Below are 57,671 nucleotides of genomic sequence, written 5' to 3' on the forward strand. Positions count from 1 at the left end.
GGGCGGAGGCCGAGGACGCCCGGCTGCCGCGCTTCCCGTCGCCGGAGATCAAGGTGGCCGACCTGACGGCGTTCGCGTTGCAGGTGGCCTGCTGGGGCGATCCGGACGCGTCCGGGCTGGCTCTTCTGGACCCACCACCGGGCGGGGCGATGGCGGCCGCGCGGGGCGTGCTGACGGCCGTGGGGGCGGTGGACGCCGAGGGACGGGCGACCGCGCGGGGTGTGCGCCTGGCTCGTCTGGGCCTGCATCCCCGGCTGGGACGCGCGCTGCTGGACACCTCGGGTGCCGGCGCCGAGACGGTCGCGCTGCTGTCGGAGGAGCCGCCGCGGGAGTACGGCGACGACCTCTCGGCCGCCGTCCGGACCGCGCGGCGGGGCGGTGACGCCTATGCGGGACGGTGGCGGACGGAGGTACGGAGGCTGCGGTCCGCCTCGGCGGAGTTCACCGAGTCCGCTGCCGCCGGAAACGACGGTCTCGTCGCCGCCCTCGCCTTCCCCGAACGGGTCGCCAGAGCCGACTCGGGCTCCTATCTGATGGCCTCCGGCACCCGCGCCGAACTCTCCGACGGCTCCCCGCTGCGCGGCTCGCCCTGGCTCGCCGTCGCCGTGGCGGACCGGCCCGTCGGAAAGGGGCACGCGCGTGTGCAGCTCGCCGCGGTGATCGACGAGGACACGGCCCGGTCGGCGGCCGCGTCCCTGCACTCCGAGCGCCAGGAGGTGCACTGGGCCGACGGGGACGTCGTGGCACGGCGGGTGGAGCGGCTCGGGGCGATCGAGCTCACGGCACGGCCGTTGAAAAACGCCGACGCCGTCCTCGTACGCGAGGCCCTTCTCGAAGGGCTCCGCCAGGAAGGGCTACGGCTGCTGCGGTGGACGCCCGACGCCGGAGTACTGCGGCAGCGGCTCGCGTTCCTGCACCACCACCTCGGCGATCCGTGGCCGGAGGTCTCCGAGGACGCGCTCCACGCGCGCGTGGACGAGTGGCTGGAGCCGGAGCTGAGCCGTGCCCGGCGACGGGCCGACCTGGCGCGCATCGACGCCGGACAGGCCCTGCAAAGGCTCCTGCCCTGGGCCACCGGTGAGGCCACGCGACTGGAGGAGCTGGCGCCCGAGCGGATCGCCGTACCGAGTGGGTCCAGGATCCGGATCGACTACGGCAGCCCCGAACAGCCCGTCCTCGCGGTGAAGTTGCAGGAGATGTTCGGACTGCAGGAGTCGCCGCGGATCGCCGGCGTGCCCCTTCTCGTCCATCTCCTCTCCCCCGCGGGGCGCCCCGCGGCCGTCACCGCCGATCTCGCGTCCTTCTGGAAGGACGGCTACAAGGGCGTCAGGGCGGAGCTGCGCGGCCGGTATCCGAAGCATCCGTGGCCCGAGGACCCGGCGGGCGCGGAGCCGACGCGGCACACCAAGGCGCGGCTCAGGCCGTGACCGGTTCGGGTTCCTCGACCTTCGTCGCGGCCGGTCGGCGGCTGCGGGCCTCCAGCCACAGCGACAGCGACAGCAGCAGGAGGCCCAGGATCAGGAAGCCCCACGGCAGGTACGAGGTCATGAGGAGGACGAGGGTGCGGTTCGACTTGACCAGGTCGACCGTGTGCCTGATGTAGTCCTCGCGCATCTTCACGTCGCCGGCGAAGACGGTCACCTTGTCGCGGCCGCCGAGGAGAGTGCCGCCGCGCAGTTCCTCCTTGTGGAGTTCCTCGCCGTAGACGGGAGCGCCGGTGAGGGGTTCGACCCAGAACTTGCGGACCGTGGTGTACCAGCGGGTGGTGCCGGTCTTGGCGAGGGACGCAGGGGTGATGCCCTGGACCGGCATGGTCTTCGGGAAGGGCACCTTGGTCCAGGGGATGGTCTGCTCGAAGTAGTAGACGTCGACGCCGCGGAAGGTCTGCGTGCCCTTGTAATGGATGGGGGCCGAGGTGCGGGCCTGGGCGTCGAAGTACTGGTAGTCCCGTTTCTCGGTGAGGAAGGGCCACTTGAACTCGATGCCGACACGCTTGACGGGGTCACCGTCGACCGACTCGCCGGTGGCGTGGACGGGGTCCTGGGTGTGGGCGTCGAAGATGTAGCGCTCGGGGATCCTGGAGACCATCTTGCCGTCGGGCCCCACGACGTAGGACAGGCCGTCCCAGACGACGACGTCCTTCCCGGCTGTCTTCTCGATCTTCTCCGAGGCCTCCACGTTGCCCTTGAGGGTCTGCACGATGGTGACCTTGGAGACCTTCTTCGCCTTCATTCCGTCGGTGTAGTCGATGAGGGTCGCGTCCTTCGCCTCGAGGACCATGTCCTGGTACTGGTTGGCGGGGATCTTGGCCAGGCGCGGGAAGGCGTACCAGCGCAGCAGCGGGGACAGCGCCGCGAAGAACACGGCGAGGGCGAGCAGGACCAGGCTGGTCTTGCGGCGCATCTCGGCCTCCCGGGGTCACGGGTGTGCGGGCACCATGGTCAGCAGCGGTTTCGGGGACGTCTTGCCGGTCGGCGTGCCGAGTGCGGTGATGGTGAGGACCAGCGCGAACGCGAGGGCCAGACCGGTCGCGGCGGCGATCAGGGCGCGCACATCCACCTCCCGGGCACGGGAACTGATACATCGTCAGGTCCGGCACCGTAGCAACGGCCGGGCGAGATGAGAACAGCCGCGCACGGACGAAGGGCGCCCGCTCCGCCGTAGCGGAAAGGACGCCCTTCGAAGTGGCTCGGACGGCTACGAACTCGCGCTGGGGCTGGGCGACGGGCTCGCGGAGGTCTCAGCGGCCGCCACGGTCAGCGTCACGTCGAGCGTCGCGCCGCCCGCGGTGGTGATGCGGAGGACGAAGGTGCCGGTGGTGTCGTCGGAGTAGAGCTGCGGCAGCTTCAGCAGGCCGTCGGCGTCCGTGGTGAGGCCCGTCAGGGTGCGGACGGTCTTGCCGTCGGCGTCCTTGAAGTAGGGGCCCTTGTCGTTCTCGGTCGCGTCGTCGGCCGACTTGATCAGGGTGGCGGTGGCGGCGACCTTGTCGGCGACGGCGTCCTTGTAGGTGGCCTTGACCTGGACCGCGTCGGCGAACTCGGCACCCGGCGTGCAGGTCAGCGCGGTGTCGCTGGTGCGCACGAGGGTGTCGGCGACGCGCTGGGTGACGGTGGCCGTGTAGTCCGGGGCGGTGACCGTCCGGCCGATGAGGGCGGCGCGGACCGTGAAGGCGCCGGTGGTCTCGCCCGCCTTGAGCGCGGGTGCGGTGGCCACACCGGCGCTGTCGGTCAGAGCGGTGGCGACCTTCTCGCCGCCGGTGAAGGCGGCGTCGGTGTCGCCGACGATCGTGAAGCGGATCCGGACCTTGGCCACGCCCTTGCCGGCGGCGTTCTCGGCCTTGGTGCTGATCTGCTCGGTGAACGCGTCGCCCGCCATGGCGGTGAGCTTCGCAGTGCCCGAGTCCTCCAGGTGGTCCACGGACTGGGTGGGGGTGGGCGGGGTCGACGGGGCCGGCGGGGTGGGGGTCCCCGACGCGGGCGGGGTGGTCGACGGCGGGGTCGGGCTCGGCGAGCCGGGCGTGCTCGGCTTCGACGAATGCGGCGTCGAGGGCGACGACGGCGAGGAGTACGAGCCACCGGTGCCACCGTTGCCGCTGCTGCCGTCGCTGCGGTTGCCTGGCATCGTGCCGGTGCCGTCGGGGACCTCGTAGGTGCCCTTGCGGTAGTACTCCAGCCACGACAGGACGGTGTTCAGGTAGGCCTGCGAGTTGTTGTAGCTGAGGATCGCCTTGTTGAGGTCACCGTCGGTCGAGAGGTCCCAGCCGTTGCGGCACAGGTAGTGACCGGCGGCAAGGGAGGCGTCGTAGACGTTGTTCGGGTCCTTCACCCCGTCGCCGTTGCCGTCGCGGCCGGCCCACGCCCAGGTGGACGGGATGAACTGCATGGGCCCGACGGCCGAGTCGTAGGCGCTGTTGCCGTCATAGGCACCGTTGTCGGTGTCCTTGATGAGCGCGAAGCCGTTGCCGTCGAGCTCCGGGCCGAGGATCTTGGACGTCGTGGTGCCGTCGGCGTCGACGCGGCCGCCGCGGGCCTGGCCCGACTCGACCTGCCCGATGGCGGCGAGGAGTTGCCAGGGCAGGTTGCAGCCGGGCTTGGACTCCTGGAGTTCGGCCGCGGCCTTCTTGTAGGCGTCGAGGACGGTCGCAGGCAGGCCCGCCTCGGACTCGACCGGAGTGGAGGTGGCGGTGCCGTCGGTCGGCGCGGGGCTCGGGGTGTTCAGCGGCGGCAGGTCCGTGTAGTACGGCGAGTTGCCGGTGGCGCTGCTGTCCCCGGTGGTCGCGTCGGGAGAGGGCTGGGCGTCGGCGGCGGTGGATCTGCCGTTGTCGTCGGCCGTCACCCCGGGAGCCTGGGAGGCGGACAGTGCCGCGACCGCAGCCGCGGCCACGGCGGTGGTCACCGCTCCCTTGCGCAGCCTCCTGCCGAATTGCGCCGCCATAAAGTGAACCCCTCCTGTGGACGCCCGAGCGCCCTTGTCCGTCTGTCGCTCTCGTCCAGTTGTGACAGTCGAGCCACCCTGGAGGTTGCCCCTGTGACGCGCGGCAATTCCTGATTCGCACGTTCGACCGAGCTCCCCAGCGCGGTGACCCGTGTGACCCTACGACAACTTCCTTTTCGCGGACACCGGTTCGTGCCCGATATTCACCGGTTGGCCATGTTCGATCGGCGCGGGCTCGCGTCGCTCATACTGGACGCACCGATCATCCGGGCCGCCGCCCGGCCAACGCCCGCCGCGAGGAGCACTGTTGCCGTTCACCCTCAGCCATGCGGCGGCGGTACTGCCCGCGGTACGCACCGACGGAACCGGGCGGAGCCGACTGGTTCCGGCCGTGCTCGTGGCCGGATCCTTCGCTCCCGACATGACCTATTACGCGGCAAGTGTCGTGCCCGGGGCGATGGAGTTCGGCACCGTCACGCACTCCTTCCCGGGCGTCTTCACGATCGACGTGCTCGTCGCCTGGGCGCTGGTGGGTCTGTGGCTGCTGCTGCGAGAACCACTGGTGGCTCTGCTGCCACGAGGGCGACAGGGCAGGGTGGCGACGCTGCTGCGCTGCGGGTCACCACGCGCGCGCGTGACCGCGGCACTGGCCGTGCGCTGGTACGCCTCCGCCGTCCTCGGAGCACTGACCCATGTCGTGTGGGACGCGTTCACGCATCACGACCGGTGGGGGATGCGGCTGTTCCCCGTCCTGGGCCGCGAGGTGGCCGGGTCGCCTCTGTACTGGTACCTGCAGTACGGCGGTTCGGCGCTGGCCGCGGTGGTGATCGCCGTGTTCTGCGGGTACGCGCTGCGCCGGGCACCCAGGGTGGCCGCGCCGCCCGGTGTCCCTGTGCTGTCGGCGCGGGACAGGTGGTGGGCTCTGGTCGTGCTCGGCGGGTGTATCACGGTGGGCGCGTTCGAGCGGGCGTCGCGGTGGTGGGCGTACTGGGGCTCCACCGCGAAGCCCTGGGAACTGATCCCGGCCCTGTGCTTCGGCGCGGGCGCCGGCCTGGTGCTCGGGATACTGCTGTACGCCGCGGGGGTCAGGCTGTGGCGCCCGGCCCCGGTGTCCGATGCCCAGGAAGAGACCGGCCTCCCGCTCGCTCGCTGACGGTGTCCGACGCCGCCATGAACACCGTCATGGTGGGCATCGGACGGGACCACGGCAGCAGGGTGAGGGCAAGGGCCAGATAACTCAGCGCCAGCTCGGCCCAGAGCCGATGGCCTTGTTCTACGGCATCGCGGCCGCGGCGGGGGACACGGTGCCGTAGCTCTGTGGCGGCATGGCGCAAGGTGGCCGTGAAGCGGGCCGGGACTCGGCGCAGGAGTGTCGCCAGGTCGAAGGGAATGCGGACGGTACTTGCGGCAGCCGCGTGGGCCGGAACGGGACGCTGCGCGAAGAACGGGGCCGGGGCGGCGTACGCCTGTGCGGGGGCCGTCCGGCGGTGGAGCATGCGTATACCCATGAGCGCATCCTGGCCGGGGGTGCGGTCGGGGGCGATGTTGTGACACCCACGCGAGTGACAGCCGCGTGCGCGGGGCTGAGCTGGGCGCCTACGGGGGGTGCCGGATCAGGTTGTCGGGCGGCTGCGACCCGGTGGGGGCTGGTCGCGCAGCTCCCCGCGGGCAACTGCGCTGGGCTGGGACGCGGCGCCTACCGGGGAGCCTCGCCGGGTCCTTGTGCGTCTGCAGGCCGGTGGGGGCTGGTCGCGCAGTTCCCCGCGCCCCTAGGTGGGTGCAGTCACCCCCGCCACGACGGACCGTCCGCCGCACCGCGCGCCACCACGGACCGTTCGCCGTACCGGGCGCCACGACGGGCCGGTGGCCGCGTACGGCGCGCAGGGGCCGGGGTGGGGGGTGTCCGCCCGCAGCGGCCGGCGTCCGTTGCCGAGCCCCGCTCAAGGGACCGAGCCGCCGGACCGAGGACGGACACCCCCCACCCCCGCCCCCACCCACCMCACACCCCCCCCCACAGAAACAGGCCGCCGCAGGCATCCAGGGGCGCGGGGAACTGCGCAAAACGCCCGCCCCCACCGAACCCGCACCGAATCCCCACCCCACCGCCGGAGGCTAATGCGCCGCGGACTCCCAGTCCGACCCATCCCCCACCGACACACCCAACGGCACGTTCAGACGCACCGCGTCGGACATCTCCCGGCGGACGATCGACTCCGCCGCCTCCCGCTCCCCCGGCGCGACCTCCAGCACGATTTCGTCGTGGACCTGGAGCAGCATCCGAGAGGCAAGGCCGGCCTCCCGCAGCGCACCGTCCACCTTGAGCATCGCGATCTTGACGATGTCCGCCGCGGTCCCCTGGATCGGCGCGTTGAGAGCCATCCGCTCGGCCGCCTCACGCCGCTGACGGTTGTCGCTGTTGAGGTCGGGCAGATACCGCCGGCGCCCGAAGAGCGTCGCCGTGTACCCCGTCGCCCGGGCCTCGTCGACCGCCCGCCGCAGATAGTCCCGCACCCCGCCGAACCGCTCGAAGTACGCGTCCATGAGGGCGCGGGCCTCCCCCGCGTCGATGTTCAGCTGCTGCGAGAGCCCGAACGCGGACAACCCGTACGCCAGCCCGTACGACATCGCCTTGATCTTCCGGCGCATCTCCGCGTCGACCCCACCGGGCTCCACGCCGAACACCTGCGAGGCGGCGGTCGTGTGCAGGTCCTCCCCCGAGGTGAACGCCTCGATGAGCCCCTCGTCCTCGGACAGGTGGGCCATCACCCGCAGCTCGATCTGGCTGTAGTCCGCGGTCATGAGGGACTCGAAGCCCTCCCCCACCACGAACCCGCGCCGGATCGCCCGCCCCTCGTCCGTACGGACCGGGATGTTCTGGAGGTTCGGATCCGTGGACGACAGTCGGCCCGTCGCCGCGACCGTCTGGTTGAACGTCGTATGGATACGCCCGTCCGCGGCGATCGTCTTGATCAGCCCCTCGACGGTCACCCGCAGCTTGGCCTGCTCACGGTGCCGGAGCATGATCACCGGCAGTTCGTTGTCCGTCTGGGTCGCGAGCCAGGCCAGCGCATCAGCGTCCGTCGTGTAGCCGGTCTTCGTCTTCTTCGTCTTCGGCAGGCCCAGCTCCCCGAAGAGGACCTCCTGGAGCTGCTTGGGCGAGCCGAGGTTGAACTCGTGCCCGGCCGCCGCGTGCGCCTCCTTCACGGCCTGCTGGACCGCGCCCGCGAACATCTGCTCCATGGCCTCGAGGTGGGCCCGGTCGGCCGCGATGCCGTGCCGCTCCATGCGAGCCAGCAACGCGGAGGTGGGCAGCTCCATGTCCCGCAGCAGATCCGCGGCCCCGACCTCCTGCAGGCGGCCCTCGAAGGCCGAGCCCAGATCGAGCACGGCCCGCGCCTGGACCATCAGCGCCTCGGCCTCGGCCCCGTCGTCCGTGCCGAAGGCGAGCTGCCCGTCGGCCGCGGCCGGGGGCGCCAGCTCCCGGCCCAGGTACTCCAGCGACAGCGCGTCCAGGTCGAAGGACCGGCGCCCCGGCTTGACCAGGTACGCGGCGAGCGCGGTGTCCATGCCGACACCGGCGACGCTCCAGTCGTGCTCGGCGAAGACCCGCATGGCGCCCTTGGCGTTGTGCAGGACCTTGGGCCGGCCGGCGTCGGCGAGCCAGGCGACCCAGGCCCGCTCGTCGGCCTCGTCCAGCTGGGACGGGTCGAACCAGGCGGCCGCACCACCGGACGCGGCGAGCGCGACCTCGGCGACCGAGCCGGTCCCGAGACCCCAGGTGTCGACGGTGGCCAGACCCAGGGGCTGCTGTGCGCCGTGCTCGGCGAGCCAGCCGGCCAGCTCGCCGGTGCCGAGCACCGTGCCGTCCAGCTCCACGCCGGGCGCGACGACCGGGGTGCCCTCCGCCTCCTCGGCGCCCGGGTCGACGGCCAGGAGCCGCTCCCGCAGGGAGGGGTTCCTGATCTCCAGGGTGTCGAGGATCATCGCGAGGGTCTTGCGGTCGTACGGAGCTCGCTCCAGGTCGGTGACCGCCTTCGGGAGCTCCACCGTGCGCACCATCTCGGTGAGGCGGCGGTTGAGCTTGACTGCCTCCAGGTGGTCGCGGAGGTTCTGCCCGGCCTTGCCCTTGACCTCCTCGACGCGCTCGCACAGCTCCGCGAACGAACCGAACTGGTTGATCCACTTCGCGGCGGTCTTCTCGCCGACGCCGGGGATGCCGGGGAGGTTGTCGGACGGGTCGCCGCGCAGGGCCGCGAAGTCGGGGTACTGGGCGGGCGTCAAGCCGTACTTCTCGAAGACCTTCTCCGGGGTGAACCGGGTCAGCTCCGAGACGCCCTTCGTCGGGTAGAGCACGGTGGTGTGGTCGGTGACCAGCTGGAAGGAGTCGCGGTCACCGGTGACGATCAGCACGTCGAAGCCCTCGGCCTCGGCCTGCGTGGCGAGCGTGGCGATGACGTCGTCGGCCTCGAAGCCGTCGATCGCGAAGCGCGAGACGTGCATCGCGTCGAGGAGCTCACCGATCAGCTCGACCTGGCCCTTGAACTCGTCGGGGGTCTTGGAGCGGTTGGCCTTGTACTCCGTGAACTCCTCGGAACGCCACGTCTTGCGGGACACGTCGAAGGCCACCGCGAAGTGGGTGGGGGCCTCGTCGCGCAGGGTGTTCGCCAGCATCGACGCGAAGCCGTAGATCGCGTTCGTCGGCTGGCCGGTCGCGGTGGTGAAGTTCTCCGCGGGCAGCGCGAAGAACGCGCGATAGGCCAGCGAGTGCCCGTCCATGAGCATCAGACGCGGGCGGCTGCCGCCGGGGCTGGTGTCGGTCTTCTTCGCTGCTGTCTCTGCCACGCCCCCGATCCTGCCACGCCCCACTGACACTCAGACCCGCTCGCCGCCGAGGGCACGGAAGGCGCAAGCTCTGCCGCGGCTCCCTGCAGGCCCGGCAAACACCGTTGTCACCGGCGCGTGCGAGGATCGGAGACGTACCTCACATGTGTGTGCGAAGGAGAGAGTCCGATGGCCACGAAGCCGCCCAAGGGTGATCCGGTTCAGGACGCTCCACAGGTCACCGAACCCAAGCACGCGGCGGCCGGCCTCCCGGCCATCGGCCACACCCTGCGGATCGCCCAGCAGCAGATGGGCGTGAAGCGCACCGCGCTGACCCTGCTGCGCGTCAACCAGAAGGACGGCTTCGACTGCCCGGGCTGCGCCTGGCCCGAGCCCGACCACCGGCACGCCGCGGAGTTCTGCGAGAACGGCGCGAAGGCGGTCGCCGAGGAAGCCACCCTGCGCCGGATCACCCCGGAGTTCTTCGCCGCGCACCCCGTCGCCGACCTCGCGACCAGGAGCGGCTACTGGCTGGGTCAGCAGGGGCGGCTCACCCACCCCATGTACGTCCCCGAGGGCGGCACCCACTACGAGCCGGTGACCTGGGAGCGCGCCTTCGACATCATCGCCGAGGAGATCGCCGCCCTCGACTCCCCCGACGAGTCCGTCTTCTACACCTCGGGCCGCACCAGCAACGAGGCCGCGTTCCTCTACCAGCTCTTCGCCCGCGAGCTCGGCACGAACAACCTGCCGGACTGCTCCAACATGTGCCACGAGTCGTCCGGTTCGGCGCTCAGCGAGACCATCGGCATCGGCAAGGGCAGCGTCCTGCTCGACGACCTCTACCAGGCCGACCTGATCATCGTCGCCGGACAGAACCCGGGGACCAACCACCCCCGCATGCTCTCCGCCCTGGAGAAGGCCAAGGCGAACGGCGCGAAAATCATCAGCGTCAACCCGCTGCCCGAGGCCGGCCTGGAGCGCTTCAAGAACCCGCAGACCCCCCAGGGCATGCTCAAGGGCGCCGCGCTCACCGACCTGTTCCTGCAGATCCGCATCGGCGGCGACCAGGCCCTCTTCCGCCTCCTCAACAAACTGATACTGGAGACGCAGGGCGCCGTCGACGAGGCCTTCGTCCGCGAACACACCCACGGCTACGAGGAGTTCGCCGAGGCCGCCCGCGCCGCCGACTGGGACGACACGCTCACCGCGACCGGTCTGTCCCGCGAGGAGATCGAGGAAACCCTCTCCATGGTCCTCGCCTCCGAGCGGACCATCGTCTGCTGGGCCATGGGCCTCACCCAGCACAAGCACTCCGTGCCGACCATCCGCGAGGTCGTCAACTTCCTCCTCCTGCGCGGCAACATCGGCCGCCCCGGCGCCGGCGTCTGCCCGGTCCGCGGCCACTCCAACGTCCAGGGCGACCGCACCATGGGCATCTTCGAGCGCCCCGCGCCCGCCTTCCTGGACGCCCTGGAGAAGGAGTTCGGCTTCGCCCCGCCACGCGAGCACGGCTTCGACGTCGTGCGCGCCATCCGCGCCCTGCGCGACGGCGAGGCCAAGGTCTTCTTCGCCATGGGCGGCAACTTCGTCTCCGCCTCCCCCGACACCGACGTCACCGAGGCCGCCATGCGGCGCGCCCGGCTGACCGTGCACGTGTCGACCAAGCTCAACCGCTCGCACGCGGTCACGGGCGCGCGTGCCCTGATCCTGCCCACACTCGGCCGCACCGAGCGCGACCTCCAGGGCAGCGGCGAGCAGTTCGTGACCGTCGAGGACTCCATGGGCATGGTGCACGCCTCCCACGGCCGCCTCGAACCCGCGAGCCGACAACTGCTGTCCGAGCCCGCCATCGTGTGCCGGCTGGCACGGCGCGTGCTCGGCGAGAAGAGCCGGGTGCCGTGGGAGGAGTTCGAGAAGGACTACGCCACCATCCGCGACCGCATCGCCCGAGTGATCCCCGGCTTCGAGGACTTCAACGCGCGCGTGGCCCGCCCCGGCGGCTTCACCCTGCCGCACGCCCCGCGCGACGAGCGCCGCTTCCCCACCGCCACCGGCAAGGCCAACTTCACCGCCGCGCCCGTCGAGTACCCCGAACTGCCCGAGGGCCGGCTGCTGCTGCAGACGCTGCGCTCGCACGACCAGTACAACACCACGATCTACGGCCTCGACGACCGCTACCGGGGCATCAAGAACGGCCGCCGGGTCGTCCTGGTCAACCCCGAGGACGCCGACAGACTCCGGCTCACCGACGGCTCCTACGTCGACCTCGTCAGCGAGTGGAAGGACGGCGTGGAGCGGCGGGCACCCGGATTCCGGGTCGTGCACTACCCGACCGCCCGGGGATGCGCGGCCGCCTACTACCCCGAGACCAATGTCCTGGTGCCGCTGGACGCCACCGCCGACACCAGCAACACCCCGGCCAGCAAGTCCGTCGTCGTACGTCTGGAACAATCGGCGACCGACTGAGCGTTTGCTCAGCGCAGGCAGTCGTAGCGACCAGGACGAACGGAGCCCGCCCCATGGGTGAGCAGCAGCACGCCACGTTTCCCCAAGAGGTCATCGACGAGTACGCGGCGCTCGGCGTCGACCTCGTCGCCATGTTCTCGGCCGGCCACCTGGGCACCCGCATGGGCGTGCAGATCGTCGAGGCCTCAGCGGAACGGGTCGTCGGCACCATGCCGGTCGAGGGCAACACCCAGCCGTACGGACTGCTGCACGGAGGCGCCTCGGCCGTGCTCGCCGAGACCCTGGGCTCCGTCGGCTCCATGCTGCACGCCGGGAGCTCGAAGATCGCGGTCGGAGTGGACCTCAACTGCACACACCACCGGGGAGCCCGCTCCGGGCTGGTCACCGGAGTCGCCACACCGGTGCACCGCGGACGCTCCACCGCGACGTACGAGATCGTCATCAGCGACGAGGAGGGCCGACGCGTCTGCACCGCCCGGCTCACCTGCCTGCTGCGGGACGCCCCCGGCCGCTAGAGCCTCCGGCGGATCAGGCCGACTTCGAGCAACGGTGCCCGATCGGTGAGGCCCCTCCCGCTCGAGCGAAGTCGTCGTCGGCGCGATCCGCCGGACAGGCCCCAGGGCGCACACCGACTGGGCACGAGACCCCGGCACCCCTACCGTTCTCGCATGACCGGTACCGGCCCCGTCGAGCCCGTCAACTCACCGCAGGCAGGGGAGAATCACGACGTCATCGGCACCGACGAGGCACGTCTGACGGACCGTTGGACATCGTGGTGGGAGAAGCTGTCGCCCAGGGCCCGCCAAGCGGCTCTGGGAACGGCCGCGTTCACCCTGCTCGCGGCCGGCGTCCTCCTCGCCCGCCTCCTGGCCGACGAGAACCGCACCGCCGTCCCGGACACCCCCGTGCCCTGGCCCGCCAACGTCACCGCCTGGCGGTACCTCGGACCCGCCGGACTCCCCGAACCCACCGGAACCCACCCCACCAGCGGCCTCTTCCGCTTCGCCGTCGACGTCCGCAGCGGACCCCCCGTCACCCTCCGGGTCACCGGCGCCGCCTTCACCGGCCTCACCGCCCACGCCCTGCCCGAGACCTTCACCGCGCACGCCGGCACGACCCGCCGCGTCACCGTGGAGATATCGGTTTCCGACTGTTCGGGTCTCCCGCTGAATGCAGCCCTACCATTTCTTGACGTGACGCTCCGTAACACGCGCGCAATACAGCACCACAGTTTCATCTTCGGCCGGGCCTACTCCCACGACCTTTTCAAGCTCCTTCGAGGCGCCTGCGCCACGACAACGGCGTCACAGGCCGGACGGCCAAGCGGAAGTGCAGGTTCTCAAAATGCGGACTGAGGGGAAATTCCGCCAAACCGGCTGAGAGCCCCCTCCGCGGAAGCGCGCCATCCACCCCGTCATAACAAGAAAGTCACAAGCCAGCGCACAGCGATGCCCTGCCTGCAAACCGGGCTTAGAGTCACGGCCAGTCACCGCTCCATCGGGAGTTCGGTACCAGCGCGGCACAAGGCCGCACCCACAAGGGCGCGTGTGCCTGCGGAAAGGACTGATTGTGCGACGTTCCATGGTGATACTGACCTCCGTCTTCGCGACTGGAGCTCTGACGCTCACCGCCTGCGGCTCCCGAGACGACAAGGGTGGCGACAGCGAAGGCGGAGGTGGCACGACCCTGACGATCGGCGTGGACGCCCCGCTCTCCGGCGAGAACTCCACCACGGGTCTCGGCATCCAGTACGGCGCCCAGATCGCCGTCGACGATGCCAACAAGAACAAGCTCGTCCCCGGCGTCACCTTCAAGCTGAAGGCCTACGACGACAAGGCGCAGCCCGCCACCGGCCAGTCCAACGCCACCACGATCACCGGTGACAAGACCGCCGTCGGCGCCGTCGGCCCGCTGAACTCCGGCGTCGCGCAGACGATGCAGCAGGTGTTCGCCTCGGCCAACATGGTGCAGATCTCCCCCTCGAACACCAACCCCGAGCTGACCCAGGGCAAGAACTGGCAGACGGCCAAGAAGCGTCCGTACAAGACGTACTTCCGCACCGCCACCACCGACGAGCTCCAGGGCAGCTTCGCCGCCGACTACGCGTACAACGGCCTCAAGAAGAAGAAGGTCTTCGTCGTCGACGACAAGCAGACCTACGGCGCCGGCCTCGCGAAGATCTTCAACGAGCAGTTCAAGAAGCTCGGCGGCACCGTCGTCGGCACCGACCACGTCAACACCGGCGACAAGGACTTCGGTTCCCTCGTCACCAAGGTCAAGAACTCCGGCGCCGACCTGCTCTACTACGGCGGCCAGTACGACGAGTCCTCGCTGATCACCAAGCAGCTCAAGGGCGGCGGCGTCAAGATCCCGCTGTTCGGCGGCGACGGCATGTTCGCCTCCACCTACATCGAGACCGCGGGCACCGCCTCCGAGGGCGACCTCGCCACCGCCGTCGGCGTCCCCGCCGACACCCTGCCCGCCGCCAAGACGTTCATCGAGACGTACAAGTCCAAGGGCTACAAGGGTGACTACGGCGCCTACGGCGCGTACTCCTACGACGCCACCACCGCCATCATCAAGGCAGTGAAGGCCGCCGTCGACGCCAACAGCGGCAAGGTCCCCAGCGACATCAACGCCCTGCGCTCCTCCGTCGTCGACGCCGTCCAGAAGTCCGACTTCGAAGGCATCTCCGGCAAGGTCGCCTTCGACCAGTACGGCGACACCACCAACAAGCAGCTCACCGTGTACCAGGTCACCAAGGGTGCGTGGAAGGCTGTGAAGACCGGCACCGCCGACCTCGGCTAGTCCAGGCCCAGCAGCGCACAGCAACACCACGACGGGCCGCGCGGGAGGGGACCCCGACCGCGCGGCCCTTGCCACACCCCACCCCAGCACGCGATATGTGCACACGACCACCAGCGACAATGGAGGCCACGCGGTGAACACCCTGCCGCAGCAGCTGGCCAACGGGCTGCTTCTGGGCTCGATGTACGGGCTGATCGCCATCGGCTACACGATGGTGTACGGCATCGTCCAGCTCATCAACTTCGCGCACGGCGAGATCTTCATGACCGGCGCCTTCGGCGCCTTCACGGTCTACTTCTACCTCTTGCCCGACGGCACCTCTATGGCCATCGCCGTCCCCCTGATGCTGATAGGCGGCGGAATAGTCGCCATCCTCATCGCCGTCGGAGCGGAACGGTTCGCCTACCGGCCCCTGCGCGGAGCCCCACGGCTCGCACCGCTCATCACCGCGATCGGTCTCTCCCTGGCCCTCCAGGAAGTCGTCCGCAACTTCTACCCCCACGCCGACCGCGCCGTCGCCTTCCCCGGCCTCGACGGCACCCACGACATAGGCTCCGTCACCATCAAGGACGCCGACATCTTCCTCGTGGTCGCCGCCATCGTCTGCATGTCCGCCCTCGCCTTCTTCGTCCGCAAGTCCCGCACCGGCCGCGCCATGCAGGCCACCGCCCAGGACCCGGACACCGCACAGCTCATGGGCATCGACACCAACCGCATCATCGTCATCGCCTTCGCCATCGGCGGGTTCTTCGCCGCCGTCGCCGCCGTCGCCTACGGCCTCAAGTACGGCAGCATCGACTACCGCATGGGCTTCCTGATGGGCCTCAAGGCCTTCACCGCAGCCGTCCTCGGCGGCATCGGCAACATCTACGGCGCCATGCTCGGCGGCCTCGTCCTCGGCGTCGCCGAGACCCTCGCCTCCGCCTACATCGACGACATCCCCGGCATGCACCTCTTCGGCGGCGGCTCCTGGAAGGACGTCTGGGCCTTCTGCCTGCTCATCATCGTCCTCCTCGTCAGGCCACAAGGCCTGCTCGGTGAACGCGTAGCGGACAGGGCGTGATCACGATGACCGACACCACCACTCGCGGCCTGATCCCGCTCCCCCTCGCCGCGGCCCGCGCACTCCTCCTCGCCGGAGGCATCGCCACCGCCGCCTCCGCCTTCCTCGCCTGGACCTGGACCAGCGAGTTCCCCGGCGACCTCACCATCAGCGGCTACCCCGGCGGCCTCCAATGGCTGACCTTCATCGCCGGCATCCTCACCACCGTGTTCGCCCTCTCGTCCTACGGCATACGCGGCCTCGGCGGCCTCATACCCGCCCGCAACAACGCACCCCTGGTGCTCACCGCCCTCGGCGCCTTCGGCGTCACCTGGTACACGATCGTCTCGATCGCCGCCGAACTCGGCGGACTCGCCAACCTCGAGCCCGGCGGCTGGGTCGCGGCCATCGCCTCCCTCCTGCCCGTCATCGGCGCCTTCGCCCTCCCCGAGCCTCGCACCGCGAGCGCCAAGGAGAACCTCAAGGCGTACCTCGCCAAGCCCGACGGCATCCCCCCCGCCCAGCCCCTCAGCCCCTGGCTCGAGCGCGCGATCATCACCATCGCCACGATCGTCGGACTCGCCGTCTTCACCTACGGCATCGACACCGAGTACGGCGAACTCTTCGTCGGCTTCCTCATCGTCGTCGTCTTCGGCGTCTGGGCCCTGCACACCGCAGGCCTCAACGACCGCTTCTCCCGGATCGTCGCCCGCAACCGCAGCTTCACGCTCGCCATGGGCTTCGCCGCCGCGATCGCGTTCCCCTTCACCCAGAGCAACGACCACTACGCCAACATCGGCGTCAACATCCTGATCTTCGGGACCGTCGCCCTGGGCCTCAACATCGTCGTCGGCCTCGCGGGCCTCCTCGACCTCGGATACGTCGCCTTCCTCGGCGTCGGCGCCTACACCGCCGCCCTCGTCTCCGGCTCCGAGTTCTCCCGCTTCTCCGGCGTCCACTTCCCCTTCTGGGCCGCCGCCATCACCGGCGCCGCCGCATCGCTCGTCTTCGGCGTCCTCATCGGCGCCCCCACCCTGCGACTGCGCGGCGACTACCTCGCCATCGTCACCCTCGGCTTCGGAGAGATCTTCCGCATCTCCGTCAACAACATGGACGGCCAGTCCGGGCCCGACCTCACCAACGGCCCCAACGGCATCCCGGCCATCCCCGACCTCAATCTCCTCGGGTTCAACCTCGGCCAAGCCCACGACGTCGCCGGCTTCACCCTCGGCCGCTTCGCCAACTACTACCTCCTCATGGTGCTGATCATGGCCATCGTGGTCCTGGTCTACACCCGAGCCGCCGACTCCCGCATCGGCCGCTCCTGGATCGCCATCCGCGAGGACGAGACCGCCGCGACCGCCATGGGCATCAACGGCTTCCGCGTCAAACTCGTCGCCTTCGCCCTCGGCGCCACCCTCGCCGGCCTCGCCGGCACCGTCAGCGCCCACGTCACCTACAGCGTCGTCCCGACGCCGTACCAGTTCGCCGGCTCCACACCCCCCAACTCCGCCTTCCTGCTCGCCGCGGTCGTCCTCGGCGGCATGGGCACGGTCGCCGGCCCCATCCTCGGCGCCGCCCTGCTCTACCTGCTCCCGGAGAAGCTCGTCTTCCTCCAGGACAAGTCGCTGCTGGCCTTCGGCATCGCCCTCATCCTGCTGATGCGCTTCCGCCCCGAAGGCATCATCGCCAACCGCCGCAACCAACTCGAATTCCACGAGACCGGCCAACTCGACATACCAGAACAAACGACGCTGTCCGGCGAACCGGCCGCCGTCACCAAGGCGGGGGCGTGAGCACGATGACGACACAGCCGACACCTGTACTCGAAGCCCGCAACGTCACCATGCGCTTCGGCGGCCTCACCGCCGTCCGCTCGGTCGACTTCACCGTCAACTCCGGCGAGATCGTCGGCCTCATCGGCCCCAACGGCGCCGGAAAAACCACCTTCTTCAACTGCCTCACCGGCCTGTACGTCCCCACGGAAGGCACGGTCACCTACAAGGGCACCGTCCTCCCGCCCAAGCCCCACCTCGTGACCCAGGCCGGCATCGCCCGCACCTTCCAGAACATCCGCCTGTTCGCCAACATGACGGTCCTCGAGAACGTCCTCGTCGGCCGCCACACGCGGACCAAGGAAGGCCTCTGGTCGGCGCTGCTCCGCGGCCCCGGCTTCAAGAAGGCGGAGAAGGCCAGCGAGGAACGCGCCATGGAACTCCTCGAGTTCATCGGCCTGGAAGCCAAACGCGACCACCTCGCCCGCAACCTCCCCTACGGCGAACAGCGCAAGCTCGAGATCGCACGCGCACTCGCGTCCGAACCCGGCCTGCTCCTCCTGGACGAGCCCACCGCCGGCATGAACCCCCAGGAGACGCGCGCCACCGAAGAGTTGGTCTTCGCCATCCGCGACAAGGGCATCGCCGTCCTCCTCATCGAGCACGACATGCGCTTCGTCTTCAACCTCTCCGACCGCGTCGCCGTCCTCGTCCAGGGCGAAAAACTCGTCGAAGGCACCTCCGACGTCGTCCAGGCCGACGAACGCGTCATCGCCGCCTACCTCGGCGAACCCTTCGACGGCGACCCCGGCGCGACGGAAGCGCAGAGCACCACCGGTACCAAGGGAGAAGCCCAGTGACCGCACTCCTCGAAGTCGAGGACCTCCGGGTCTCCTACGGCAAGATCGAAGCCGTCAAAGGCATCTCCTTCAGCGTCGAAGCCGGCCAGGTCGTCACCCTCATCGGCACCAACGGCGCCGGCAAGACGACGACGCTCAGGACGCTGTCCGGTCTGCTGAAGCCCACAGCCGGCAAGATCCTCTTCGACGGCAAGCCACTCAGCAGCGTCCCCGCCCACAAGATCGTCTCCTTCGGACTCGCCCACTCCCCCGAAGGCCGGCACATCTTCCCCCGCCTGACGATCTTCGAGAACCTCCAGCTCGGAGCGTTCCTCCGCAAGGACAAGGAGGGCATCGAGAAGGACGTACAACGCGCCTACGAGCTCTTCCCCATCCTCGGCGAACGCCGCAACCAGGCAGCAGGCACCCTCTCCGGCGGCGAGCAGCAGATGCTGGCCATGGGCCGCGCGCTCATGTCCCAGCCCAAACTCCTCATGCTCGACGAACCCTCCATGGGCCTCTCACCGATCATGATGCAGAAGATCATGTCGACCATCGTCGAACTGAAGTCCCAGGGCATGACGATCCTCCTCGTCGAACAGAACGCCCAGGCGGCACTCTCCCTCGCCGACCAGGGACACGTCATGGAGGTCGGCAACATCGTCCTGTCCGGCACCGGACAAGACCTCCTCCACGACGAGTCCGTCCGCAAGGCATACCTCGGCGAAGACTGACCCTTCGGCCGTACGACGAGGCCCGCGCCCCCCTACCGGGGACGCGGGCCTTTGTCTTTCGTGAACGCCGGGACTCAGCCCTTGTTGGCCTTCTTCTCGTCCGCGTCCAGAATCACGGCCTCCGCGACCTGCTGCATCGACATGCGCCGGTCCATCGAGGTCTTCTGGATCCACCGGAACGCGGCGGGCTCCGTCAGCCCGTACGACGTCTGAAGAATCGACTTCGCCCGGTCCACGAGCTTGCGGGTCTCCAGACGCAGAGTGAGGTCCGCGACCTCGTTCTCCAGCTCCCTCAGCTCCGTGAACCGAGACACGGCCATCTCGATCGCCGGCACGACATCACTCTTGCTGAAGGGCTTCACGAGATACGCCATCGCACCGGCGTCCCTCGCCCGCTCCACCAGGTCCCGCTGCGAGAAGGCGGTGAGCATCAGCACCGGAGCGATCCGCTCCTCGGCGATCTTCTCGGCCGCGGAGATCCCGTCCAGCTTGGGCATCTTCACGTCAAGGATCACGAGGTCCGGCTTGTGCTCACGGGCGAGCTCGACGGCCTGCTCACCATCACCGGCCTCGCCTACGACGCTGTAGCCCTCTTCCTCCAGCATCTCTTTGAGGTCGAGCCGGATGAGGGCCTCGTCCTCGGCAATGACGACACGGGTCGTCAGCGGAGGCACGTGCGACTTGTCGTCGTCGGGCGCGTCTAGGGGCTGGGGCGGCTCGGGGGCGGTCACGGGGGCTCCTCGTTCAGGGGCGGGGGTACTGCTGACAAGAGCGTACCTAGCTGCGGTAAGGTGGGGGCACGGCGGGTGACCGCCAACCTTTGTTTTAGAGGAAGCCCCGGTAGTCCAGCGGAAGAGACACGGTGCTCAAACCACCGACAGCGTGGGTTCGAATCCCACCCGGGGCACTTTTCCTTCGAATCGAAGGTTAACCCAGTAAGCGGATGTTCCCGTTCTCGTGAACATCCGCTTTTTGCTGCGTGTCTTCGCGATCACTCGCACAAAGTGGCCGCATGTACGACGTCAGCACACGCAAGCGAGCCCTCGCGCTGGTTGCCCAGGGCCGCAGCCTGAACTCGGTCAGCCGGCAGACGGGCGTCTCGCGCGCGGCAATCCGGTCCTGGCAACAACGCCTTGAGCCGCTACCGCGCATGGCCTCACCGGATCCTGGGCCGCCTGCCGATGACCAGGCCTACTCCTACCTGCTGGGCCTCTACCTGGGCGATGGCTGTATCAGCGCGCACCCGCGTGGCGGCGGCTATTACCTCCGGATCGCGTGCGCCGACGCCTGGCCGGGGCTCATCCAGGAATGCCGCGAAGCGATCACCAAGGTGCGTCCGGGCATCGGCGTCTACGCCCTGCAAAGGGAGGGCTGCAGGATGGTGACCAGCTACTCCCGACACTGGCCAAGCCTTTTCCCCCAGCACGGCCCCGGCAAGAAGCACGAGCGCACCATTACCCTCGAACCCTGGCAGCAGGAGATCGTCAACGTGCACCCCTGGGAGTTCATCCGCGGCCTCATCCACTCCGACGGATGCCGCATCACCAACTGGACGACCCGTCTCGTAGCCGGTGAGCAGAAGCGCTACGAATACCCCCGGTACTTCTTCACCAACCTGTCGGGCGACATCATCCGGCTCTTCACCGACACCCTCGACCGCGTTGGCGTCGACTGGAAGCAGCCGAACAAGCGCAACATCTCGATCGCCCGCAAAGCCTCAGTAGCCCTCATGGACACCCACGTAGGCCCCAAGCACTGACCACGACTACTTTGGACTGTCGTCCTCGCCGATGTGGTGCACCCGGACCAGGTTCGTCGACCCCGACACCCCGGGCGGTGAGCCGGCCGTGATCACGACCACGTCGCCCTTCTCGCAGCGGCCGTACCGCAACAGGAGCTCGTCCACCTGGTCCACCATCGCGTCCGTGGACTCGACGTGCGGGCCGAGGAACGTCTCCACGCCCCACGTCAGGCTCAGCTGCGAGCGGGTCGCCGGCTCCGGGGTGAAGGCCAGGAGGGGGATCGGGGAGCGGTACCGGGACAGCCGCCTCACCGTGTCCCCGCTCTGCGTGAACGCGACCAGGAACTTCGCGCCCAGGAAGTCGCCCATCTCCGCCGCCGCCCGGGCGACAGCGCCCCCCTGCGTACGGGGCTTGTTGCGTTCCGTCAGAGGCGGCAGCCCCTTCGCGAGGATGTCCTCTTCCGCCGCCTCGACGATCTTCGCCATGGTTCGGACCGTCTCGACCGCGTACTTGCCGACGCTCGTCTCACCCGACAGCATCACCGCGTCCGTGCCGTCGATGACCGCGTTGGCCACGTCAGAGGCCTCCGCGCGCGTCGGACGGGAGTTCTCGATCATCGAGTCCAGCATCTGCGTCGCCACGATCACCGGCTTGGCGTTCCGCTTCGCCAGTTTGATCGCTCGCTTCTGGACGAGCGGCACCTGTTCCAGCGGCATCTCCACGCCCAGGTCACCTCGGGCCACCATGATGCCGTCGAACGCGGCCACGATGTCGTCGATCGACTCGACCGCCTGCGGCTTCTCCACCTTGGCGATCACCGGGAGCCGGCGCCCGGACTCGTCCATGATCCGGTGGACGCCCTTGATGTCGTGGCCCGAGCGCACGAAGGACAGCGCGATCACGTCGAAGCCCGTGCGCAGGGCCCAGCGGAGGTCGTCCTCGTCCTTCTTCGAGAGCGCCGGGACCGAGACCGCCACGCCTGGGAGGTTGAGGCCCTTGTGGTCGGAGATCATGCCGCCCTCGACGACCCTGGTGTGGACGCGGGGGCCTTCCACCGAGGTGACCTCGAGGCAGACCTTGCCGTCGTCGACGAGGATGCGTTCGCCCGCGGCGACGTCCGAGGCGAGTCCGTTGTACGTCGTCCCGCAGGAGCGCTGGTCTCCCTCGGCGCCCTCTTCCACCGTGATGGTGAAGGTGTCGCCGCGTTCAAGGAGTACGGGGCCTTCGGTGAAGTGGCCGAGGCGGATCTTCGGGCCTTGAAGGTCGGCGAGGAGGCCTACGCTGCGGCCGGTCTCGTCGGCGGCCTTGCGGACGTGGTGGTAGCGCTCCTCATGTTCGGCGTAGCTGCCGTGGCTGAGGTTGAATCGGGCTACGTCCATTCCGGCGTCGACCAGGGCTTTGATCTGGTCGTACGAGTGGGTGGCGGGGCCCAGTGTGCAGACGATCTTTGCTCGGCGCATGTTTCGACCCTAGACCTTACCGGCGGGTAGTGAATTGGGGAGGCATGTCGACTCAACAACCTTTGGGTGAAGGGCTGTTGACAAGCGTTGAAGTGTGCGGCACTCCGCTCCGATGAGCATTTCGGATGCAAATCGCAGTGGCCGCTCACAGTCTCGGTGGTGCCATGGTGAAGCGTGCGTTGACCTGGGCGTGGACGTGCTGGCGTTGCGGTTCGAGGTCGAGGGGGGCGGCCGAGGTGTCGGCTGCGGCTTCGTAGGCCATGGAGCGTGCGCGGCTGGCCCTGCCGACGAAGCGGGGTTCGGGGTCCTCGGCGCCGATGTCGGCGAGTTCGAGCAGGGAGTCGAGTGACGTGCCGAGTGCTTCCGCGTACTCCCTGGCTCGCTGGACCGCTTCCCGTACTGCCTGCTGTCGGGCTTCGCGGTAGGCGGGTGAGTTCCGGCGCAGGGCCCACCAGGGGCCGTCGACGCTCGTCAATTCGAGGTCGGCGAGTCTGGTGGTGAGTTCACCCAGTGCGGTGAAGTCGGTCAGTTCTGCCGTGATGTGGACGCGGCCGTGGTAGGCGTGGACGCGTTCGCCGCGGCTGTGTTCCTTGAGTTCCGGGGTGACCGAGAAGGAGCCGGTTTCCAGGCGTTCGACTGCGTCGCCGTAGGACTTCAGCAGGTCCAGGACGTTCGTGTTGCGGCGGGTGAGGTCGTCGAGGGCGGTGCGGCGGTCCTTGCCGCGGGCGGCGACGGTGACGCCGATGCGGGCGATCTCGGGGTCGACTTCGAGGTGGGCTTCGCCGCGGACGGCGATGCGGGGGGCGTCGGGGGTGCCGTGGGGAACGGTCATAACGGCCCACTGTGTCAGTTTTTACGGGTTGGGTCATCAGATCGAAACCTGCTGGGCCTGTTGCCGTTGGGCATGGCCGGGTCAGAATCTACGCGCGTTGTTGACCGTTCCCCGAGGAGATCAAGACATGCCCTTGAACCGCAGGAAGTTCCTGGAGAAGTCCGCCGTGACCGGTGCGGGTGTCGCGCTGGCGGGTGCCGTGGGTGCTCCGGCGGCTGAGGCCGCGGAGGCGAAGGTGGGACACGAGAAGCGGTACTCCCTGACGGTGATGGGCACGACCGATCTGCACGGTCATGTCTTCAACTGGGACTACTTCAAGGACGCGGAGTACAAGGACTCCGCGGGCAACGCCCAGGGTCTGTCCCGGATCTCGACGCTGGTGAACCAGGTGCGTGCGGAGAAGGGCCGCTGCAACACGCTGCTGCTCGACGCGGGCGACACGATCCAGGGAACGCCGCTGACGTACTACTACGCGAAGGTCGACCCGATCACGGCCAAGGGTGGTCCCGTCCATCCGATGGCCGCGGCCATGAACGCCATCGGGTACGACGCCGTGGCGCTGGGCAATCACGAGTTCAACTACGGTATCGAGACGCTGCGGAAGTTCGAGGAGCAGTGCGACTTCCCGCTGCTGGGTGCGAACGCGCTGGACGCGAAGACGCAGAAGCCCGCTTTCCCGCCGTACTTCATCAAGAAGTTCCATGTGAAGGGCGCGCCGCCGGTGCGGGTCGCGGTGCTGGGTCTGACCAACCCGGGTATCGCGATCTGGGACAAGGCCTATGTGCAGGGCAGGTTGACGTTCCCGGGTCTTGAGGAGCAGGCGGCGAAGTGGGTGCCGAAGCTGCGGTCGATGGGTGCGGACGTCGTCGTGGTGTCGGCGCACTCGGGCTCTTCGGGTACTTCTTCCTACGGTGACCAGTTGCCGTACGTCGAGAACTCGGCGGCGTTGGTGGCGCAGCAGGTGCCGGGGATCGACGCGATTCTGGTCGGGCACGCGCATGTGGAGATTCCGGAGCTGAAGGTCACCAACGCGAAGACCGGGAAGACGGTCGTGTTGTCGGAGCCGTTGGCGTTCGCGGAGCGGTTGTCGCTGTTCGACATCGAGCTGGTTTTCGCGAAGGGCCGTTGGGCGGTCGAGTCGGTGTCGTCCAAGGTGCTCAACTCGAACTCGGTCGCGGACGACCCGAAGATCACCAAGCTGTTGAAGGCCGACCATGACGTGGTCGTGAAGTACGTCAACCAGGTGGTCGGTACGGCGACGCAGACGCTGACGACGGTGGATGCGCGGTACAAGGATGCTCCGATCATCGACCTGATCACGAAGGTCCAGGAGGATGTGGTCAGGGCGGCGCTGGCGGGCACGGAGTACGCCGCGCTGCCGGTGATCGCGCAGGCGTCGCCGTTCTCGCGGACCTCGGAGATCCCGGCGGGGAATGTGACGATCCGGGATCTGTCCAGCCTGTACGTGTACGACAACACGCTGGTGGCGAAGCTGCTGACGGGTGCGCAGCTGCGGGCGTACCTGGAGTACTCGGCGGAGTACTTCGTGCGGACGGCGGCGGGCGCGGTGGTCGACGTGGAGAAGCTGACGAACGCGAACAACCGTCCGGACTACAACTACGACTATGTGTCGGGGCTGTCGTACGACATCGACATCGCGCAGGCGGCCGGTTCGCGGATCAAGAACCTGACGTACAACGGTGCCGCGCTGGACGACGCCCAGAAGTTCGTGTTGGCGGTGAACAACTACCGGGCGAACGGTGGCGGCGCGTTCCCGCACGTGGCCTCCGCGACCGAGCTGTGGTCGGAGTCGACGGAGATCCGGACGCGGATCGCGGAGTGGGTGACCGCGAAGGGCGTGCTGGACCCGAAGGACTTCGCGTCGGTGGACTGGAGGCTCACGCGCGACGGAACGCCTGTGTTCTAGAGGTCCAGCAGGGTGACGTCCACGGCGTCGGCGATCGCTTTGGCGCCGGCGTCGTTGACGTGCAGGCCGTCGCCGGCGTTGAACTCGGCGCGGATCCGGTCGGGCTGGTCCGGGTCCGCGACGGCGGCGGCCACGTCGACGATCCCGTCGAAGGGGTGGTCGCCGCCGAGCAGCCAGGCGTTGACCTCGGCGCGTACGGCCTGGCCGCGCTCGGTGTCGTAGCCGTCGTGGACGGTGCCCTTGTAGGGGCCGATGGTGGAGCCGATGGCGGTGAGTCCGGCGGTGTGGAGGCGGTCGGCGAGGGTGGTGAGGCCGGCTTTGAACTCGGCCGCGGTGGGGCCTTCCGCGGGTTCCGGGTGGGCGAAGTGGCCGGGCAGGCCGAGGTCGTTGAGCCCGATGTGGATGATGACGTGACTGACGCCGGGGACGGCGAGGACGTCGTGGTCGATGCGGGCGAGGAGGTGTTCGCCGATCTCGTCGGTGAGGAGCCGGTTGCCGGAGATGCCCGCGTTGACGATCCAGCCGCGTTTCAGGCGGCGGCTGAGCTGTCCGGGGAAGCTGTTGTCGGTGCCGGGGGTGGTGGCGGCGCCTTCGATCCAGGAGTCGCCGAAGGCGACGGCGATGCGGGTGCCGGCCGGGGCGAGGACGTCCGCGCCGGCGAGGAGGTGGCCGGTGGCGAACTCCTCGGGGTCTTCCAGTACGGCGGCGGACAGTTGGTTGCCGGGGACGGCGTGTCCGGTGTCGTAGGGCATGGCGGTGAAGGTGGTCGGTCCGGTGTCGCCGGGCAGGTAGAGGCTGAGGGTGAGTTCCTCGCCCGCGCTCACGGGGAGTTCGACGGGGTCGCTGGTCGTCTCCTGGCCGGCGGGGATGGTGATGGTGGGGGCGCCGGAGAAGCGGAGCGGGGTGTCGCTGCCGGGGTCGATGCCGCTGCCTTTGGTGCGCAGGGCGAGGTGGGCGCCGCCGATGTCCAGGGGTGTGGTGCCGTAGCGGTTCGTCAGGTGGATGCGGACGGCCTCGCCGCCGCCGGCCAGGCGCAGGGACTGGCGGACGGTCTGGTCGGTGAAGCCGCGGGACTCGAAGAGGGCGAGGTTTTCGTGGGGGCTGATGGCGGCGGCGCGGTGGGCGGCGGTCCAGGTGGTCGTCATGTGGGAGCCAACCGGGCCGGCGCACGGGTTCTTCCGCCGCCACCGGTTTTTTACCGTCCCTCGAACAGGGGGGTGAGGGTGGGGGTCTGTCGGGCGGGTGGGATCTGGGGCCGGTGTTCGAGGCCGAAGGTGGTGAAGGCCGTGCGGGCGGGGAGGGGGTAGGCGTCCTTGCCGGTGACGGTGTTGAGGATGGTGGCGCTGCGCCAGGCGGCGAGTCCGAGGTCGGGGGTGCCGACGCCGTGGGTGTGGCGTTCGGCGTTCTGGACGTAGACGTGGCAGTCGGCGCCGGTGACGGACGGGTCGAGGGCGAGGCGGAAGTGTTCGTCGACGCGGGGGCGTTCGCGGCTGTCGCGGCGCAGGTAGGGGTCGAGTCCGGCGAGGATGCGGTCGAGGGGGCGTTCGCGGTGGCCGGTGGCGAGGACGACGGCGTCGGTGGTGAGGCGGGAGCGGGTGCCCTGCTGGATGTGCTCCAGGTGGAGTTCGATCTTCGTGGTGGCGATTCTGCCCGCGGTGCGGACCTGGACGCCGGGGGTGAGGACGGCGTCGGGCCAGCCGCCGTGCAGGGTGCGGTGGTAGAGCTCGTCGTGGATGGCGGCGATGGTGTCGGCGTCGATGCCGCGGTGGAGCTGCCACTGGGTGGTGCCGAGGCGGTCGCGGACGCTTTCCGGGAGGGCGTGGAAGTAGCGGGTGTAGTCGGGGGTGAAGTGTTCGAGGCCGAGCTTGGAGTACTCCATGGGGGCGAAGGCATCGGTGCGGCCGAGCCAGTGGAGTCCTTCGTGGCCGGTGGGGCGGTTGCGGAGCAGGTCGAGGAAGACCTCGGCGCCGGACTGTCCCGAGCCGACGACGGTGATGTGGTCGGCGGCGAGGAGGGTCTGGCGGTGGGCGAGGTAGTCGGTGGCGTGGATGACGGGCACGCCGGGGGTCTCGACGAGGGGTTTGAGGGGCTCGGGTACGTGGGGTTCGGTGCCGATGCCGAGGACGATGTTCTTCGTGTACGTGCGGCCCAGTGCTTCGGCTTCGCCGTCGCTGTCGAGCTGGGTGAAGTCGACTTCGAAGACGTCGCGTTCGGGGTTGAAGCGGACGGCGTCGACCTGGTGGTGGAAGTGGAGGCCGGGGAGGCTCTCGGCGACCCAGCGGCAGTAGGCGTCGTATTCGGCGCGCTGGATGTGGAAGCGCTCGGCGAAGTAGAAGGGGAAGAGGCGCTCGCGGGTCTTGAGGTAGTTGAGGAAGGTCCAGTGGCTGGCGGGGTCGGCGAGGGTCACCAGGTCGGCGAGGAAGGGGACTTGGATGGTGGCGCCTTCGATGAGCAGTCCGGGGTGCCAGCCGAAGGCGGGGCGTTGTTCGTAGAAGACGGCGTCGAGGGCGGTGAGGGGCTGGGCGAGGGCGGCGAGGGAGAGGTTGAAGGGTCCGATGCCGATGCCGACGAGGTCGCGGGGGGCGTCGGGCTCGTGGTGTGGGGGGTGGGGGTTCATCGGGGGGTGGTTCCTTCCACGAGTTCCAGGAGTCCGGCGAGGTCGGCCGGCCGGGTGGTGGGGTTGAGGAGGGTCGCCTTGAGCCAGAGCCGGTTCGCTGCGCGGGCCCGGCCGAAGACGGCGCGGCCGTCGGTGAGGAGCTTTCGGCGTACGGCGGCTATGGCGTCGTCGGTGGCGCTCGCCGGTCGGAACAGGACCGTGCTGATGGTGGGCTGTTCGTGGAGTTCGAACCCGGGGTGGGCGTCGACGAGTTCCGCGAACTCCCTTGCCTGATCGCAGACTTGGTCGATGAGAGCGCCGAGTCCCGTGCGTCCCAGGGTCTTCAGGGTGACGGCGATCTTGAGCACGTCGGGGCGGCGGGTGGTGCGCAGGGAGCGGCCGAGGAGGTCGGGGAGGCCGGCTTCGGTGTCGTCGTCGGCGTTGAGGTAGTCGGCGCGCTGGTTCAGGGCGGCGAGGTCGTTGTCGTCGCGGACGGCGAGGAGTCCTGCGGCTACGGGCTGCCAGCCGAGTTTGTGGAAGTCGAGGGTGATGGTGTCGGCGGCGCTCAGACCAGTGAGCTTGGCTCGGTGCCGGGAGCTGAAGAGGAGGCCGCCGCCATAGGCCGCGTCCACGTGCAGGCGGGCGCCGCGATGCGCGCACAGGGCGGCGATCTCGGGGAGGGGGTCGATGAGGCCGGCGTCGGTGGTGCCCGCGGTCGCGGCGATGATCGACGGTCCGTGCAGGGCCTTGTCGAGGGCTGCGGGGTCGAGGGTGCCGTTGGGGGTGGGGACGATGACCGGGGCCGGCAGGCCCAGGAGCCAGGCGGACCTTGGGAGGGAGTGGTGGGCGTTTCCGCCGCAGACGAGTCGGACCCCGGGGCCCAGGGTCTCTCGGGCCAGGAGGAGGGCGAGTTGGTTGGACTCGGTGCCGCCGGTGGTCACCAAGGCGTCGGGCCGGTGGGGGCTGGTCGCGCCCCGCGGCGGAGCCGCATATCGCCCCAGCCCCGCGCCCCTAAGTGGGTCTGGGTAGACCTCGTTTGCCAGTGCTCGTGTTAGCTGGGCCTCCAGCTCTGAGGCTGCCGGGGCCTGGTCCCATGAGTCCATCGAGGGATTCAGAACGCTGACAGCCAGGTCTGCCGCTGCGGCCACCGCGAGAGGCGGGCAGTGCAGGTGGGCCGCGCAGAGCGGGTCCGCCGGGTCCGCCGCGCCTTCCGCCAAGGCGCGCACCAGGTGCCGTAGAGCCTCCGGATCGCCCTCGTCCGGGAGTACGTCTCCCAGCGCGGCCCTTACGCGCGCTGCCACCTCGGAGGGGCCGCCCGCCGGGAGTGGGCCCCCGCGCGCCCGTGCCCCCTCCCCCAAGGCCTCCAGGACCGTGGCGAGCAGCGGGCGCAGCGAGGAAGGGCCTTCGGGGCCCGAGGCCAGGGGCGGCGTGTTCATCGTCGACCTCCGGGGGCGCTGGGGGCTTCCAGCTTGGACGCGGCCCGCGTGCGCGCGCCCGGAGAGTTCAACGATCCTGACCCGAAAGGGGGTACTCCCGTACGGGGAAAACCCGCTCTACTTCTGCCTCACCCGCAACGCCCGTCCCAGGTCGTCGAGTTGGTCGACCAGCTTGCGGCGCAGGGCGGGGATGAGGTCGGCGTCGCGCAGACAGGCCTGGCCGAGAGCCTGGTTGTCCTCGTCGATGGCGTAGTCGGGGAACGCCCACCGGCCGGCGGCGTCGGCGATCGCGGGGCCCCGGCGGGCGGCGAGGGCGACGGCGTCCTCGTAGTAGCGGGAAACGTACTGCCGTACGAGTTCGGTCTGTTCAGGCTGCCAGAAACCCTGGGCGGTGGCGGTGAACAGGTAGTTGGAGAGGTCGTCGTGGGTGAACATCGCCTCCCAGGCCTGTGCCTTGGCCTCCTCGGTGGGGAGGGCGGCGCGGCAGCGGGCGGCGCCTTCCTGGCCGGTGGCCGAGGGGTCGCGTTCCAGTTCGGCGGCGATCGCGGTCTCGTCGGTGGCGCCGAGGACGGCGAGGCGGGCGAGGACGCGCCAGCGCAGTTCGGGGTCGAGTTCGGGGCCGCCGGGGACGGTGCCGTCGGCGAGCCAGGCGGCGATGGTGTCGGGCTGGGAGGTGGCGTTGATGCAGTGGCGGACGGCGATCAGGCGCAGGCCGGGGTTGTCGCCGTCCTCGGTGCGGCGGATGAGGTCGCGGCAGAGGGAGGAGAGGGTGGCGAGGGCGGCGGGGCGCTGTTCGGGGGTGACGTAGCGGTCGGCGACGTAGGTGGAGGCGAAGGCGAGGACGCCCTGGACGAGGGCGAGGTCGGTCTCGTGCGGGAGGTGGGAGCGGGCCGCCTCCAGGTAGGCGGGGGGCGGGAGTTCGCCGTCGCGGACGGCGTCCCTGAGGGCGTTCCAGACGACCGCGCGGGTCAGCGGCGAGGGCAGGCCGGAGAGGCTCTCGGTGACCGCTGTGAAGGACTCGGCGTCGAAGCGGACCTTGGCGTAGGTGAGGTCGCCGTCGTTGAGCAGCAGGAGGGCGGGGCGCTTGCCGATGGGCAGCGGGCCCTGGGAGTCGGTCCGGGGGACGTCGAGGTCGAGGCGTTCACGCAGGACGAGGTGGCGGCCCTCGTCGGCGACGTCCTGGTCGTAGAGGCCGACGGCGATGCGGTGCGGGCGGCTGCCCTGGTGCTCGACCTTGAGGGTGTACGTGCCTTCCTCGGCGCGGGTGATGCTCGGCCTGAGGGTGTCGACGCCGGTGGTGCGCAGCCAGGCGTCGGCCCAGGCGTGGACGTCGCGTTCGGTGGCGGAGGCGAGGGAGTCGATGAAGTCGGCGAGGGTGGCGTTGGCGAATCTGTGGCGGGCGAAGTGGGTGTTGATGCCGGCGAGGAAGTCCTTCTCGCCGAGCCAGGTCACCAGTTGCCGTAGTGCGGAGGCGCCCTTGGCGTAGGAGATGCCGTCGAAGTTGAGGAGGGCCGAGGCGGTGTCGTCGACTGCCTCGGGGGCGACGGGGTGGGTGGAGGGGCGCTGGTCGGCGTCGTAGCCCCAGCCCTTGCGCACGACGCCGAAGTCGACCCAGGTGTCGGTGAAGCGGGTGGCTTCGGTGAGGGTCTGGTAGCCCATGTACTCGGCGAAGGACTCGTTCAGCCAGATGTCGTCCCACCAGCGCAGGGTGACGAGGTCGCCGAACCACATGTGGGCCATCTCGTGGGCGATGACCATGGCGCGGGTCTGGCGTTCGGTGTCGGTGACGGCGGAGCGGTAGACGAACTCGTCGCGGAAGGTGACCAGGCCGGGGTTCTCCATGGCGCCGGCGTTGAACTCGGGGACGAACGCCTGGTCGTAGGAGTCGAAGGGGTAGGGCTCCTCGAACTTCTCGTGGTAGCGGTCGTAGCACTGCCGGGTGATCTCGAAGAGTTCGTCGGCGTCCGGGTCGAGGTGGGGCGCGAGGGAACGGCGGCAGTGGATGCCGAAGGGCAGGCCGCGGTGTTCGGTGCGCACGGAGTGCCAGGGGCCGGCGGCGACGGCGACGAGGTAGGTGGAGATCAGGGGGGTGGGGGCGGCCTGCCAGAGGCCCTCGCCGAGGTCGGAGGTGATGCCGTTGGCGAGGACGGTCCAGTCCTCGGGGGCCTTCACGGACAGGTCGAAGACGGCCTTGAGGTCGGGTTGGTCGAAGGCGGCGAAGACGCGCTGGACGTCGTCCATGAACAGCTGGGTGTAGACGTAGGTCTCGCCGTCGGTGGGGTCGGTGAAGCGGTGCATGCCCTCGCCGGTGCGGGAGTACCGCATGACGGCGTCGATGCGCAGTTCGTGCTCGCCGGCGGTGAGGCCCTTGAGGGGCAGCCGGTTGTCCTCGAGGGTTTCCGGGTCGAGGGGGCGGCCGTCGAGGGTGGCTTCCCGCAGTTCGGCCGGCTTGAGCTCGACGAAGGTGTCCGCTTCGGCGCGCGCTGTGAACCGGACGACGGTCCGGGACTCGAAGGTCTCGTCGCCGGTGGTGAGGTCGAGCGCGATGGTGTAACGGTGAACGTCGAGGAGCTTGGCACGGGTCTGCGCTTCGTCGCGCGTCAGTACGGACATGCAGGACATGCTGCCTGATGGCAGGGGCAACTCACAGAGGCGGATCGGTACACGCCTTATGTCCGGTCCTGTTCGAGCTCCCCGGTGCGCGCCCCTTGTACGCGCTGCACCGGGACCCGGGCGTCGGGGTGGGGCAGGGGCCTGCGGGCGGCGTGCTCCTCGTCGTGCTCGCCGTGGTCCTTGACGAGAGCGCGTAACTCACGCACCTCGTGCTCGAGGGCGAGGTGGCGCTGGTGGGCGTCGAAGAGGTAGCGGACCTTGGTGCGCAGGGCCCATGGGTCGATGGGTTTCATCACGAGGTCGGCGACGCCGAGGCGGAAGGCGGTGGAGGTCAGTTCGTGGTCGGCGCCGAAGCCGGTGAGCAGGACGACGGGGATGTGCTGGGTCTGCTCCAGGCGCCGCATGTAGCGGACCACGTCGAGGCCGCTGACGCCGGGCATCCGCACGTCGAGGAGCAGGAGGCCGACCTGGCCCCGGAGCACCTGCTTGAGGGCCTCGTCCCCGCTGGTGGCGCGGCCGAGCCGGTAGCCCAGCGGGGCCAGGGCGCTCTCCAGGGCGTAGAGCGTGTCCTCGTGGTCGTCGACGATGAGGATCTTGGCATCCGAAGGCATGGCCCGACGTCCCTCCCTCGCGGACAGCCAGCCTACGCCCGCGCCCTGACGCGGAGTGCACGCGGGCTGACAAGGAGTGCACAGCGCAGCATGCCGCGTGTGGGCCGCCGTGTCACCTCCCCGGGGCGTCGGTCGAGGTCAATTGGCCAGTGGGGCGGAGCCGTTCACGGTGTCCTCGGCGATGCGCTCGTGGTGTCTGATCACCTCGGCGATGATGAAGTTCAGGAACTTCTCAGCGAAGGCCGGGTCGAGTTTGGCGTTCTCGGCGAGGGTGCGCAGCCGCTCGATCTGGCGGGCCTCGCGGTCCGGGTCGGCGGGCGGCAGCTGGTGGCGTGCCTTGAGGTGGCCGACCTGCTGGGTGGCCTTGAAGCGCTCGGCGAGCATGTGGACGACGGCCGCGTCGATGTTGTCGATGCTGTCCCGCAGCCGGGCGAGCTCCTCGCGGACGGCGGGGTCGACGTCACCGGATCCGGTGTTGCTGGTGGTCATGGGCGACAACCCTACGGCCGCGGGGTGACCGAACCGCAGGCGGACCGCCCGATCGGGGGCGTGCCGATCAGATCCTCGGTGGATCGTCCGGATCCGGTACCTGGTTGCTCCAGCCGCCGGGGACCGTCCGGCTTTCCTGGGCGCGGAAGCGGATCGGGGGCATGCCGACGCGGCGGGTGAACAGGCGGGAGAAGTAGGCGGGGTCGTCGTAGCCGACGCGGCGGGCGATCGAGGCGACGGGGAGTTCCGTGGCGGCGAGGAGTTCCTTGGCGCGGCCCAGGCGGATGCCGAGGAGGTAGTCCTTGGGGCTGCAGCCGGCGCCCCGGCGGACGGCGGTGCGCAGTTCGGCGAGGGTCATGCCGTGCCGGGTGGCGTGGTCGGCGACCGACATGGGTTTGAAGGCGTCGCGGGCGAGGGCCTTGAGGACGGGGTCGCCGTCGGGGGCGAGGTCGGCGCGGGCGCGGCGCAGGGCGACGAGGAGTTCGTGGACGGCGGCGCCGGTCTCCACCTCCAGGAGGGGGTTGTCGCGGCGGGCGGCCCGGGCGATACGGGCGATCACCGCTCGCGGTCCTGTGGCGTCGGACAGGGGCACGACAGGGCGGTCGGGTTCGATGTAGCCGAGTTCGGTGTACGTCGCCGTGGCGGGCCCGGTGAAGCCGACGAAGCCCTCGTCCCAGCCGGCCCCCGGGTCGGGCGCGTAGTGGTGCGGGATCCCGGGTGTCAGCCACAGCAGCGCGGGCGCGGTGACTGTTCTGCGCCGGCCGTCGGGAGTCTCGTACCACCCGGTGCCGGTGCTGATGACGACGGCGACGTGGCTGTCGAGGGTGCGGGGACCGACGGTGGGCAGCGGGCCGTACTGGAGTCCGACCCCGAGGCAGACCAGGCCCAGGCGGTGATGGACGGGGCTGGGCGTGAAGAACCGCATCCACGTGTGGTACATCGCGCTCCTTGCCTGCGCTTCGGTCCAAGCAGCGACGATCTTTGTCCATGGACCTGGCCGCCGCCAGTCGTGAGGGTGGAGCCTATGAGCGAGTTCACGGTGGGTGAAACCGATTTCCTGCTGGACGGACGGCCGGTGCGGCTGCTGTCCGGCGCGCTGCACTACTTCCGCGTGCACGAGGCCCAGTGGGGGCACCGGCTGGCGATGCTGCGGGCGATGGGCCTCAACTGCGTGGAGACGTACGTGCCGTGGAACCTGCACGAGCCGCACCCGGGTGAGGTCCGGGACGTGGAGGCGCTGGGCCGGTTCCTGGACGCGGCCCGGGAGGCGGGGCTGTGGGCGATCGTCCGCCCGGGCCCCTACATCTGCGCGGAGTGGGAGAACGGCGGTCTGCCGCACTGGCTGAAGGGTCACGCGCGCACGAGCGACGAGGTGTACCTGGGGCAGGTGGAGCGCTGGTTCCGGCGGCTGCTGCCCCAGGTCGTGGAGCGGCAGATCGACCGCGGCGGCCCGGTGATCATGGTCCAGGCGGAGAACGAGTACGGGAGCTACGGCTCGGACGCCGCGTACCTGCTGTGGCTGGTGGAACTGCTGCGCGCGCAGGGGGTCACGGTGCCGCTGTTCACCTCGGACGGCCCCGAGGACCACATGCTCACCAGCGGCTCGATTCCCGGTGTCCTCGCCACGGTCAACTTCGGCTCCGACGCGCGGACGGCCTTCGAGGCACTGCGCCGGTTCCGCCCGGACGGGCCGCTGATGTGCATGGAGTTCTGGTGCGGCTGGTTCGAGCACTGGGGCGGCGAGCAGGTCGTGCGGGACGCCGGGGACGCGGCCGGGGCGCTGCGGGAGATCCTGGAGTGCGGCGCCTCGGTGAACCTCTACATGGCGCACGGGGGCACGAACTTCGCCGGCTGGGCGGGCGCCAACCGGGGCGGGGGCGCGCTGCACGACGGTCCGCTGGAGCCGGACGTGACGTCGTACGACTACGACGCGCCGATCGACGAGTACGGCAGGCCGACGGAGAAGTTCTGGCGCTTCCGTGAGGTGCTGGCGCAGTACGGTCCGGTGGCCGACCTGCCGCCCGCGCCCAGCGTGCTGGAGGCGGACGCCGGCGTGAACCTGTCCGGGTGGGCGTCCCTGTCCGCCGTACTGGAGGAGCGCGGCGGACCGCTCCACGAGGGCCCGGTCCCGGCGACCTTCGAGGAGCTGGACGTGGACCGGGGGCTCGTGCGGTACGAGGTGACCGTGCCGGGGCCGCGGCAGCCGTATCCGCTGACCGCGCGGGGGCTCAGGGATCTCGCGGTGGTGTACGTCGACGGGGAGCGGGCCGGGGTGCTCACCGAGGAGGACGTCCAGCTCAAGGAGCCGGTCGCGGGGCACGCGCGCGTGGAGCTGTGGGTGGAGTCGCTGGGGCGGGTCAACTACGGGCCCCGGAGCGGGGAGGCCAAGGGGATCACCGGGGGGCTGCTGCACGAGCGGCAGTTCCTGCACGGTGTGCGGGCGCGGGGGCTGCGGCTTGACGCGCTGGACTCGGTGACGGGGATCGGCTTCGGGAAGGTTTCCGGGGACGGCTCGCCGGGGTTGTACCGGGGTGAGGTGTCCGTGCGGGGCGCCGGGGACGCGGTGCTGGAGCTGCCGGGCTGGACCCGGGGGTTCGTGTGGGTCAACGGTTTCAACCTCGGCCGGTACTGGTCGGCGGGCCCGCAGCGGACGCTGTACGTGCCCGGTCCCGTGCTGCGGGAGGGCGGCAACGACGTGTGGGTGCTGGAGCTGGAGGAGGCACCGGCGAACGGGACCGTGCTCCGGTTCCGTGCGCCCGGTCCGGCCCACGAGAATCCGCTCACGACCTCGTAGAGTGGAGTCGGGTTCTGGGCGTCTTGGGGGTACGGGCGTGACGAACGACGGACCGGTCCAGCACGGCTACCCGCACCTGGAGACGGTGCGGGCGTCGATCAACGCGCTCTACAAGCGGCTCTCCTACGACACCGTCCAGGCGTTCGCGACGAGTGTGGCGCCGGTGGACGTGGCGTTCTGCGACACCGACGATCTCTATCTCGGCACGCAGCGGGTGGCCCGGGAGCTGGTGCGGCACTACCGGCTGCCGGACGCCCGGTTCGTGGTCAGCTTCCGGGAGATGACCCACGCGGCGAACGTCGAACTCACCGCGGGCCCCGAGTACTTCGTCGAGCTGAACGACCGTTTCCGCACGCATCGGCGGGACATCGGCGCGGCACTGGCCCACGAGATCATGCACGTGTATCTGCACCGGCTGGACCTCTCGTTCCCGGGGGTGCGCGAGAACGAGATCCTCACGGACACGGCGGCGACGTATCTGGGGGCGGGCTGGCTCCTGCTGGACGCGTACCGGGAGGACGCGGCGTCGTCGCAGAAGCTGGGGTATCTCACGCCGGAGGAGTTCGGGTACGTGCTGGCCAAGCGGTCGCTGGTGTTCGGGGAGGATCCCTCGGTGTGGTTCACCAGTGCGCAGGCGTACACCGCGTACGTGAAGGGGATGGCGCAGGCCCGCCAGGATTCCGAGCAACCGCCGCTCACCGCGGCGGGCTGGGCGGGCCGGCGCCGCTACGCACGGGACCGTCGCCACGCGCCCGGCCCGCAGCCTGGGGTCCCCTACACCTTCACCCCGGACGGCCCCGGGCGCCTGCGGGTGTCGTTTCCCTGCCCTACCTGTCATCAACGGATCCGGGTGCCGGTGCGGGGGCGGGTGCGGGCGCGGTGTGCGCTGTGCCGGACGGTTCTGGAGTGTGACACGTAGGGGCACGAAGGGGTGGCGGACCCGGTTACGCCCCGTACACCGGGCCCGGCGCCGCCGCCTCGCCGAGCAGCTTCAGGGTCGCTTCGCCCGCCTCCGCGGGGGCCCACCTCGCCCCCTTGTCGGCGGTCGGGCCGGGCCGCCAGCCCTCCATCACCGTGATGCGGCTGCCCTCCGCCTCGAAGACCCGGCCCGTCACTCCCGCGCTCGCCTCTGAGCCCAGCCAGACCACCAGCGGTGACACGTTCTCCGGGGCCATCATGTCGAAGCCGTCGGTCGGGGCTGCCATCGTGTCGGCGAACGTCTGCTCCGTCATCCTCGTCCGGGCCGCGGGGGCGATCGCGTTGACCTGGACGCCGTAGCGGGCGAGCTCGGCCGCCGCGACCAGGGTGAGGGCGACGATGCCGGCCTTCGCGGCGCTGTAGTTGCCCTGCCCGACCGAGCCCAGCAGGCCTGCTCCGCTGCTGGTGTTGACGATGCGGGCGGTCGGTGTGCGTCCCGCCTTCGCCTCCGTCCGCCAGTGTGCCGCCGCGTGCTTCAGCGGCAGGAAGTGGCCCTTCAGGTGGACCCGTGTCACCGCGTCCCAGTCGTCCTCGTCGAGGTTCACCAGCATCCGGTCGCGCAGGAAGCCGGCATTGTTGACGAGGGTGTCGAGGCGGCCGTACGTCTCCAGGGCGGCCCGGACGAGGGACGCGGCACCGTCGGACGTGGCGATGTCGCCGCCGTGGGCGACCGCCTCACCGCCCGCCGCGCGGATCTCGTCGGCCACGAGGGAGGCGGGGCTGTCCGGGCCCGGGGTGCCGTCGAGGCCGACGCCGAGGTCGTTGACGACGAGCCGTGCTCCCTCGGCGGCGAAGGCGAGGGCGTGGGCGCGGCCGAGACCGCGGCCCGCGCCGGTGACGACGACGACCCGGCGGTCGCAGATTCCGGTCATCTCACGTCTCCCTGTTGATGGTTCACGTCTCCCGGTTGACCGTTGCGGCGTCGAGGAACGCCGGCCGTTCCCCGCCGCCGTGCACCAGCAGCGAGGCCCCGCTGATGTACGCGGCGGCGTCCGAGGCGAGGAACACGGCCGCCGCCCCGACGTCCGACGGCTCGGCGAGGCGCCCGAGCGGGACCGTGCGGGAGACGGCGGCGATGCCCTCCTCGTCGCCGTAGTGCAGCTGCGACCGCTCGGTGCGGACCATGCCGACGACCAGGGTGTTGACGCGCACGTGTGGCGCCCACTCCACGGCCATCGAGCGGGCGAGGTTCTCCAGGCCCGCCTTGGCCGCCCCGTACGCGGCCGCGCCGGGTGAGGGCCGGCCGCCGCTGACGCTCCCGATCATGACGATCGAGCCGCGGGTCCGTTTCAGGTGTTCGTACGCGGCCAGCGACACCGTCAGCGGGGCGAGGAGGTTCAACTCCAGGATCCTGAGGTGTCGTTCGGGGCCGGCGTCGGCGAGCAGCCGGTAGGGCGCCCCTCCCGCGTTGTTGACGAGTACGTCCAGGCGCGGCAGTTCGGCGAGGAACTGCCGTACGGCGTCCGCGTCCCGGACGTCCACCTTCGCGAACCGCGTCTTCGGCAGCGGGACTTCGGGCGGTCTGCGGGCGCAGACGACGACCTCGGCGCCCGCCTCCGCGAAGGAGCGGGCGATCCCGGCGCCGACTCCGCGCGTCCCGCCGGTGACGACCACGACCCTCCCGTTCAGCTCCATTCACCGCTACCCTTCACCTAACAAACGTTTGGTGGAAAGGTAGCTGATGCGGCCATGGGTGTCTCCACCTCGTCCCCGGAAAAGGGGATCGTGCTGGTCGGGGTCGACTTCCCGCCGGTGAACGCCCTGCCGGTGGACGGCTGGTTCGCCCTGGCCGACGCGGTGCGCGCGGCGGGCCGTGATCCGGCGGTCAGGTGTGTGGTCCTGGCGGCCGAGGGGCGCGGCTTCAACGCGGGCGTGGACATCAAGGAGATCCAGACGCGCGGCTCGGCCGCCCTCGTCGGTGCCAACCGCGGGTGTCTGGAGGCCTTTTCGGCGGTGTACGACTGCGAGGTGCCCGTAGTGGCGGCCGTGCAGGGGTTCTGCCTGGGCGGGGGCATCGGCCTGGTGGGCAACGCGGATGTGATCGTGGCGAGCGAGGACGCCACCTTCGGCCTGCCCGAACTGGACCGCGGTGCGCTCGGCGCGGCCACCCATCTGTTCCGGCTGGTCCCGCAGCACCTCATGCGCGCCCTGTACTTCACCTCCCGCACGGTCACCGCCGCCGAACTGCACCGGCACGGCGCGGTGTGGAAGGTCGTACCGAGGGACGAACTCGCCGCCACCGCCCTGGAGTCGGCCCGCGAGATCGCCGCCAAGGACGGCGAACTGCTGCGCCTTGCCAAGGCGGCCATCAACGGCATCGACCCGGTCGACGTCCGTCGCAGCTACCGCTTCGAGCAGGGCTTCACCTACGAGGCGAGCGTCAGCGGGGTCGCCGACCGGGTCCGTGACAGGTTCGGCAGGGAGGCCGAGTGAGCGACAAGACCATGACGGCCGACGAGGTCGTCTCCCGCCTGCACAGCGGCATGACGCTCGGCATCGGCGGCTGGGGCTCCCGCCGCAAGCCGATGGCCCTGCTCAGGGCGTTGCTCCGATCGCCGGTCACCGACCTCACGATCGTCTCGTACGGCGGCCCGGACGTCGGCATGCTCGCCGCCGCCGGACGTGTCCGCAAGCTCGTCACCGCCTTCGTCACCCTCGACTCGATCCCCCTGGAACCGCACTACCGCGCGGCCCGCGAGGCCGGTGCCTTCGAGCTCATGGAGATCGACGAGGCGATGTTCATGTGGGGCCTGCACGCGGCCGCGAACCGCCTGCCGTTCCTGCCGGTGCGGGCCGGCATCGGCTCGGACGTCATGCGGGTCAACCCGGGTCTGCGGACGGTGACCTCGCCGTACGACGACCAGGAGACGTTCGTGGCCATGCCCGCGCTCGGCATGGATGCCGCCCTGGTGCACGTGAACCGCGCCGACCGGCTGGGCAACGGCCAGTACCTCGGCCCCGACCCGTACTTCGACGACCTGTTCTGCGAGGCGGCCGACGCCGCTTATGTCTCCTGCGAACGGATCGTGGACACCGCGGAGTTGACGAAGGAGGCGCCGCCGCAGTCGCTGCTGCTCAAACGGCACTCGGTCACCGGCGTGGTCGAGGCTCCGGGCGGCGCGCACTTCACCTCCTGCGTTCCCGACTACGGCCGGGACGAGGCCGTACAGCGGGAGTACGCGACCACACCCTGGCCCGAGTTCGCCGCACGGTATCTGGGGGGAGGACTTCATGACCGCGACCCGGAGTGAGTACTGCGTGATCGCCTGCGCCGAGGCATGGCGGGACGCGGGCGAGATCCTGGCCAGCCCCATGGGCCTGATCCCCTCGGTCGGTGCCCGGCTCGCCCGCCTCACCTTCTCCCCCGACCTGCTGCTGACCGACGGCGAGGCCCTGCTGGTCCGCCCGGACGGCACGCCCGAGGGCTGGCTGCCCTACCGCCGGCACCTGACCCTGGTCACCGGTGGCCGGCGGCACGTGATGATGGGCGCGAGCCAGATCGACCGGTACGGCAACCAGAACATCTCGTGCATCGGCGACTGGGCGCGGCCGAAGCGGCAGCTGCTCGGGGTGCGGGGAGCACCGGTCAACACGCTCAACAATCCGACCAGTTACTGGGTGCCGAGGCACTCCCGGCGGGTCTTCGTGGAGAAGGTCGACATGGTGTGCGGGGTGGGGTACGACCATGCGGACGGCGCCCGCCATCACCGTATCCCCCGGGTCGTCTCCGACCTGGGTGTCTTCGACTTCGCGACGCCGGACCACTCGATGCGGCTGGCGTCGGTGCATCCGGGGGTCACCGTGGCACAGGTGCGGGAGGCCACCGGGTTCGATCTGGTGGTGCCGGACGAGGTGCCGTACACACGCGAACCGACCGAGCGGGAACTGCGGTTGATCCGTGAGGTGATCGATCCGCAGAATGCCCGGTCCAGGGAGGTCGACGCCTGATGGAGACCGCGTTCACCCGGCTGGTGGGTGTCCGCCGTCCGATCGTGCAGACCGGGATGGGGTGGGTGGCGGGCCCGCGCCTGGTGTCCGCCACGGCGAACGCGGGCGCGCTCGGCATCCTGGCCTCCGCGACCATGACCGTCGACCGGCTCCGGGATGCCGTACGGGAGGTGAAGTCCCGTACGGACGCGCCCTTCGGGGTCAATCTGCGGGCCGACGCGGCGGACGCGGGTGACCGGGTGCGGGTGATCGTCGAGGAAGGGGTGCGGGTGGCGTCCTTCGCCCTCGCGCCCTCCGCCGAGCTGATCGGCGCGCTCAAGGAGGCGGGTGTGGTCGTCGTCCCGTCCGTCGGGGCCCGGCGGCATGCCGAGAAGGTCGCGGCCTGGGGCGCGGACGCGGTGATCGTGCAGGGCGGCGAGGGCGGCGGGCACACCGGGGAGGTGGCGACGACGGTCCTGCTGCCGCAGGTGGTGGACGCGGTGGACATTCCCGTCGTGGCGGCGGGGGGCTTCTTCGACGGGCGGGGTCTGGTCGCGGCACTGGCGTACGGGGCGGCGGGCGTCGCCATGGGGACCCGTTTCCTGCTCACCTCGGACTCGACGGTGCCGGACACGGTGAAGGCGCGCTATCTGGCGGCGACGGTCAAGGACGTGACGGTGACCCGGGCGGTCGACGGCCTCCCCCACCGCATGCTCCGCACGGACCTGGTGGACTCCCTGGAGACCACGAGCCGTGCACGCACCCTGCTGCGCGCCGCCCGGCACGCCGCCGCCTTCCGCAGACTCTCCGGCCTGACCTGGCGGCAGCTGCTCCACGACGGCCTCGCGACGCGCCACGGCAAGGACCTCACCTGGAGCCAGGTCCTGCTCGCCGCCAACACCCCCATGCTGCTCAGGTCGGCGATGGTGGACGGCCGTACGGATCTCGGAGTCATGGCGTCCGGGCAGGTCGCCGGGGTGATCGACGACCTGCCGTCGTGCGCGGAGCTGGTGGAACGGATCATGAAGGAGGCGGAGGGGATTCTGGATGGCCTCAGAGACGTTCGATGATCGTCACGTTGGCCTGTCCCCCGCCCTCGCACACGGGCACCATCCCCGACGGCCCCCTCGCACCGCTCGCCCCCAGGGGGCCTCACGGGCTTCGGAAGCCTGCGCCGGACTCCGTCCGCCGAAGCGGGTGGCCTGCCGCCGTCACAGCCTCTCGATGATCGTCACGTTCGCCTGTCCCCCGCCCTCGCACATCGTCTGGAGGCCGAATCGGCCGCCCGTGCGCTCCAGTTCGTGCAGCAGGGTCGTCATCAGCTTCACGCCCGTCGCTCCCAGCGGATGCCCGAGGGCGATCGCGCCGCCGTTGACGTTGACCTTCTGCGGGTCCGCGCCCGTCTCCTTCAGCCAGGCCAGGACCACCGGGGCGAAGGCCTCGTTGATCTCGACGAGGTCGATGTCGTCGATGGTGAGGCCGGTCTTCTTCAGGGCGTGGGCGGTGGCCGGTATGGGGGCGGTGAGCATACGGATGGGGTCCTCGCCGCGCACGGAGAGGTGGTGCACGCGTGCGCGTGGCGTGAGGCCGTGTTCGCGCACCGCCCGCTCCGAGGCCAGCAGCATGGCCGCCGCCCCGTCGGAGACCTGCGAGGAGCAGGCCGCGGTGATGGTGCCGCCCTCGATCACCGGCTTCAGACCGGCCATCTTCTCCAGCGAGGTGTCCCGGCGCGGGCCCTCGTCGACCGCGACCGAACCGTAGGCCACCGTCTCGCGCTCGAAGCGACCCTCGTCGATGGCCCGCAGGGCCCGCCGGTGGGACCGGAGCGCGAACTCCTCCTGGTCCTCCCGGCTGATCCCCCACTTCCCGGCGATCATCTCGGCGCCGACGAACTGGTTCACCGCCCGGTCCCCGTACCGCGCCTTCCATCCCTCGCTGCCCGCGAAGGGCCCCTGGGTCAGCCCGAGCGGCTCGGCGGCCTGCCGGGTCGCGAAGGCGATCGGGATCATCGACATGTTCTGCACCCCGCCGGCGACGACGAGGTCCTGGGTCCCGGAGAGCACGCCCTGCGCGGCGAAGTGCACGGCCTGCTGCGAGGACCCGCACTGCCGGTCCACGGTCACCCCGGGCACCTCCTCGGGCAGCCCGGCGGCGAGCCACGAGGTCCGTGCGATGTCCCCGGCCTGCGGCCCGACCGCGTCCAGGCAGCCGAACACGACATCCTCCACGGCGGCCGGATCGACCCCCGCCCGCTCCACCAGCTCGACCAGCACCCGCGCGCCCAGATCGGCCGGGTGGACCGCGCTCAGCCCTCCCCCGCGCCGCCCCACGGGCGTACGGACCGCTTCGACGATGTAGGCCTCGGCCATGGCAACTCCCCAGTGAGTTACGTACGTACGGCGATCCCGTCCAGCACCATCGACAGGTACTGCCGGGCGATCTCCTCCGGGCTGTGCTGTCCGCCGGGCCGGTACCAGGACGCGGCGACCCACACGGTGTCGCGCACGAACCGGTAGGTCAGCCGTACGTCGAGGTCGGCCCGGAACACCTCGGCCGCGACCCCGCGCTCCAGCGTGGACAGCCAGGCCTTCTCGAACCTGCGCTGTGACTCGGCGAGGAACGCGAACCGCTCCTGCGCCACCAGCTGCTTGCTCTCCTTCTGGTAGATCGCGACGGCCGCGCGGTGCCGGTCGATCTCCCGGAACGACTCGGTGACCAGGGCCTCCAGCGTCTCGCGCGGGCCGAGTTCGGCGCCCAGGACGGCGTCGTAGCCGCCCCAGAGCTCGTCGAGGAAGGTCCGCAGGATCTCCTCCAGCATCGATTCCTTGGAGTCGAAGTGGTAGTAGAGGCTGCCCGCGAGCATGCCCGCGTGGTCCGCGATCTTGCGTACGGTCGTGGCGTTGTAGCCCTGTTCGGCGAAGACCTCGGCGGCGGTGTCGAGGAGTTCACGGCGGCGCGCGGGCGCTGCGGCGCTCACCTGGGGCTTCTTCTTGGTCGGCTTGGTCGGCACGGAGTCATTGTCGTCCTATGCGTGCTGGCTGCTGACGGCGACGACCTCGCCCGTCATGTACGAGGAGTAGCCGGACGCAAGGAACACGATCACGTTGGCCACCTCCCAGGGCTCGGCGTACCGTCCGAAGGCCTCGCGCGCGGTCAGTTCCTCCAGCAGCTCGGCCGAGGTCACCTTCACCAGGTGCGGGTGCATGGCGAGGCTCGGTGCCACGGCGTTGACGCGTACGCCGTACTCGGCGGCCTCCAGCGCCGCGCAGCGGGTCAGCGCCATCACGCCGGCCTTCGCGGCGGCGTAGTGCGCCTGTCCGGCCTGGGCGCGCCAGCCGACGACGGAGGCGTTGTTGACGATCACGCCGCCGGTGTCCCGCATGTGCCGGAGTGCGGCCCGGGTGCACCGGAAGGTGCCGTTGAGGGTCACGTCGAGGACCTTGGACCACTGTTCGTCCGTCATCTCGACGAGGGCCGAGGTGCCACCGAGGCCCGCGTTGTTGACGACGATGTCGAGCCGGCCGTGCTCCCGTACGGCGGTGTCGAACAGCGTGCGCACCTGTGCCTCGTCGGTGACGTCGCACACCACGGACGTCACCGCCCCCTCGAACTCCCGGGCCAGCCCGGCCTCGTGGTCCTTCAGCCGCCGCGCGTGCGCGTCGCTGATCAGCACGCGGGCTCCCTCCTCCAGGAGGCGGCGGGCGGTGGCGCCTCCGATCCCCGCGCCGGCCGCGGCCGTGACGACGGCCGTACGCCCTCTCAGCAGCCCGTGTCCGGGCACGTAGGCCGGGCTCTCGACGCCTGTCATACGCTCACGCTAACCTACCAAACACTTGTTAGGGAAGGATGGCGACCGTGGACCTCACGCACTCTCCGGCCGGCGAGGACTTCCGCGCCGAGGCCCGCTCATGGCTGCACGCGCATGTGCCCGCCTCCCCGCTCCCCTCCCTGGAGACCGAGGAGGGCTTCGGGGCCCATCGCGCGTGGGAGGCGGAACTCGCCGCGGACCGCTGGTCGGTGGTCAACTGGCCGATACCGTACGGCGGCCGGGACGCGGGGATCGTCCGCTGGCTGGTCTTCGAGGAGGAGTACTACGCGGCCGGGGCGCCCGGACGCGTCAACCAGAACGGCATCAGCCTCCTCGCCCCGACCCTCTTCGACCACGGCACGCAGGAGCAGCGGGACCGTGTCCTGCCGTCCATGGCCACCGGGCGGACCGTGTGGGCGCAGGCCTGGTCGGAGCCGGAGGCGGGCTCGGACCTGGCCTCCCTGAGGGCGAAGGGGGTGCGCACGGAAGGCGGTTGGCTGCTCAGCGGCCAGAAGACCTGGTCCTCCCGGGCCGCCTTCGCGGACCGCGCCTTCGGACTGTTCCGCACCGACCCCGACACCCCGAAACCCCACCAGGGCCTGACCTACCTGATGTTCGACCTGCGCGCCCCCGGTGTCACCGTCCGCCCGATCCGCCGCCTCGACGGGAAACCGGCCTTCGCCGAGCTCTTCCTGGACGAGGTGTTCGTGCCGGACGAGGACGTCATCGGCGAGCCCGGCCGGGGCTGGCGGATCGCGATGTCGACGGCGGGCAACGAACGGGGCCTGATGCTGCGCTCACCGGGCCGCTTCCTGGCCGCCGCCGACCGCCTGCACGCCCTCTGGCAGTCCCAGGGCAGTCCCCGGGCCGCCGGCACCCGTGTCGCGGACGCCTTGATCGGCGCCCGTGCCTATCAGCTGTTCACCTACGCGGCCGCCTCCCGCTTCCTCAAGGGCGAGACGCTCGGCCCCGAGTCCAGCCTGAACAAGGTCTTCTGGTCCGAGTACGACATCGCCCTCACCGAGACGGCCCTCGATCTCCTGGGCGAGGAGGGCGAGTTGGCCGACACGGACTGGTCCGAGCGGTACGTCTTCTCCCTCGCCGGCCCCATCTACGCGGGCACGAACGAGATCCAGCGCGACATCGTCGCCGAGCGCCTGCTGGGCCTGCCGAAGGGCCGCCGGTGATGCGTTTCCTTCTCGACCCCGAGCAACGGGAGTTCGCGACCTCCCTGGACGCGATGCTGACGGCCGCGGACACCCCGTCGGTGGTACGGGACTGGAGCCGAGGGGACCACGCGAGCGGGCGCGCGTTGTGGCGTCGTATCGCGGAAGCCGGGGTGTTCGCACTGGCGGTACCGGAGGCCTATGAGGGACTGGGCCCACGTCCCCTGGAACTCGCTCTGGGCTTCGTGGAGTTGGGACGGCATGCGGTACCGGGGCCGTTGGTGGAGACGGTCACAGCGGCGACGCTGCTCGCCTCACCGGACGACACGGGACCGGCGAAGCGACTGCTCCCGGCGCTGGCCGCGGGCGAGACGATGGCCACGGTCGCCCGCGATCACGGGTTCGCCCTGGACGGTGACGCGGCCGGCATCCGTCTCTCCCTGACGGCCGAGGGACTGCGTCTGGCCCCCGGCCACGGCCCCGTGCGCTCCTCGCTCGACCCCGCCCGTCGTCTCACCCCATTGGACCCCGGCGGCGAACTCCTCGCGACCGACGCGCCCTTGGCCCCGGCCCTCCTCCTGGCCCGCCTCACCACGGCCGCACAGGCCCTGGGCGTCGGTCTCGCGCTGCTCGACAGGACCGTCGCCCACGTCAAACAGCGCACCCAGTTCGGCGTCCCCATCGGCTCCTTCCAGGCGGTCAGACACCAACTCGCCGACTCGAAGATCGCGTTGGAGTTCGCCCGACCCCTCGTCCTGGGCGCCGCCCTGACGATGACCGGGGAGGACGTCGCCGCCGCCAAGGTCACGGCGTGCGAGGCGGCGTACGCCACCGCCCGCACCGCGCTCCAGCTCCATGGCGCGATCGGGTACACGGCGGAGTACGACCTGTCCCTGTGGCTCACCAAGGCCCGCGCCCTGCGCACCGCCTGGGGCAGTCCCGAGGAGTGCCGCGACACGGTCCTCAGTGGTGGTCGCCGCTGGTGACCTCGCGGTACTCCTCCACCGTCGGCTTCCCGATCCGCGTGTCGGGCCCGAACATCGCCCGCGCGAGCCCGGCCCGCACCCGCTGGGAACGCCTGACCGGCCGCCGCACCCCGTTGGCGTCGACGAGCGGCCCGATCTCGTACGGCGGTTCCTGCTCGTGCTGTGTGAGGGTGTGCAACTGCGCCTGCGCGAGGCGCTCGTGGACCTCGACGTACTCGCCGTGCGGGAGCCGCCGGATGGTGCCGGTCTCCCGGCCGTGCAGCACCTTGTCCCGGTCCCGGCGCTGCAGCCCGAGACAGACCCGCTTGGTGGCGACGAACGCGAGCACCGGCACCACGAACACGGACACCCGCACGAACCAGGTGATCGCGTTGATCGACAGATGCAGATGCGTGGCCACGATGTCGTTGCCGCCGCCGATCAGCAGCACCACGTACAGGCTCAGCCAGGCGACGCCCAGCCCCGTGCGGACGGGCACGTTGCGCGGCCGGTCCAGGATGTGGTGCTCGCGTCTGTCGCCGGTGATCCACGCCTCGACGAAGGGATAGACCCCGAGCGCGAGCAGGATCAGCGGGAAGAGGGAGAAGGGGATGAAGACACCGGGCTCCAGGGTGTGGCCCCAGAAGTTGATCTCCCATCCCGGCATCACCCGGATCAGCCCCTCGGAGAAGCCCAGGTACCAGTCGGGCTGGGCTCCGGTGGTCACCAGGTGGGGGCTGTACGGTCCGAACGCCCACACGGGGTTGATCTGGGCGAGGCCGCCCATGAGCGCCAGCACGCCGAAGGTCAGGAAGAAGAAGCCGCCCGCCTTGGCCATGTAGACCGGCAGGAAGGGCATGCCGACCACGGACTTGTTGTCGCGGCCGGGCCCCGGGTACTGGGTGTGCTTGTGGTAGAAGACCAGGATCAGATGGGCGACCACCAGGCCGAGCATGATCCCGGGCAGTACGAGCACATGGATCGGGAAGAGCCTCGGGATGATGTCGTGCCCCGGGAACTCCCCGCCGAACAGGAAGAACGACAGATACGTCCCGACGATCGGGATCGACAGGATCGCCCCGTCGGCGAACCGGATGCCGGTGCCGGAGAGCAGGTCGTCGGGGAGGGAGTAGCCGGTCAGACCGGTGATGATGCCGAGGAACAGCAGGGTCCAGCCGAACACCCAGTTGAGCTCGCGCGGCTTGCGGAAGGCGCCGGTGAAGAACACCCGCATCATGTGCACGAGCATGCCGGTGACGAAGACCAGCGCCGCCCAGTGGTGGATCTGCCGGATCAGCAGTCCGCCGCGCACGTCGAAACTGATGTCGAGGGTGGACTCGTAGGCCCTGGTCATCACCACGCCGTTGAGGGGCCCGTAGGAGCCGTGGTAGACGACCTCGACGCCGCTGGGCTCGAAGAACAGAGTGAGATAGACGCCGGTGAGGATCAGGATGAGGAAGCTGTAGAGACAGACCTCGCCCAGCATGAACGACCAGTGGTCAGGAAAGACCTTGCGCATGTTGGCCTTGGCCAGGGCGTACAGGCCCAGTCGCCCGTCGGCCCAGTCGGCGAGCTTCTCGCCCTTTGCGGCCTCTCCGCCACGAGTGCCTTGGTTCACCGATCGCGCGCCGTCCATGAGTCGTCGCCTCCCCGTCGGATCATCTTCAGGGTGGCACGACGCGTGGGTGATGCCAACGGGGCGTGCGACCTCCGGATTCCGGCCCCTGCGCTCTTCGCCGGCACCGGCGTTCGCTATTTTGTTCGCCGCCGCCCCCACCGGCTCGATCATCACCCCTGTCACTCCGAGGAGCCGGCCGTGGAACCCGAATCCGCCGTCACCACCTGCTATCGCCATCCCGCGGTGGAGTCCCATGTCCGCTGCACCCGCTGCGAGCGGTACATCTGCCCGGACTGCATGCGGGAGGCGGCCGTGGGCCATCAGTGCCCGGAGTGTGTGCGGGAGGGAGCGCGGTCGGTACGGCAGGCCCGGACCGCGTTCGGCGGACGGATCACGGCCGTCCCCCTGGTGACGTACGTCCTCATCGGTCTCAACGTGCTCGCTTACGTCGGCGAGCTGGTGCGCCCGGCGATCGTGGACCGCTTCCAGATGCTGGGCGCCGGGCTCGACGGCCCGGACGGCGGCCACTACGTGTGGCAGGACCCCTACCCCTCCGACCTCCACGCCGTGGGTGTCGTCGACGGCGAGTGGTACCGCCTGCTGACCGGTGCGTTCCTCCATCTGCCGCCCACCGAGGGCACGTTCGGGATCCTGCACATCGTGATGAACATGGTGTCGCTGTGGAACATCGGGCGGGTGGTGGAGGTCCAGCTCGGCCGTCTGCGCTACGCCGTCCTCTATCTGCTGTCCGCGCTCGGCGGCTCGGTCCTCGTCCTGCTGGTCGCGCCCGGCACCCCCACGCTCGGCGCCTCCGGCGCGATCTTCGGGCTCGGCGCCGCGTACTACGTGATGGCCCGCCGCCTCGGCGCCGACATGGCCCAGGTCAACCGTTTCATGGCGGGCCTGCTGCTGTGGCTGGTGATGTCGGCGTGGCTGACGTCCTGGCAGGGCCACCTCGGCGGCCTGCTCGCCGGAGCCGCAGTCACTTTCGCCTACGCGTACGCCCCCCGGGACGGCCGTCGCGCCCTGGTGCAGGCGGGAGCATGTGCCGTACTGCTGGTGGTACTCCTGGTGTCCGCCTGGGCCAAGGTCGCCGAACTGACGGGAGCGCAGTGAAAGGTGCCCGCCTGCTGCTCTTCGCGGCCGTCCCCGTGGTCGTCACGGCGTCGGTCTACCTCCTCGCGCCCGAGGACACCGGCGCGGGAGGGGCGGGCCCCGACCTCTCCAAGGCCTACCGCTCCCAGGCGGCCCAGGACGCCAAGGGCGCGCAGGGTGCCAAAGCCTGGGCCGAGCGCTCCGAGGGATCAAGGCGTGCGGAGGACGAAGCGGTCATCGCCGACCTCCCGCCGGGCCTGACCGACCCCGCCAAGAAGGAGCTCGCCCAGCAGCTCGTGGCCAGCGCCGAGAACTCCACCCTCGACTGGCGCAGCGCCTACGCCTACATCGAGGACATCGGCGACGGCCAGGGTTACACGGCCGGCATCATCGGCTTCTGCACCGGCACCAACGACCTGCTCACCCTCGTCGAGGGCTACACGAAGGCCCACCCCGGCAACGGTCTCGCGAAGTACCTCCCCGCGCTGCGCGCGGTCGACGGCACGGACTCCCACGAGGGCCTGGACCCGGGTTTCACGGCCGCCTGGAAGGCGGAGGCCCGGGTCCCGGCCTTCCAGAAGGCCCAGGACACGGCACGTGACCGCGTGTACTTCGACCCCGCGGTGCGCCTCGCCGAACTCGACGGCCTCGGCGCCCTCGGCCAGTTCGTCTACTACGACGCGATGGTCTTCCACGGCCCCGGCACAAACGCCACCAGCTTCTACGGCCTGCGCGAACGCGCCCTGCGGAAGTCCGACAGCCCGACCGAGGGCGGCTCGGAGAAGGCCTACCTGAATACCTTCCTCGACATCCGCGAGGACGCCATGCGCGCAAAGCACCCGGGCATCGACACCTCCCGCGTGGACACCGCGCAACGACGCTTCCTGAACGACGGGAACCTGGCCCTGCGGACACCGCTGGAGTGGCAGGTGTACGGGGAGACGTTCAAGGTGCCGTAGGAGAACATGCGACGGCGCCTGCCCTTTGGTCCGGTCGGGGACGTGGAGGGCAGGCGCCATCAGCGTTCCGTACGCCGTTGTACGGGACGTCTATTCGGGTGGGATCACACCATGAGCGAGCGGTCCGTCGGCCGGATCGGCGCGGGCAGTTCACTCGCACCGGTCAGGAAGCGGTCGCAGCCGCGGGCGGCCGAGCGGCCCTCCGCGATCGCCCACACGATGAGCGACTGGCCGCGGCCCGCGTCACCGGCGACGAAGACACCCGGCACGTTGGTCTGGAAGTCGGCGTCGCGGGCGATGTTGCCGCGCTCGTCGAGCTCCAGGCCGAACTGGTCCACGAGACCGTTCTCGCGGTCCGTGCCCGTGAAGCCCATGGCCAGGGTCACCAGCTGGGCGGGGATCTTGCGCTCCGTGCCCGGCTTCGGGGTCAGCTTGCCGTCGATGAACTCGACCTCGGTGAGGTGCAGCCACTGGACGTTGCCGTCCTCGTCGCCCTCGAAGTGGGTCGTCGAGACGGAGTAGACCCGCTCGCCGCCCTCCTCGTGCGCGGACGTGACCTTGTAGAGCATCGGGAAGGTCGGCCACGGCTGGTGCGGGGCACGGTCCTCGCCCGGCCTCGGCATGATCTCCAGCTGGGTGACCGAGGCCGCGCCCTGGCGGTGGGCGGTGCCCACGCAGTCGGCGCCGGTGTCGCCGCCGCCGATGACGATGACGTGCTTGCCCTCGGCCGTGATGGGGGGCGCCACGTAGTCGCCCTCCTGCACCTTGTTGGCCAGCGGCAAGTACTCCATGGCCTGGTGGATGCCCTTGAGCTCGCGGCCGGGGACCGGCAGGTCACGGGCGGTCGTGGCACCGGCGGCGATGACGATCGCGTCGTAGCGCTTCTTCAGGTCGGTCGCCCTGAGGTCGCGGCCGATCTCGATGCCGGTACGGAAGCGGGTGCCCTCCGCGCGCATCTGCTCGATACGGCGGTTGATGTGCCGCTTCTCCATCTTGAACTCGGGGATGCCGTACCGGAGGAGGCCTCCGATGCGGTCCGCGCGCTCGTAGACGGCGACGGTGTGTCCGGCCCGCGTGAGCTGCTGCGCGGCGGCGAGACCGGCGGGGCCCGACCCGATGACCGCGACGGTCTTGCCGGACAGGCGCTCGGGTGCCTGCGGCTCGACGTCACCGCTGTCCCACGCCTTGTCGATGATCGAGACCTCGACGTTCTTGATGGTCACGGCCGGCTGGTTGATGCCGAGCACACACGCCGACTCACAGGGCGCCGGGCACAGGCGACCGGTGAACTCCGGGAAGTTGTTGGTCGCGTGCAGACGCTCGGAGGCGGCGGACCAGTCCTCGCGGTAGGCGAAGTCGTTCCACTCGGGGATGAGGTTCCCGAGCGGACAGCCGTTGTGACAGAACGGGATGCCGCAGTCCATGCAGCGGCTGGCCTGCTTGCTGATGATCGGCAGCAGGGAGCCGGGGACGTAGACCTCGTTCCAGTCCTTCAGGCGCACGTCGACCGGGCGGGACTTGGCGACCTCACGGCCGTGGTTCAGGAAGCCCTTCGGGTCAGCCATTGATCGCCGCCTCCATCATCTTCTCGGTGATCTCGGACTCGGAGAGTCCCGCCTGCTCGGCGGCGTCCTTGGCGGCGAGCACTGCCTTGTACGTGCTGGGGATGATCTTGCTGAAGCGCTCGACGGCGGTGTCCCACTCGGCGAGCAGCTTCTCGGCGACCGTGGAGGCGGTCTCCTCCTGGTGGCGGCGCACCACGTCGTGCAGCCACTGCTTGTCGGCCTCGTCGAGCGCTTCGACGGCGTTCGCGTTGCCGACGTTGACGTTGTCCCGGTCGAGGTCGATCACATAGGCGACACCGCCGGACATGCCGGCCGCGAAGTTGCGGCCCGTCTCGCCGAGGACCACCGCGTGACCGCCGGTCATGTACTCGCAGCCGTGGTCGCCCACGCCCTCCGAGACCACCAGCGCACCGGAGTTGCGGACGCAGAAGCGCTCGCCGGAACGACCGCGCAGGAACAGCTCGCCGCCGGTCGCGCCGTAGGCGATGGTGTTGCCCGCGATCGTCGAGAACTCGGCGAGGTGGTCGGCACGCCGGTCCGGGCGGACGATGACGCGGCCACCGGAGAGGCCCTTGCCGACGTAGTCGTTGGCGTCGCCCTCCAGGCGCAGCGTGACACCGCGCGGCAGGAAGGCGCCGAAGGACTGGCCGGCGGAGCCCGTGAAGGTGATGTCGATGGTGTCGTCGGGCAGGCCCGCGCCACCGAACTTCTTCGTCACCTCGTGGCCGAGCATGGTGCCGACCGTGCGGTTGATGTTGCGGATGGCGACCTGGGCGCGCACCGGCTGGGCGTCGGTCGCCGAGTCGGCGGCCAGGGCGTCGGCGGCGAGCTTGATGAGCTCGTTGTCGAGCGCCTTCTCCAGGCCGTGGTCCTGCTCGATGACCTGGTGCAGCGCGGCGCCCTCGGGCAGTTCGGGCACGTAGAAGAGCGGAGCCAGGTCCAGGCCCTGCGCCTTCCAGTGGTTGACCGCGCGGGTCACGTCGAGCGCCTCGGCGTGACCGACGGCCTCCTCGATGGACCGGAAGCCCAGCTCGGCGAGGATCTCGCGGACCTCCTCGGCGATGAACTTGAAGAAGTTCACGACGTACTCGGCCTTGCCGGTGAACCGGTCGCGGAGCACCGGGTTCTGGGTGGCGATGCCGACCGGGCAGGTGTCCAGGTGGCAGACGCGCATCATGACGCAGCCGGAGACGACGAGCGGCGCGGTCGCGAAACCGAACTCCTCGGCGCCGAGCAGCGCGGCGATGACGACGTCACGGCCGGTCTTGAGCTGACCGTCGGTCTGCACGACGATCCGGTCGCGCAGGCCGTTGAGCAGCAGGGTCTGCTGGGTCTCGGCGAGACCGAGCTCCCAGGGTCCGCCCGCGTGCTTCAGGGAGGTCAGCGGGGAGGCACCGGTGCCACCGTCGTGACCGGAGATCAGGACGACGTCCGCGTGCGCCTTGGACACACCCGCCGCGACCGTGCCGACGCCGACCTCGGAGACCAGCTTGACGTGAATCCGCGCCTGCGGGTTCGCGTTCTTCAGGTCGTGGATCAGCTGGGCCAGGTCCTCGATGGAGTAGATGTCGTGGTGCGGCGGCGGGGAGATCAGGCCGACACCCGGGGTCGAGTGCCGGGTCTTGGCGACCCACGGGTAGACCTTGTGGCCGGGCAGCTGGCCGCCCTCGCCGGGCTTGGCGCCCTGGGCCATCTTGATCTGGATGTCGTCCGCGTTGACCAGGTACTCGGAGGTCACACCGAAGCGGCCGGAGGCGACCTGCTTGATCGAGGAGCGCCGCGCCGGGTCGTACAGCCGGTCCGCGTCCTCGCCGCCCTCACCGGTGTTGGACTTGCCGCCCAGCTGGTTCATGGCGATGGCGAGGGTCTCGTGCGCCTCCTTGGAGATGGAGCCGTACGACATGGCGCCGGTGGAGAAGCGCTTGACGATCTCGCTGACCGGCTCGACCTCGTCGACCGGGATCGGCTGCCGGTCGGAGGTGAAGCCGAACAGGCCGCGGAGCGTCATCAGGCGCTCGGACTGCTCGTTCACGCGGTCCGTGTACTTCTTGAAGATGTCGTAGCGGTTCGCGCGCGTCGAGTGCTGGAGGCGGAAGACCGTCTCCGGGTCGAACAGGTGCGGCTCACCCTCGCGGCGCCACTGGTACTCGCCGCCTATCTCGAGGGCGCGGTGCGCGGGCGCGATCCCGGAGGCGGGGTACGCCTTGGCGTGCCGGGCGGCGACCTCCTTGGCGATGACGTCGATGCCGACGCCGCCGATCTTGGAGGCCGTGCCGCTGAAGTACTTCTGGACGAAGCCCTCTTCGAGACCGACGGCCTCGAAGACCTGGGCGCCGCGGTAGGAGGCGACGGTCGAGATGCCCATCTTCGACATGACCTTCAGTACGCCCTTGCCCAGGGCGTAGATCAGGTTGCGGATGGCCTGCTCGGCCTCGATGTCCGACAGGAAGGTGCCCGCGCGGACCAGGTCCTCGACGGACTCCATGGCCAGGTACGGGTTCACGGCCGCGGCGCCGAAGCCGATCAGCAGGGCGACGTGGTGGACCTCGCGGACGTCACCGGCCTCGACCAGCAGGCCCACCTGGGTGCGCTGCTTGGTGCGGATGAGGTGGTGGTGGACGGCCGCGGTGAGCAGCAGCGACGGGATCGGCGCGTGCTCGGCGTCCGAGTGGCGGTCGGAGAGGACGATCAGCCGGGCGCCGTTGTCGATGGCGGCGTCGGCCTCGGCGCAGATCTCCTCGATGCGCGCGGCGAGGGAGTCGCCGCCGCCGGAGACCCGGTACAGGCCGGACAGGGTCGCGGCCTTGAAGCCGGGCATGTCGCCGTCGGCGTTGATGTGGATGAGCTTGGCCAGCTCGTCGTTGTCGATCACCGGGAAGGGCAGCACGACGGAGCGACAGGAGGCGGCGCTCGGGTCGAGCAGGTTGCCCTGCGGGCCGAGGGCCGAGCGCAGCGAGGTGACGAGCTCCTCGCGGATCGCGTCCAGCGGCGGGTTGGTGACCTGCGCGAACAGCTGGGTGAAGTAGTCGAAGAGCAGACGCGGGCGCTCGCTCAGCGCGGCGATCGGCGAGTCCGTACCCATCGAACCGATGGGCTCGGCACCGGCCTTGGCCATCGGCGCGAGGAGGACGCGGAGTTCTTCCTCGGTGTAGCCGAAGGTCTGCTGGCGGCGGGTGACCGAGGCGTGGGTGTGCACGATGTGCTCGCGCTCGGGCAGGTCGCCGAGCTCGATCTCGCCGGCCTCCAGCCACTCCGCGTACGGCTGCTCGGCGGCGAGGCCGGCCTTGATCTCGTCGTCCTCGATGATGCGGTGCTCGACGGTGTCGACGAGGAACATCCGGCCGGGCTGGAGACGGCCCTTGCGGACGACCTTGGCGGGGTCGATGTCGAGGACGCCGACCTCGGAGCCGAGGACGACGAGGCCGTCGTCGGTGACCCAGTAGCGGCCGGGGCGAAGGCCGTTGCGGTCGAGGACCGCGCCGACCTGCTTGCCGTCGGTGAAGGTGACACAGGCCGGGCCGTCCCAGGGCTCCATCAGGTTGGAGTGGAACTGGTAGAAGGCGCGGCGGACCGACTCCATGGAGTCGTGGTTCTCCCACGCCTCCGGGATCATCATCAGCACGGAGTGCGGCAGCGAACGGCCGCCCAGGTGCAGGAGTTCGAGCACCTCGTCGAAGGACGCCGAGTCGGAGGCGTCCGGCGTACAGATCGGGAAGACGCGCTCGAGGGCTTTGTCGTCGCCACCGAAGAGGTCGGAGACCAGCTGGGACTCGCGGGCCGCCATCCAGTTGCGGTTGCCCTTGACGGTGTTGATCTCACCGTTGTGCGCGACGAAGCGGTACGGGTGCGCGAGCGGCCACGACGGGAAGGTGTTCGTGGAGAACCGGGAGTGCACGAGCGCGATCGCGGAGGCGAAGCGGCGGTCGGACAGGTCCGGGAAGAAGGGCTCCAGCTGACCGGTGGTCAGCATGCCCTTGTAGACGATGGTCCGCGCGGACAGCGAGGGGAAGTAGACGTCGACCTCGCGCTCGGCGCGCTTGCGCAGCACGAAGGCCTTGCGGTCGAGGTCGATGCCCTCCGACGAGCCGTCGCCAACGAAGATCTGGTGGAACGCCGGCATCGTCGAGCGGGCGGTGGCGCCGAGCAGTTCCGGGGCGACCGGGACCTCGCGCCAGCCGAGGACAGTGAGGCCCTCCTCGGCGGCGATCGTCTCGATGCGCGAGACGGCGTCCTCGACGCCGTCCTCCGGCAGGAAGGCGATACCGACCGCGTACGCACCGGCCGCCGGCAGCTCGAAGCCGGTGACCTCACGGAAGAATGCGTCCGGAACCTGGGACAGGATGCCCGCGCCGTCACCCGAGTCGGGCTCGGAGCCGGTGGCACCGCGGTGCTCCAGGTTGCGCAGAACGGTGAGCGCCTGCTCGACCAGCGCATGGCTCGCCTCGCCGGTGAGGGTGGCCACGAAGCCGACGCCACAGGCGTCGCGCTCGTTGCGGGGGTCGTACATACCCTGCGCAGCAGGGCGAGCATCCATGAACGACCACTTCTGGCCACTCGTGGAGTGCTGGGACGGCTGGCGCGGCGTACGCATCGGCTCTCCCGTCGTCGTCAATTGGCATATTCAGCTTGCCGAGGGACGACGTTGGCCCTCTGCGTAAGTGCAAAATTTCGTGCAGGTTACATGATGGAGCGGATCTCGGGAACCGGATACTCCGTTCCAACATGCGGACGCCACGGCGTGCGAGGGGGGTGTCGCACACGTGGCTTGAAGTATGTGGGGACCGAGCCGGACCGATCGGTCAGATCGTCGTCCGTCGGCCCAGGGGCGGTGAAGGCGTCGTCGCCGACCCCGCGGGTGCGCCGCAAGCGTCATTGCCCGCAGCGCTTACGGCTCATGCCCATTGGTTAAGCATTCGAAACCAGCGAGTAACGGCTACTTATGCGGCCCATCGCATAAGTAGCAGCCGATCTATCCTACGGCCGTTCCGAACAAACTGCCCAGGGCGTACGTCACACCGGCCGCCGCACCTCCCAGAGCGAGCTGCCGGAGTCCGCTGTACCACCAGGTCCGCGCGGTCACCCTGGCCACGACGGCACCGCACGCGAACAGTCCCACAAGAGCGAGCAGCAGGGCGGGCCACAGGACGGTCGCCCCGAGCAGATACGGCAGTACGGGCAGCAGGGCGCCCAGGGCGAAGGACCCGAAGCTGGACACGGCGGCGACGAGCGGCGAGGGCAGGTCACTCGGGTCGATCCCGAGCTCCTCACGGGCATGGATCTCCAGGGCCTGCTCGGGATCCTTCGACAACTGCCGCGCGACCTCGCGCGCCAGCTCGGGTTCGACACCACGCCCCTCGTACAGGGCCGCGAGTTCGGCCTCCTCGTCCTGGGGATGCTTCCGCAGCTCCCGGCGCTCCACGTCCAGCTCGGCCTCGACGAGCTCGCGCTGCGAGGCGACGGAGGTGTACTCACCGGCGGCCATGGAGAAGGCACCGGCCGCGAGCCCCGCGAGTCCGGTGATCACGATGGTGTGCTGACCGACGGCCCCACCGGCGACTCCGGTCATCAGCGCGAGGTTGGAGACCAGTCCGTCCATGGCACCGAAGACGGCGGGCCTGAGCCAGCCGCCGTTCACGTCCCGGTGCGTGTGGTTGTCCCGGTGCGCCTCGTGCAGTGGCGCCTCGATGTCGATGATGGCCATTCCGGTCCCCCAGGGAAGCTAAGCCAAAGCTAACTTTGGACACATTCTAATTCTTAACAACGCTCACAGTACGACGGCTCATTCCCGTCCGCCAGCAAGGAAAGGCTCGGCTAACCTGCGGCTTTACCTTCGAATGCGCAGACGATCGGATCACCGCTCAGCTGTCGACCGGGTGATGCTGAGGCTTCGGAGGCTCAGGTCAACCGCCGATGGTGGGACACATGCGCAAAGGGTTCCGCGCCCCATGTGGAACCCCCTCTGGGAGAGGCCGCGTATGGCATCGATCGCCTGCATTCCCTCGGTCCCGGCGCCCGAGGGCGCCGCCGAACTCCGCGAGCGGGCCCGCGGCGCCCTGCTGGGCCTGGCGGTCGGGGACGCCCTGGGGGCCCCCGCCGAGAACATGAAGCCGTCGGAGATCCGCGCCCGCTGGGGCCGTATCGAGGGCTATGTGCTGGACGAGCCGGCCG

General features: G+C 70.0%; 46 protein-coding genes and 1 tRNA gene (2 of these 47 only partly in view). 24 read left to right on the plus strand and 23 right to left on the minus strand.

All coding sequences use genetic code 11. The features are described 5' to 3' along the window. Window positions 1-1,427, plus strand: partial view of an ATP-dependent helicase HrpB gene (gene hrpB / locus BFN33_RS29080; RefSeq protein ID WP_069763110.1) — the 3' portion only. It extends 1,051 nt beyond the left edge of the window; the window shows 1,427 of its 2,478 coding nt (coding positions 1,052-2,478); its start codon lies off the left edge, out of view; it ends in the stop codon at window positions 1,425-1,427. Here hrpB and BFN33_RS29085 read toward each other — a convergent pair. The 3 genes from BFN33_RS29085 to BFN33_RS29090 form a co-directional block, all read right to left on the minus strand. After that, complete coding sequence (locus tag BFN33_RS29085) at window positions 1,417-2,403, minus strand: DUF3068 domain-containing protein (RefSeq protein ID WP_069763111.1); 987 nt, start codon at window positions 2,401-2,403, stop codon at window positions 1,417-1,419. The genes hrpB and BFN33_RS29085 overlap by 11 nt on opposite strands. A 15-nt stretch (window positions 2,404-2,418) precedes the next feature. Continuing rightward, the gene (locus BFN33_RS52085) at window positions 2,419-2,553 is read right to left on the minus strand and encodes an SPW_0924 family protein (protein ID WP_107488004.1); all 135 of its coding nucleotides are present in this window, start codon (window positions 2,551-2,553) and stop codon (window positions 2,419-2,421) included. A 144-nt stretch (window positions 2,554-2,697) separates the two neighbouring features. Continuing rightward, window positions 2,698-4,434 (minus strand): lytic transglycosylase domain-containing protein, encoded by a 1,737-nt coding sequence (locus BFN33_RS29090; RefSeq protein ID WP_069763112.1) that lies wholly within the window; start codon window positions 4,432-4,434, stop codon window positions 2,698-2,700. Between the two features lie 307 nt (window positions 4,435-4,741). Here BFN33_RS29090 and BFN33_RS29095 point away from each other — a divergent pair, with 307 nt between their 5' ends. Further along, window positions 4,742-5,587 carry a DUF4184 family protein gene (locus tag BFN33_RS29095; RefSeq protein WP_069763113.1) on the plus strand — a complete coding sequence of 282 codons (846 nt, stop codon included), beginning with the start codon at window positions 4,742-4,744 and terminating at the stop codon, window positions 5,585-5,587. A gap of 959 nt (window positions 5,588-6,546) precedes the next feature. On the opposite strand, the gene polA is transcribed toward BFN33_RS29095, so the two are convergent. Next, a complete protein-coding gene (gene polA, locus BFN33_RS29100; RefSeq protein ID WP_069763114.1) occupies window positions 6,547-9,276 on the minus strand; it encodes a DNA polymerase I in 2,730 nt (909 codons plus the stop codon). A 168-nt stretch (window positions 9,277-9,444) separates the two neighbouring features. Here polA and BFN33_RS29105 point away from each other — a divergent pair, with 168 nt between their 5' ends. The 8 genes from BFN33_RS29105 (at window position 9,445) to BFN33_RS29140 (ending at window position 18,922) form a co-directional block, all read left to right on the plus strand. Next, window positions 9,445-11,724: an FdhF/YdeP family oxidoreductase gene (locus BFN33_RS29105; RefSeq protein ID WP_069763115.1), complete on the plus strand. Its 2,280-nt coding sequence runs from the start codon at window positions 9,445-9,447 to the stop codon at window positions 11,722-11,724. Window positions 11,725-11,777: 53 nt separating this feature from the next. Next, window positions 11,778-12,239 carry a PaaI family thioesterase gene (locus tag BFN33_RS29110; protein WP_069763116.1) on the plus strand — a complete coding sequence of 154 codons (462 nt, stop codon included), beginning with the start codon at window positions 11,778-11,780 and terminating at the stop codon, window positions 12,237-12,239. Between the two features lie 153 nt (window positions 12,240-12,392). Beyond that, complete coding sequence (locus tag BFN33_RS29115; RefSeq protein WP_069763117.1) at window positions 12,393-13,079, plus strand: hypothetical protein; 687 nt, start codon at window positions 12,393-12,395, stop codon at window positions 13,077-13,079. 226 nt (window positions 13,080-13,305) lie between these two features. After that, window positions 13,306-14,532 carry a branched-chain amino acid ABC transporter substrate-binding protein gene (locus BFN33_RS29120; protein ID WP_069763118.1) on the plus strand — a complete coding sequence of 409 codons (1,227 nt, stop codon included), beginning with the start codon at window positions 13,306-13,308 and terminating at the stop codon, window positions 14,530-14,532. A gap of 133 nt (window positions 14,533-14,665) precedes the next feature. Next, window positions 14,666-15,595 carry a branched-chain amino acid ABC transporter permease gene (locus BFN33_RS29125; RefSeq protein ID WP_069763119.1) on the plus strand — a complete coding sequence of 310 codons (930 nt, stop codon included), beginning with the start codon at window positions 14,666-14,668 and terminating at the stop codon, window positions 15,593-15,595. Window positions 15,596-15,600: 5 nt separating this feature from the next. Beyond that, window positions 15,601-17,370 carry a branched-chain amino acid ABC transporter permease gene (locus BFN33_RS29130; protein ID WP_069763282.1) on the plus strand — a complete coding sequence of 590 codons (1,770 nt, stop codon included), beginning with the start codon at window positions 15,601-15,603 and terminating at the stop codon, window positions 17,368-17,370. A 5-nt stretch (window positions 17,371-17,375) separates the two neighbouring features. Beyond that, a complete protein-coding gene (locus tag BFN33_RS29135) occupies window positions 17,376-18,209 on the plus strand; it encodes an ABC transporter ATP-binding protein (RefSeq protein WP_069763120.1) in 834 nt (277 codons plus the stop codon). Next, window positions 18,206-18,922 (plus strand): ABC transporter ATP-binding protein, encoded by a 717-nt coding sequence (locus BFN33_RS29140; protein WP_069763121.1) that lies wholly within the window; start codon window positions 18,206-18,208, stop codon window positions 18,920-18,922. The genes BFN33_RS29135 and BFN33_RS29140 overlap by 4 nt, the downstream gene beginning before the upstream one ends. Window positions 18,923-18,996: 74 nt before the next feature. Here the strand turns inward: BFN33_RS29140 and BFN33_RS29145 are convergent, their stop codons facing one another. Next, entirely contained in the window at window positions 18,997-19,653 is a 657-nt protein-coding gene (locus BFN33_RS29145; protein ID WP_069763122.1) for an ANTAR domain-containing response regulator, read from the minus strand. A gap of 103 nt (window positions 19,654-19,756) precedes the next feature. Here BFN33_RS29145 and BFN33_RS29150 point away from each other — a divergent pair. Both BFN33_RS29150 and BFN33_RS29155 read left to right on the plus strand, forming a co-directional pair. After that, window positions 19,757-19,829, plus strand: a tRNA-Leu gene (locus tag BFN33_RS29150). A gap of 105 nt (window positions 19,830-19,934) precedes the next feature. Beyond that, entirely contained in the window at window positions 19,935-20,681 is a 747-nt protein-coding gene (locus tag BFN33_RS29155; protein WP_069763123.1) for a helix-turn-helix domain-containing protein, read from the plus strand. Between the two features lie 6 nt (window positions 20,682-20,687). On the opposite strand, the gene pyk is transcribed toward BFN33_RS29155, so the two are convergent. Together pyk and BFN33_RS29165 are read right to left on the minus strand one after the other, a co-directional pair. Next, window positions 20,688-22,124, minus strand: a complete 1,437-nt coding sequence (gene pyk / locus BFN33_RS29160) for a pyruvate kinase (protein ID WP_069763124.1) — start codon at window positions 22,122-22,124, stop codon at window positions 20,688-20,690. A gap of 145 nt (window positions 22,125-22,269) precedes the next feature. Then, the gene (locus BFN33_RS29165; RefSeq protein ID WP_069763125.1) at window positions 22,270-22,956 is read right to left on the minus strand and encodes an SIMPL domain-containing protein; all 687 of its coding nucleotides are present in this window, start codon (window positions 22,954-22,956) and stop codon (window positions 22,270-22,272) included. 127 nt (window positions 22,957-23,083) lie between these two features. Between BFN33_RS29165 and BFN33_RS29170 the strand changes: the two genes are divergently transcribed. Beyond that, window positions 23,084-24,883 carry a bifunctional UDP-sugar hydrolase/5'-nucleotidase gene (locus BFN33_RS29170; RefSeq protein WP_069763126.1) on the plus strand — a complete coding sequence of 600 codons (1,800 nt, stop codon included), beginning with the start codon at window positions 23,084-23,086 and terminating at the stop codon, window positions 24,881-24,883. Here BFN33_RS29170 and BFN33_RS29175 read toward each other — a convergent pair. The 7 genes from BFN33_RS29175 to BFN33_RS29205 form a co-directional block, all read right to left on the minus strand. Further along, window positions 24,880-26,028: a GDSL-type esterase/lipase family protein gene (locus BFN33_RS29175; RefSeq protein ID WP_069763127.1), complete on the minus strand. Its 1,149-nt coding sequence runs from the start codon at window positions 26,026-26,028 to the stop codon at window positions 24,880-24,882. The two genes, BFN33_RS29170 and BFN33_RS29175, sit on opposite strands and share 4 nt — an antisense overlap. Before the next feature lie 50 nt (window positions 26,029-26,078). Beyond that, window positions 26,079-27,500 carry a lysine N(6)-hydroxylase/L-ornithine N(5)-oxygenase family protein gene (locus BFN33_RS29180; protein ID WP_069763128.1) on the minus strand — a complete coding sequence of 474 codons (1,422 nt, stop codon included), beginning with the start codon at window positions 27,498-27,500 and terminating at the stop codon, window positions 26,079-26,081. After that, window positions 27,497-28,915 carry an aminotransferase class V-fold PLP-dependent enzyme gene (locus BFN33_RS29185; RefSeq protein WP_069763129.1) on the minus strand — a complete coding sequence of 473 codons (1,419 nt, stop codon included), beginning with the start codon at window positions 28,913-28,915 and terminating at the stop codon, window positions 27,497-27,499. Before BFN33_RS29185 ends, BFN33_RS29180 begins: the two co-directional genes overlap by 4 nt. Before the next feature lie 117 nt (window positions 28,916-29,032). Then, window positions 29,033-31,528 (minus strand): aminopeptidase N, encoded by a 2,496-nt coding sequence (gene pepN / locus BFN33_RS29190; RefSeq protein ID WP_079141056.1) that lies wholly within the window; start codon window positions 31,526-31,528, stop codon window positions 29,033-29,035. A gap of 56 nt (window positions 31,529-31,584) precedes the next feature. Beyond that, window positions 31,585-32,139: a two-component system response regulator gene (locus BFN33_RS29195; RefSeq protein WP_069763131.1), complete on the minus strand. Its 555-nt coding sequence runs from the start codon at window positions 32,137-32,139 to the stop codon at window positions 31,585-31,587. A 138-nt stretch (window positions 32,140-32,277) separates the two neighbouring features. Then, entirely contained in the window at window positions 32,278-32,628 is a 351-nt protein-coding gene (locus tag BFN33_RS29200) for a chorismate mutase (RefSeq protein WP_069763132.1), read from the minus strand. A 67-nt stretch (window positions 32,629-32,695) separates the two neighbouring features. After that, window positions 32,696-33,568 carry an AraC family transcriptional regulator gene (locus BFN33_RS29205; RefSeq protein WP_069763133.1) on the minus strand — a complete coding sequence of 291 codons (873 nt, stop codon included), beginning with the start codon at window positions 33,566-33,568 and terminating at the stop codon, window positions 32,696-32,698. Window positions 33,569-33,652: 84 nt separating this feature from the next. On the opposite strand from BFN33_RS29205, the gene BFN33_RS29210 reads away from it, so the two are divergent. After that, the gene (locus BFN33_RS29210; RefSeq protein ID WP_069763134.1) at window positions 33,653-35,422 is read left to right on the plus strand and encodes a beta-galactosidase family protein; all 1,770 of its coding nucleotides are present in this window, start codon (window positions 33,653-33,655) and stop codon (window positions 35,420-35,422) included. A gap of 37 nt (window positions 35,423-35,459) precedes the next feature. After that, complete coding sequence (locus BFN33_RS29215; protein ID WP_069763135.1) at window positions 35,460-36,341, plus strand: hypothetical protein; 882 nt, start codon at window positions 35,460-35,462, stop codon at window positions 36,339-36,341. Window positions 36,342-36,366: 25 nt separating this feature from the next. Here BFN33_RS29215 and BFN33_RS29220 read toward each other — a convergent pair whose 3' ends face one another. Next, window positions 36,367-37,272, minus strand: a complete 906-nt coding sequence (locus BFN33_RS29220) for an SDR family oxidoreductase (RefSeq protein WP_069763136.1) — start codon at window positions 37,270-37,272, stop codon at window positions 36,367-36,369. Between the two features lie 22 nt (window positions 37,273-37,294). Then, entirely contained in the window at window positions 37,295-38,035 is a 741-nt protein-coding gene (locus BFN33_RS29225; protein ID WP_069763137.1) for an SDR family oxidoreductase, read from the minus strand. A gap of 54 nt (window positions 38,036-38,089) precedes the next feature. On the opposite strand from BFN33_RS29225, the gene BFN33_RS29230 reads away from it, so the two are divergent. The 4 genes from BFN33_RS29230 to BFN33_RS29245 are packed head-to-tail and all read left to right on the plus strand — an operon-like array spanning window position 38,090 to window position 41,397. Next, window positions 38,090-38,833, plus strand: coding sequence for an enoyl-CoA hydratase family protein (locus tag BFN33_RS29230; RefSeq protein WP_069763138.1), 744 nt, complete (start codon window positions 38,090-38,092; stop codon window positions 38,831-38,833). Beyond that, window positions 38,830-39,651 (plus strand): CoA transferase subunit A, encoded by an 822-nt coding sequence (locus BFN33_RS29235; RefSeq protein WP_069763139.1) that lies wholly within the window; start codon window positions 38,830-38,832, stop codon window positions 39,649-39,651. The genes BFN33_RS29230 and BFN33_RS29235 overlap by 4 nt, the downstream gene beginning before the upstream one ends. Beyond that, entirely contained in the window at window positions 39,632-40,348 is a 717-nt protein-coding gene (locus BFN33_RS29240) for a CoA-transferase subunit beta (protein WP_069763140.1), read from the plus strand. Before BFN33_RS29235 ends, BFN33_RS29240 begins: the two co-directional genes overlap by 20 nt. Then, window positions 40,348-41,397 carry a nitronate monooxygenase family protein gene (locus tag BFN33_RS29245; protein ID WP_069763141.1) on the plus strand — a complete coding sequence of 350 codons (1,050 nt, stop codon included), beginning with the start codon at window positions 40,348-40,350 and terminating at the stop codon, window positions 41,395-41,397. The genes BFN33_RS29240 and BFN33_RS29245 overlap by 1 nt, the downstream gene beginning before the upstream one ends. A gap of 141 nt (window positions 41,398-41,538) precedes the next feature. Here BFN33_RS29245 and BFN33_RS29250 read toward each other — a convergent pair whose 3' ends face one another. From BFN33_RS29250 to BFN33_RS29260, 3 genes are read right to left on the minus strand one after another with little or no spacing between them, the layout of a single operon-like run. Beyond that, window positions 41,539-42,696 (minus strand): acetyl-CoA C-acetyltransferase, encoded by a 1,158-nt coding sequence (locus BFN33_RS29250; RefSeq protein ID WP_069763142.1) that lies wholly within the window; start codon window positions 42,694-42,696, stop codon window positions 41,539-41,541. Between the two features lie 17 nt (window positions 42,697-42,713). Continuing rightward, a complete protein-coding gene (locus tag BFN33_RS29255) occupies window positions 42,714-43,337 on the minus strand; it encodes a TetR/AcrR family transcriptional regulator (protein ID WP_069763143.1) in 624 nt (207 codons plus the stop codon). A gap of 15 nt (window positions 43,338-43,352) precedes the next feature. Next, entirely contained in the window at window positions 43,353-44,135 is a 783-nt protein-coding gene (locus BFN33_RS29260) for an SDR family oxidoreductase (RefSeq protein ID WP_069763144.1), read from the minus strand. Window positions 44,136-44,182: 47 nt separating this feature from the next. On the opposite strand from BFN33_RS29260, the gene BFN33_RS29265 reads away from it, so the two are divergent. Both BFN33_RS29265 and BFN33_RS29270 read left to right on the plus strand, forming a co-directional pair. Next, window positions 44,183-45,322 carry an acyl-CoA dehydrogenase family protein gene (locus BFN33_RS29265; protein WP_069763283.1) on the plus strand — a complete coding sequence of 380 codons (1,140 nt, stop codon included), beginning with the start codon at window positions 44,183-44,185 and terminating at the stop codon, window positions 45,320-45,322. Then, window positions 45,322-46,287, plus strand: coding sequence for an acyl-CoA dehydrogenase family protein (locus tag BFN33_RS29270; RefSeq protein ID WP_069763145.1), 966 nt, complete (start codon window positions 45,322-45,324; stop codon window positions 46,285-46,287). Before BFN33_RS29265 ends, BFN33_RS29270 begins: the two co-directional genes overlap by 1 nt. Here BFN33_RS29270 and BFN33_RS29275 read toward each other — a convergent pair. Further along, window positions 46,265-47,902 carry a cytochrome bc complex cytochrome b subunit gene (locus BFN33_RS29275; protein WP_069763146.1) on the minus strand — a complete coding sequence of 546 codons (1,638 nt, stop codon included), beginning with the start codon at window positions 47,900-47,902 and terminating at the stop codon, window positions 46,265-46,267. The two genes, BFN33_RS29270 and BFN33_RS29275, sit on opposite strands and share 23 nt — an antisense overlap. 180 nt (window positions 47,903-48,082) lie before the next feature. On the opposite strand from BFN33_RS29275, the gene BFN33_RS29280 reads away from it, so the two are divergent. After that, window positions 48,083-49,000, plus strand: coding sequence for a rhomboid family intramembrane serine protease (locus tag BFN33_RS29280; protein WP_069763147.1), 918 nt, complete (start codon window positions 48,083-48,085; stop codon window positions 48,998-49,000). Beyond that, the gene (locus tag BFN33_RS29285; RefSeq protein WP_069763148.1) at window positions 48,997-49,938 is read left to right on the plus strand and encodes a chitosanase; all 942 of its coding nucleotides are present in this window, start codon (window positions 48,997-48,999) and stop codon (window positions 49,936-49,938) included. The genes BFN33_RS29280 and BFN33_RS29285 overlap by 4 nt, the downstream gene beginning before the upstream one ends. Window positions 49,939-50,042: 104 nt before the next feature. On the opposite strand, the gene BFN33_RS29290 is transcribed toward BFN33_RS29285, so the two are convergent. The 3 genes from BFN33_RS29290 to BFN33_RS29300 all read right to left on the minus strand — a co-directional run bounded on the left by BFN33_RS29290 (window position 50,043) and on the right by BFN33_RS29300 (window position 57,204). Continuing rightward, on the minus strand, window positions 50,043-51,503 hold the full coding sequence (locus BFN33_RS29290) for a glutamate synthase subunit beta (protein WP_069763149.1): 1,461 nt from the start codon (window positions 51,501-51,503) through the stop codon (window positions 50,043-50,045). Beyond that, window positions 51,496-56,094: a glutamate synthase large subunit gene (gene gltB, locus BFN33_RS29295; RefSeq protein ID WP_079141058.1), complete on the minus strand. Its 4,599-nt coding sequence runs from the start codon at window positions 56,092-56,094 to the stop codon at window positions 51,496-51,498. Before gltB ends, BFN33_RS29290 begins: the two co-directional genes overlap by 8 nt. 378 nt (window positions 56,095-56,472) lie before the next feature. Next, on the minus strand, window positions 56,473-57,204 hold the full coding sequence (locus BFN33_RS29300; protein ID WP_069763150.1) for a VIT1/CCC1 transporter family protein: 732 nt from the start codon (window positions 57,202-57,204) through the stop codon (window positions 56,473-56,475). Between the two features lie 274 nt (window positions 57,205-57,478). Between BFN33_RS29300 and BFN33_RS29305 the strand changes: the two genes are divergently transcribed. Continuing rightward, on the plus strand, window positions 57,479-57,671 hold the start of the coding sequence (locus BFN33_RS29305; RefSeq protein ID WP_069763151.1) for an ADP-ribosylglycohydrolase family protein. It continues 908 nt past the right edge of the window; only the first 193 of its 1,101 coding nucleotides appear in the window; it begins with the start codon at window positions 57,479-57,481; its stop codon lies beyond the right edge, outside the window.

The sequence above is a fragment of the Streptomyces sp. LUP47B genome (genome assembly GCF_001746295.1).
Lineage (GTDB): Bacteria > Actinomycetota > Actinomycetes > Streptomycetales > Streptomycetaceae > Streptomyces.

Excerpts from the sequence above, each read along its gene's own strand:
- BFN33_RS29085 (WP_069763111.1), bottom strand. The coding sequence starts at position 2,403 with ATGCGCCGCAAGACCAGCCTGGTCCTGCTCGCCCTCGCCGTGTTCTTC.
- BFN33_RS29090 (WP_069763112.1), bottom strand. The coding sequence starts at position 4,434 with ATGGCGGCGCAATTCGGCAGGAGGCTGCGCAAGGGAGCGGTGACCACC.
- BFN33_RS29105 (WP_069763115.1), top strand. The coding sequence starts at position 9,445 with ATGGCCACGAAGCCGCCCAAGGGTGATCCGGTTCAGGACGCTCCACAG.
- BFN33_RS29110 (WP_069763116.1), top strand. The coding sequence starts at position 11,778 with ATGGGTGAGCAGCAGCACGCCACGTTTCCCCAAGAGGTCATCGACGAG.
- BFN33_RS29115 (WP_069763117.1), top strand. The coding sequence starts at position 12,393 with ATGACCGGTACCGGCCCCGTCGAGCCCGTCAACTCACCGCAGGCAGGG.
- BFN33_RS29120 (WP_069763118.1), top strand. The coding sequence starts at position 13,306 with ATGGTGATACTGACCTCCGTCTTCGCGACTGGAGCTCTGACGCTCACC.
- BFN33_RS29130 (WP_069763282.1), top strand. The coding sequence starts at position 15,601 with ATGACCGACACCACCACTCGCGGCCTGATCCCGCTCCCCCTCGCCGCG.
- BFN33_RS29135 (WP_069763120.1), top strand. The coding sequence starts at position 17,376 with ATGACGACACAGCCGACACCTGTACTCGAAGCCCGCAACGTCACCATG.
- BFN33_RS29155 (WP_069763123.1), top strand. The coding sequence starts at position 19,935 with ATGTACGACGTCAGCACACGCAAGCGAGCCCTCGCGCTGGTTGCCCAG.
- pyk (WP_069763124.1), bottom strand. The coding sequence starts at position 22,124 with ATGCGCCGAGCAAAGATCGTCTGCACACTGGGCCCCGCCACCCACTCG.
- BFN33_RS29165 (WP_069763125.1), bottom strand. The coding sequence starts at position 22,956 with ATGACCGTTCCCCACGGCACCCCCGACGCCCCCCGCATCGCCGTCCGC.
- BFN33_RS29170 (WP_069763126.1), top strand. The coding sequence starts at position 23,084 with ATGCCCTTGAACCGCAGGAAGTTCCTGGAGAAGTCCGCCGTGACCGGT.
- BFN33_RS29175 (WP_069763127.1), bottom strand. The coding sequence starts at position 26,028 with ATGACGACCACCTGGACCGCCGCCCACCGCGCCGCCGCCATCAGCCCC.
- BFN33_RS29180 (WP_069763128.1), bottom strand. The coding sequence starts at position 27,500 with ATGAACCCCCACCCCCCACACCACGAGCCCGACGCCCCCCGCGACCTC.
- BFN33_RS29185 (WP_069763129.1), bottom strand. The coding sequence starts at position 28,915 with ATGAACACGCCGCCCCTGGCCTCGGGCCCCGAAGGCCCTTCCTCGCTG.
- pepN (WP_079141056.1), bottom strand. The coding sequence starts at position 31,528 with ATGTCCGTACTGACGCGCGACGAAGCGCAGACCCGTGCCAAGCTCCTC.
- BFN33_RS29195 (WP_069763131.1), bottom strand. The coding sequence starts at position 32,139 with ATGCCTTCGGATGCCAAGATCCTCATCGTCGACGACCACGAGGACACG.
- BFN33_RS29200 (WP_069763132.1), bottom strand. The coding sequence starts at position 32,628 with ATGACCACCAGCAACACCGGATCCGGTGACGTCGACCCCGCCGTCCGC.
- BFN33_RS29205 (WP_069763133.1), bottom strand. The coding sequence starts at position 33,568 with ATGTACCACACGTGGATGCGGTTCTTCACGCCCAGCCCCGTCCATCAC.
- BFN33_RS29210 (WP_069763134.1), top strand. The coding sequence starts at position 33,653 with ATGAGCGAGTTCACGGTGGGTGAAACCGATTTCCTGCTGGACGGACGG.
- BFN33_RS29220 (WP_069763136.1), bottom strand. The coding sequence starts at position 37,272 with ATGACCGGAATCTGCGACCGCCGGGTCGTCGTCGTCACCGGCGCGGGC.
- BFN33_RS29225 (WP_069763137.1), bottom strand. The coding sequence starts at position 38,035 with ATGGAGCTGAACGGGAGGGTCGTGGTCGTCACCGGCGGGACGCGCGGA.
- BFN33_RS29230 (WP_069763138.1), top strand. The coding sequence starts at position 38,090 with ATGGGTGTCTCCACCTCGTCCCCGGAAAAGGGGATCGTGCTGGTCGGG.
- BFN33_RS29240 (WP_069763140.1), top strand. The coding sequence starts at position 39,632 with ATGACCGCGACCCGGAGTGAGTACTGCGTGATCGCCTGCGCCGAGGCA.
- BFN33_RS29245 (WP_069763141.1), top strand. The coding sequence starts at position 40,348 with ATGGAGACCGCGTTCACCCGGCTGGTGGGTGTCCGCCGTCCGATCGTG.
- BFN33_RS29250 (WP_069763142.1), bottom strand. The coding sequence starts at position 42,696 with ATGGCCGAGGCCTACATCGTCGAAGCGGTCCGTACGCCCGTGGGGCGG.
- BFN33_RS29260 (WP_069763144.1), bottom strand. The coding sequence starts at position 44,135 with ATGACAGGCGTCGAGAGCCCGGCCTACGTGCCCGGACACGGGCTGCTG.
- BFN33_RS29270 (WP_069763145.1), top strand. The coding sequence starts at position 45,322 with ATGCGTTTCCTTCTCGACCCCGAGCAACGGGAGTTCGCGACCTCCCTG.
- BFN33_RS29275 (WP_069763146.1), bottom strand. The coding sequence starts at position 47,902 with ATGGACGGCGCGCGATCGGTGAACCAAGGCACTCGTGGCGGAGAGGCC.
- BFN33_RS29290 (WP_069763149.1), bottom strand. The coding sequence starts at position 51,503 with ATGGCTGACCCGAAGGGCTTCCTGAACCACGGCCGTGAGGTCGCCAAG.
- gltB (WP_079141058.1), bottom strand. The coding sequence starts at position 56,094 with ATGCGTACGCCGCGCCAGCCGTCCCAGCACTCCACGAGTGGCCAGAAG.
- BFN33_RS29300 (WP_069763150.1), bottom strand. The coding sequence starts at position 57,204 with ATGGCCATCATCGACATCGAGGCGCCACTGCACGAGGCGCACCGGGAC.